Annotated in this window: 52 protein-coding genes and 3 tRNA genes (1 of these 55 cut by a window edge); 36 read left to right on the top strand and 19 right to left on the bottom strand. The window is 47.2% G+C overall.

Annotated features, from left to right (window positions below):
- Window positions 1-369 precede the first annotated feature (369 nt).
- The 3 genes from SPB21_RS25505 to SPB21_RS25495 all read left to right on the top strand — a co-directional run bounded on the left by SPB21_RS25505 (window position 370) and on the right by SPB21_RS25495 (window position 2,628).
- Window positions 370-711, top strand: coding sequence for a DUF1815 family protein (locus SPB21_RS25505; protein WP_006517269.1), 342 nt, complete (start codon window positions 370-372; stop codon window positions 709-711).
- A gap of 108 nt (window positions 712-819) precedes the next feature.
- Complete coding sequence (locus SPB21_RS25500) at window positions 820-1,692, top strand: alpha/beta fold hydrolase (RefSeq protein ID WP_163661159.1); 873 nt, start codon at window positions 820-822, stop codon at window positions 1,690-1,692.
- 306 nt (window positions 1,693-1,998) lie between these two features.
- Window positions 1,999-2,628 (top strand): FHA domain-containing protein, encoded by a 630-nt coding sequence (locus SPB21_RS25495; RefSeq protein ID WP_163661161.1) that lies wholly within the window; start codon window positions 1,999-2,001, stop codon window positions 2,626-2,628.
- 39 nt (window positions 2,629-2,667) lie between these two features.
- Here SPB21_RS25495 and recA read toward each other — a convergent pair whose 3' ends face one another.
- Window positions 2,668-3,756, bottom strand: coding sequence for a recombinase RecA (recA, locus tag SPB21_RS25490; protein WP_163702990.1), 1,089 nt, complete (start codon window positions 3,754-3,756; stop codon window positions 2,668-2,670).
- A 259-nt stretch (window positions 3,757-4,015) separates the two neighbouring features.
- Between recA and xseA the strand changes: the two genes are divergently transcribed.
- Together xseA and xseB are read left to right on the top strand one after the other, a co-directional pair.
- Window positions 4,016-5,248, top strand: a complete 1,233-nt coding sequence (xseA, locus tag SPB21_RS25485) for an exodeoxyribonuclease VII large subunit (protein ID WP_163661165.1) — start codon at window positions 4,016-4,018, stop codon at window positions 5,246-5,248.
- Between the two features lie 90 nt (window positions 5,249-5,338).
- Entirely contained in the window at window positions 5,339-5,566 is a 228-nt protein-coding gene (gene xseB / locus SPB21_RS25480) for an exodeoxyribonuclease VII small subunit (protein WP_163661167.1), read from the top strand.
- Between the two features lie 72 nt (window positions 5,567-5,638).
- Here the strand turns inward: xseB and SPB21_RS25475 are convergent, their stop codons facing one another.
- From SPB21_RS25475 to SPB21_RS25465, 3 genes are all read right to left on the bottom strand, one after another.
- Window positions 5,639-6,382 (bottom strand): sensor histidine kinase, encoded by a 744-nt coding sequence (locus SPB21_RS25475; protein ID WP_163661169.1) that lies wholly within the window; start codon window positions 6,380-6,382, stop codon window positions 5,639-5,641.
- A 142-nt stretch (window positions 6,383-6,524) separates the two neighbouring features.
- Window positions 6,525-8,027 (bottom strand): UDP-N-acetylmuramoyl-L-alanyl-D-glutamate--2,6-diaminopimelate ligase, encoded by a 1,503-nt coding sequence (locus SPB21_RS25470; RefSeq protein WP_499867993.1) that lies wholly within the window; start codon window positions 8,025-8,027, stop codon window positions 6,525-6,527.
- 29 nt (window positions 8,028-8,056) lie between these two features.
- On the bottom strand, window positions 8,057-8,353 hold the full coding sequence (locus tag SPB21_RS25465) for a glutaredoxin family protein (protein WP_499057081.1): 297 nt from the start codon (window positions 8,351-8,353) through the stop codon (window positions 8,057-8,059).
- 159 nt (window positions 8,354-8,512) lie between these two features.
- Between SPB21_RS25465 and cysH the strand changes: the two genes are divergently transcribed.
- The 4 genes from cysH to sbcD all read left to right on the top strand — a co-directional run bounded on the left by cysH (window position 8,513) and on the right by sbcD (window position 13,903).
- On the top strand, window positions 8,513-9,259 hold the full coding sequence (gene cysH, locus SPB21_RS25460; protein ID WP_250564736.1) for a phosphoadenosine phosphosulfate reductase: 747 nt from the start codon (window positions 8,513-8,515) through the stop codon (window positions 9,257-9,259).
- Between the two features lie 204 nt (window positions 9,260-9,463).
- The gene (locus tag SPB21_RS25455; RefSeq protein WP_499057082.1) at window positions 9,464-11,041 is read left to right on the top strand and encodes a D-Ala-D-Ala carboxypeptidase family metallohydrolase; all 1,578 of its coding nucleotides are present in this window, start codon (window positions 9,464-9,466) and stop codon (window positions 11,039-11,041) included.
- A gap of 38 nt (window positions 11,042-11,079) precedes the next feature.
- Complete coding sequence (locus tag SPB21_RS25450) at window positions 11,080-12,528, top strand: pyridoxal phosphate-dependent decarboxylase family protein (RefSeq protein WP_499057084.1); 1,449 nt, start codon at window positions 11,080-11,082, stop codon at window positions 12,526-12,528.
- A gap of 70 nt (window positions 12,529-12,598) precedes the next feature.
- Window positions 12,599-13,903 carry an exonuclease subunit SbcD gene (gene sbcD, locus SPB21_RS25445; protein WP_499867992.1) on the top strand — a complete coding sequence of 435 codons (1,305 nt, stop codon included), beginning with the start codon at window positions 12,599-12,601 and terminating at the stop codon, window positions 13,901-13,903.
- A gap of 24 nt (window positions 13,904-13,927) precedes the next feature.
- On the opposite strand, the gene SPB21_RS25440 is transcribed toward sbcD, so the two are convergent.
- The gene (locus tag SPB21_RS25440) at window positions 13,928-14,782 is read right to left on the bottom strand and encodes a M28 family peptidase (RefSeq protein ID WP_499867991.1); all 855 of its coding nucleotides are present in this window, start codon (window positions 14,780-14,782) and stop codon (window positions 13,928-13,930) included.
- Window positions 14,783-15,170: 388 nt separating this feature from the next.
- On the opposite strand from SPB21_RS25440, the gene SPB21_RS25435 reads away from it, so the two are divergent.
- Window positions 15,171-16,346, top strand: coding sequence for a septal ring lytic transglycosylase RlpA family protein (locus tag SPB21_RS25435; protein ID WP_250566020.1), 1,176 nt, complete (start codon window positions 15,171-15,173; stop codon window positions 16,344-16,346).
- Window positions 16,347-16,440: 94 nt separating this feature from the next.
- Here SPB21_RS25435 and SPB21_RS25430 read toward each other — a convergent pair whose 3' ends face one another.
- Window positions 16,441-16,683, bottom strand: coding sequence for a 2Fe-2S iron-sulfur cluster-binding protein (locus SPB21_RS25430; protein WP_006517251.1), 243 nt, complete (start codon window positions 16,681-16,683; stop codon window positions 16,441-16,443).
- 55 nt (window positions 16,684-16,738) lie between these two features.
- Window positions 16,739-17,188, bottom strand: a complete 450-nt coding sequence (locus tag SPB21_RS25425) for a DUF8632 family protein (protein ID WP_499867990.1) — start codon at window positions 17,186-17,188, stop codon at window positions 16,739-16,741.
- 131 nt (window positions 17,189-17,319) lie between these two features.
- Here SPB21_RS25425 and SPB21_RS25420 point away from each other — a divergent pair, with 131 nt between their 5' ends.
- Window positions 17,320-17,598 (top strand): DUF2470 domain-containing protein, encoded by a 279-nt coding sequence (locus tag SPB21_RS25420; protein ID WP_163661183.1) that lies wholly within the window; start codon window positions 17,320-17,322, stop codon window positions 17,596-17,598.
- Between the two features lie 143 nt (window positions 17,599-17,741).
- On the opposite strand, the gene SPB21_RS25415 is transcribed toward SPB21_RS25420, so the two are convergent.
- Entirely contained in the window at window positions 17,742-18,377 is a 636-nt protein-coding gene (locus tag SPB21_RS25415; protein WP_250566021.1) for a pentapeptide repeat-containing protein, read from the bottom strand.
- A gap of 367 nt (window positions 18,378-18,744) precedes the next feature.
- On the opposite strand from SPB21_RS25415, the gene SPB21_RS25410 reads away from it, so the two are divergent.
- Window positions 18,745-19,986, top strand: coding sequence for a DUF3747 domain-containing protein (locus SPB21_RS25410; protein WP_499867989.1), 1,242 nt, complete (start codon window positions 18,745-18,747; stop codon window positions 19,984-19,986).
- A gap of 251 nt (window positions 19,987-20,237) precedes the next feature.
- Window positions 20,238-21,572, top strand: a complete 1,335-nt coding sequence (locus tag SPB21_RS25405; RefSeq protein WP_163661189.1) for a TrkH family potassium uptake protein — start codon at window positions 20,238-20,240, stop codon at window positions 21,570-21,572.
- 55 nt (window positions 21,573-21,627) lie between these two features.
- On the opposite strand, the gene SPB21_RS25400 is transcribed toward SPB21_RS25405, so the two are convergent.
- The 3 genes from SPB21_RS25400 to SPB21_RS25390 all read right to left on the bottom strand — a co-directional run bounded on the left by SPB21_RS25400 (window position 21,628) and on the right by SPB21_RS25390 (window position 25,357).
- Window positions 21,628-23,109: a M16 family metallopeptidase gene (locus SPB21_RS25400; RefSeq protein WP_163661191.1), complete on the bottom strand. Its 1,482-nt coding sequence runs from the start codon at window positions 23,107-23,109 to the stop codon at window positions 21,628-21,630.
- A gap of 140 nt (window positions 23,110-23,249) precedes the next feature.
- Window positions 23,250-24,836 (bottom strand): M16 family metallopeptidase, encoded by a 1,587-nt coding sequence (locus SPB21_RS25395; protein ID WP_499057093.1) that lies wholly within the window; start codon window positions 24,834-24,836, stop codon window positions 23,250-23,252.
- A gap of 173 nt (window positions 24,837-25,009) precedes the next feature.
- Entirely contained in the window at window positions 25,010-25,357 is a 348-nt protein-coding gene (locus SPB21_RS25390; protein WP_163661195.1) for a hypothetical protein, read from the bottom strand.
- Window positions 25,358-25,508: 151 nt separating this feature from the next.
- Here SPB21_RS25390 and SPB21_RS25385 point away from each other — a divergent pair, with 151 nt between their 5' ends.
- Window positions 25,509-26,294: an MlaE family lipid ABC transporter permease subunit gene (locus SPB21_RS25385; RefSeq protein WP_163661197.1), complete on the top strand. Its 786-nt coding sequence runs from the start codon at window positions 25,509-25,511 to the stop codon at window positions 26,292-26,294.
- Between the two features lie 75 nt (window positions 26,295-26,369).
- Here SPB21_RS25385 and SPB21_RS25380 read toward each other — a convergent pair whose 3' ends face one another.
- A complete protein-coding gene (locus SPB21_RS25380) occupies window positions 26,370-26,816 on the bottom strand; it encodes a RuvC family protein (protein WP_163661199.1) in 447 nt (148 codons plus the stop codon).
- 435 nt (window positions 26,817-27,251) lie between these two features.
- Between SPB21_RS25380 and smc the strand changes: the two genes are divergently transcribed.
- From smc to ftsE, 4 genes are all read left to right on the top strand, one after another.
- On the top strand, window positions 27,252-31,100 hold the full coding sequence (smc, locus tag SPB21_RS25375; protein WP_499867988.1) for a chromosome segregation protein SMC: 3,849 nt from the start codon (window positions 27,252-27,254) through the stop codon (window positions 31,098-31,100).
- A 172-nt stretch (window positions 31,101-31,272) separates the two neighbouring features.
- Window positions 31,273-32,085 carry a PRC-barrel domain-containing protein gene (locus SPB21_RS25370; RefSeq protein ID WP_499867987.1) on the top strand — a complete coding sequence of 271 codons (813 nt, stop codon included), beginning with the start codon at window positions 31,273-31,275 and terminating at the stop codon, window positions 32,083-32,085.
- Window positions 32,086-32,179: 94 nt separating this feature from the next.
- Complete coding sequence (locus SPB21_RS25365) at window positions 32,180-32,938, top strand: WecB/TagA/CpsF family glycosyltransferase (RefSeq protein WP_499867986.1); 759 nt, start codon at window positions 32,180-32,182, stop codon at window positions 32,936-32,938.
- 193 nt (window positions 32,939-33,131) lie between these two features.
- Window positions 33,132-33,950 carry a cell division ATP-binding protein FtsE gene (gene ftsE, locus SPB21_RS25360; RefSeq protein WP_163661207.1) on the top strand — a complete coding sequence of 273 codons (819 nt, stop codon included), beginning with the start codon at window positions 33,132-33,134 and terminating at the stop codon, window positions 33,948-33,950.
- Here ftsE and SPB21_RS25355 read toward each other — a convergent pair.
- Together SPB21_RS25355 and SPB21_RS25350 are read right to left on the bottom strand one after the other, a co-directional pair.
- Window positions 33,947-34,342, bottom strand: a complete 396-nt coding sequence (locus SPB21_RS25355; protein ID WP_499867985.1) for a hypothetical protein — start codon at window positions 34,340-34,342, stop codon at window positions 33,947-33,949. The genes ftsE and SPB21_RS25355 overlap by 4 nt on opposite strands.
- Before the next feature lie 16 nt (window positions 34,343-34,358).
- Window positions 34,359-34,955: a CPBP family intramembrane glutamic endopeptidase gene (locus tag SPB21_RS25350; RefSeq protein ID WP_431732010.1), complete on the bottom strand. Its 597-nt coding sequence runs from the start codon at window positions 34,953-34,955 to the stop codon at window positions 34,359-34,361.
- Between the two features lie 628 nt (window positions 34,956-35,583).
- Here SPB21_RS25350 and SPB21_RS25345 point away from each other — a divergent pair.
- From SPB21_RS25345 to SPB21_RS25335, 3 genes are all read left to right on the top strand, one after another.
- The gene (locus SPB21_RS25345) at window positions 35,584-35,865 is read left to right on the top strand and encodes an Npun_R1517 family heterocyst differentiation transcriptional regulator (RefSeq protein ID WP_006517234.1); all 282 of its coding nucleotides are present in this window, start codon (window positions 35,584-35,586) and stop codon (window positions 35,863-35,865) included.
- Window positions 35,866-35,993: 128 nt separating this feature from the next.
- Window positions 35,994-36,066, top strand: a tRNA-Glu gene (locus tag SPB21_RS25340).
- A gap of 254 nt (window positions 36,067-36,320) precedes the next feature.
- Window positions 36,321-36,965 carry a YdcF family protein gene (locus SPB21_RS25335; protein WP_499867984.1) on the top strand — a complete coding sequence of 215 codons (645 nt, stop codon included), beginning with the start codon at window positions 36,321-36,323 and terminating at the stop codon, window positions 36,963-36,965.
- A gap of 69 nt (window positions 36,966-37,034) precedes the next feature.
- Here the strand turns inward: SPB21_RS25335 and SPB21_RS25330 are convergent, their stop codons facing one another.
- Complete coding sequence (locus tag SPB21_RS25330) at window positions 37,035-37,607, bottom strand: SRPBCC family protein (RefSeq protein WP_163703001.1); 573 nt, start codon at window positions 37,605-37,607, stop codon at window positions 37,035-37,037.
- Between the two features lie 623 nt (window positions 37,608-38,230).
- On the opposite strand from SPB21_RS25330, the gene gshA reads away from it, so the two are divergent.
- From gshA to SPB21_RS25300, 6 genes are all read left to right on the top strand, one after another.
- Window positions 38,231-39,379: a glutamate--cysteine ligase gene (gene gshA, locus SPB21_RS25325; RefSeq protein WP_163661216.1), complete on the top strand. Its 1,149-nt coding sequence runs from the start codon at window positions 38,231-38,233 to the stop codon at window positions 39,377-39,379.
- A 254-nt stretch (window positions 39,380-39,633) separates the two neighbouring features.
- Window positions 39,634-40,107, top strand: a complete 474-nt coding sequence (locus SPB21_RS25320; RefSeq protein ID WP_163661743.1) for a tRNA (cytidine(34)-2'-O)-methyltransferase — start codon at window positions 39,634-39,636, stop codon at window positions 40,105-40,107.
- A 772-nt stretch (window positions 40,108-40,879) separates the two neighbouring features.
- On the top strand, window positions 40,880-42,817 hold the full coding sequence (locus SPB21_RS25315; protein WP_499867983.1) for a peptidoglycan DD-metalloendopeptidase family protein: 1,938 nt from the start codon (window positions 40,880-40,882) through the stop codon (window positions 42,815-42,817).
- 207 nt (window positions 42,818-43,024) lie between these two features.
- Window positions 43,025-43,096: transfer RNA gene (locus tag SPB21_RS25310), tRNA-Met, on the top strand.
- Between the two features lie 228 nt (window positions 43,097-43,324).
- Window positions 43,325-43,930 carry a peroxiredoxin gene (locus SPB21_RS25305; protein ID WP_163661220.1) on the top strand — a complete coding sequence of 202 codons (606 nt, stop codon included), beginning with the start codon at window positions 43,325-43,327 and terminating at the stop codon, window positions 43,928-43,930.
- A 52-nt stretch (window positions 43,931-43,982) separates the two neighbouring features.
- A complete protein-coding gene (locus tag SPB21_RS25300) occupies window positions 43,983-44,546 on the top strand; it encodes a peroxiredoxin family protein (RefSeq protein WP_499057105.1) in 564 nt (187 codons plus the stop codon).
- Between the two features lie 21 nt (window positions 44,547-44,567).
- Here SPB21_RS25300 and SPB21_RS25295 read toward each other — a convergent pair.
- Together SPB21_RS25295 and alr are read right to left on the bottom strand one after the other, a co-directional pair.
- Window positions 44,568-44,656: transfer RNA gene (locus SPB21_RS25295), tRNA-Ser, on the bottom strand.
- Between the two features lie 15 nt (window positions 44,657-44,671).
- Window positions 44,672-45,874 carry an alanine racemase gene (gene alr / locus SPB21_RS25290; RefSeq protein WP_499867982.1) on the bottom strand — a complete coding sequence of 401 codons (1,203 nt, stop codon included), beginning with the start codon at window positions 45,872-45,874 and terminating at the stop codon, window positions 44,672-44,674.
- Between the two features lie 108 nt (window positions 45,875-45,982).
- Here alr and SPB21_RS25285 point away from each other — a divergent pair, with 108 nt between their 5' ends.
- The 8 genes from SPB21_RS25285 to nuoK all read left to right on the top strand — a co-directional run bounded on the left by SPB21_RS25285 (window position 45,983) and on the right by nuoK (window position 52,806).
- The gene (locus tag SPB21_RS25285; protein WP_163661226.1) at window positions 45,983-46,486 is read left to right on the top strand and encodes an HNH endonuclease; all 504 of its coding nucleotides are present in this window, start codon (window positions 45,983-45,985) and stop codon (window positions 46,484-46,486) included.
- A 56-nt stretch (window positions 46,487-46,542) separates the two neighbouring features.
- Window positions 46,543-47,712, top strand: coding sequence for a DHH family phosphoesterase (locus SPB21_RS25280; protein ID WP_499867981.1), 1,170 nt, complete (start codon window positions 46,543-46,545; stop codon window positions 47,710-47,712).
- Window positions 47,713-47,831: 119 nt separating this feature from the next.
- The gene (sixA, locus tag SPB21_RS25275) at window positions 47,832-48,347 is read left to right on the top strand and encodes a phosphohistidine phosphatase SixA (protein WP_499867980.1); all 516 of its coding nucleotides are present in this window, start codon (window positions 47,832-47,834) and stop codon (window positions 48,345-48,347) included.
- Window positions 48,348-48,552: 205 nt separating this feature from the next.
- Window positions 48,553-49,746 carry a citrate synthase gene (locus SPB21_RS25270; RefSeq protein ID WP_163661231.1) on the top strand — a complete coding sequence of 398 codons (1,194 nt, stop codon included), beginning with the start codon at window positions 48,553-48,555 and terminating at the stop codon, window positions 49,744-49,746.
- A gap of 285 nt (window positions 49,747-50,031) precedes the next feature.
- Window positions 50,032-51,150, top strand: coding sequence for an NADH-quinone oxidoreductase subunit NuoH (gene nuoH / locus SPB21_RS25265; RefSeq protein WP_163661233.1), 1,119 nt, complete (start codon window positions 50,032-50,034; stop codon window positions 51,148-51,150).
- Window positions 51,151-51,154: 4 nt separating this feature from the next.
- Window positions 51,155-51,760, top strand: coding sequence for an NAD(P)H-quinone oxidoreductase subunit I (gene ndhI / locus SPB21_RS25260; RefSeq protein WP_163661235.1), 606 nt, complete (start codon window positions 51,155-51,157; stop codon window positions 51,758-51,760).
- 86 nt (window positions 51,761-51,846) lie between these two features.
- Window positions 51,847-52,455 carry an NADH-quinone oxidoreductase subunit J gene (locus tag SPB21_RS25255; RefSeq protein ID WP_163661237.1) on the top strand — a complete coding sequence of 203 codons (609 nt, stop codon included), beginning with the start codon at window positions 51,847-51,849 and terminating at the stop codon, window positions 52,453-52,455.
- A gap of 45 nt (window positions 52,456-52,500) precedes the next feature.
- On the top strand, window positions 52,501-52,806 hold the full coding sequence (gene nuoK / locus SPB21_RS25250; protein ID WP_006517218.1) for an NADH-quinone oxidoreductase subunit NuoK: 306 nt from the start codon (window positions 52,501-52,503) through the stop codon (window positions 52,804-52,806).
- A gap of 219 nt (window positions 52,807-53,025) precedes the next feature.
- Here the strand turns inward: nuoK and SPB21_RS25245 are convergent, their stop codons facing one another.
- Both SPB21_RS25245 and metH read right to left on the bottom strand, forming a co-directional pair.
- The gene (locus SPB21_RS25245; RefSeq protein ID WP_006517217.1) at window positions 53,026-53,388 is read right to left on the bottom strand and encodes a c-type cytochrome; all 363 of its coding nucleotides are present in this window, start codon (window positions 53,386-53,388) and stop codon (window positions 53,026-53,028) included.
- 461 nt (window positions 53,389-53,849) lie between these two features.
- Entirely contained in the window at window positions 53,850-57,518 is a 3,669-nt protein-coding gene (gene metH, locus SPB21_RS25240; protein WP_499867979.1) for a methionine synthase, read from the bottom strand.
- Window positions 57,519-57,625: 107 nt separating this feature from the next.
- Between metH and SPB21_RS25235 the strand changes: the two genes are divergently transcribed.
- Window positions 57,626-57,671, top strand: the 5' end (the start) of a protein-coding gene (locus SPB21_RS25235) for a VOC family protein (protein WP_499867978.1). Its footprint extends 416 nt past the window's final position; only the first 46 of its 462 coding nucleotides appear in the window; the start codon lies at window positions 57,626-57,628; its stop codon lies beyond the right edge, outside the window.

The following is a 57,671-nucleotide window of genomic DNA, read 5'->3' as shown; positions in this document are numbered from 1 at the left end:
TTTAACCGTTAGCAACAGTTACCTTTAATTTACTTATTCTCACGAGCCTTTTTAATACAACACCATCTTTTAATACAAAGGCTACATCAGGTTCTAGTCTGGGCAAATTGATACAAGGAACATAGCGAAATACAGTTAGTATGAGCCTCTAGCTCATCTACTGAGTTAATCGGAAAGCTCTTTCCTGACAGCAACTTAAGCTCATGTTCAAAGTTCAGACAATTATGTACGTACAATCAATCATTTTTGCCCTGAATTAGTTCTACCAAAACTGAAAGTTAAGGAGAACCAATTAGATAGTTTATAAAAAACATTAAGCAAAAATTAAGATTCAACCTTACAATGTGACCGGTGGGAAGGAGAACGTAAATGTTTGTTCGACTTGCAGAGCAGCACCGCCAATTCGTAAAAGATTTGGTCCTAAACCTAAAAGCGCTAGCAATTGTCCTTGAGAATCAAGGCTATTTAGCGTCCTGTTATACATGCGGTGATCAGCTCAATAGTGCATCATTCATGGTCAGCCTCGGCAATGACCATCTGATTCGTTTTTTGGTTTCAGATTACGGTATTACGTGGACAGAAATGCGTGATGATCGCGAATTAATGAAACTAGAGGGCGCTGAAGCAATTAATCAGCTGCAAGAGCTCGCTAATCTGGTGAAGTACCGGATTCAGCCCGTTGAGTACCAGGTTGCTTATCGTTCTGCCTAAGTGGCCAGCTAAAAAACACAAGCTTTAGTTGCTTGTGATACAAAATATAAGGCGGCACCTAGTTAATTGGATGCTGTCAATTCAGTCAATTGATTTGGAGTCGCACCGTTGAGTTGGGAACATAAATACGTCAAAGCAAATTCGGTGCAGCTCCATTACGTAACTCAAGGCAGTGGCAAGCTCTTAATTTTGCTCCACGGCTTATTTGAGTTTTGGTATTCTTGGCGGCATCAATTACCCTACTTATCTCGACACTTTAAGGTAGTTGTACCTGATTTGAGGGGCTATAACGACTCTGATAAGCCAAGACTTGGCTATGACTTGGATACGCTCAGCTCTGATATTCATGCGTTGATCCACTCATTAGGCTATAACAAGGCCCATATTGTTGGGCATGATTGGGGCGGAGCCATCGCTTGGAATCTTGCACATCGGTTTCCTAAAAGCGTAGACAGATTAGCTGTACTCAGCACTCCTCAGCGCTGGCAATCTGCCCTGAGTCATGGACTTGCTAATAGCTGGGAGCACCTACAGCGAAATTGGCACCTATTAGCGCTACAAACTCCTGGTTTGCCTCAGTGGTTAATCAAAGAGAATTTGCCTTCTCTACTGAAGTATCTCTTTCAACAACAAGCCGTTAGGAAAAGCGCGTTTACTCAAGCTAATACTGATCTATATCAGGCTGCGTTACAAAAGCCTGGTGTCATTCCAGCTGTTTTACAACATGTGCGTCACTGTTTTAGCTTGAATGATTGGCTAAATGATTGGTTCACTCCCTCAAGACTCTCTACACTTGCAATTGCATCGCCCACACTTTTAATGTGGGGAGAAGATGACAATCTTGTACCCGCTACAGGTATTTTTTCTGATGCATTATCAATAGAAAAATGTATTAGGCGGTCTATCCCTGACTGTGGTCATTGGATCCAGCAAGAGGCACCCAATAGCGTTAATCGTGAGCTCATAGAGTTTTTAAGTTAGGGTTTACTGCCAAGATCACTATCCTTTAAAGCTGTTGCAAAGACAGGGCTCAAACTAATAATAGTTTTGAGAATAAACTATACGGTAAAAGTAAAAACCGCTATTCAAGTTCAGCTCATTTTATCCGGACGATTAATCAACTTTTCATAATTATTCCAGTCAAGTTCAAAGTTTCATAGAAATACGTTGGTGCTCCCCATATTCCTCAGGTTCTAAAGAATACTGGAGTTGGAGATCCATTTTTTGAATCCATATCGTCACTTCATTATTAATCGGGCTCAAACTAAACGTTCTATTTGAACTTTTATGGCTTATCCAAACCACCTAGCTGAATATCGCATGATGTTCTCAGCTGAAGATGAAGCAGAGGCTGAGTCTAAGCTAGGTCTATTTCAAGCGTTCTCTAAGTTATATGAAGGTGATCGCAAGCTATTGGATGACATGCTTGCGATTGATGCGAATAATGCATCGCAGATTCCTAGCTATATTCAAGGCATGATTTGCGATCAGCAAGTCTATATAATCAGCAATCTGGCAAGTGGCAAATCCAAAAGTCTCTATTCCAAAGACGGTTTATGGACTATTGGTCGAGATCCTCGTCAATCAGATCTTGCGGTGCTAGATAAGCGTCTATCTCGATGCCACGCTGCCTTGCAGTACAGTCCAGATCAAGGCTTTATCATTTCTGATCTAGAAAGCACTAATGGAACCTACGTTAATGGCGAAAAACTAAAGCGCGTATATACACTGCGTGATGGCGATCGCATCCGCATTGGCAGCTCACTGTTCTATTTCTTTATCTGTGGCATCTGTGGCCCCGCCAGTCAAGGTGCCCCCCATGCGAGCCAAAGTGGTACCCACACCAATCAAGGCGACAATCCATCAACCCTTGAACCAGAAGTAGATAGCTCAGAGGGAGGCAGAACCTTACATTAAGGCTTTCCCAAAATCAATGGCTCAAGGAGGATAGGCTCACTACGACTTACCCTTTTTAGCAGTGGTTTTTGCAGGTTCGGGGGCTGCTGACTCATCAACAACGTCAACTGGTGCTCCTGAATCATCACCAATCTGTAGCGTCTGACGTAGCTTTTGCTCAATATCAGTCGCAACCTCTGGATTATCGGATAAATAGCGAATGGCATTGTCACGACCCTGACTGATATTTTCTCCCTGATAGCTATACCAAGCTCCCTTGCGGATCAGAATGTTATTTTCTTCTGCAAGATCGACAATACAACCTAGTGTGGAGATGCCTTCACCAAAAATGATGTCAAATTCACCGATTTTGAAAGGAGGAGCAATTTTATTCTTGGCGACTTTGACTTTAGCGCGAATGCCAAATTGATCATTACCTTTTTTCAGTGTTTGAATACGGCGAATGTCTAGCCGCACAGATGCATAAAACTTAAGGGCATTGCCTCCAGTGGTAGTTTCAGGATTACCGTAGGTCACACCAATCTTGAGACGTAGTTGATTGAGGAAAATAACAGTGCAGCCAGACTTACCAATATTCCCGGTGATTTTACGTAGGGCCTGGCTCATCAATCGCGCCTGCAAACCTACGTGGGCATCGCCCATTTCCCCTTCGATTTCAGCACGGGGGACTAGGGCAGCCACAGAGTCGATCACCACTAAGTCAATCGCTGAGGACCGCACCAGCTGATCCACAATTTCTAAAGCAGCTTCTCCGGTATCAGGCTGGGAAACCAAGAGGTCATCGATATTGACGCCAAGAGCACCAGCATAAACGGGATCAAGAGCATGTTCAGCATCTACAAAAGCTGCTACACCGCCTTGTTTTTGAGCCTCCGCGATCGCATGTAGGGCCAGCGTAGTTTTACCTGAACTCTCTGGCCCATAAATCTCAATAATTCGGCCTTTAGGCAATCCGCCACCTAAGGCCAGATCCAACGTCATGGCTCCAGTGGGGATAGTCTCCACTTTCATACGCTGCGCATCCCCAAGGCGCATGATGGTACCTTTACCAAAGTTGCGCTCAATTTGATTGAGCACCATATCTAACGCTTTTTTGCGCTCGTTACTTTCGGTGGATGTTTTTGCCATGCTGCCTAAGGGGTGGGATAAATTTGGCCAAGTTCAGCAATTATAAGCTCCCAGACTGTGCGCCAATCATGCTGGATCGGGCTAATCAATGGGTCTTTGTAAGGACATCATGCCCAACTTTGTGATTGTACCTCAAAAACATACAAATGTACTATTAAATTACCGTTTATTTGCTCAAATAATCTAGGGAGTAGGGTAAAGGTTTTGTGCTCATTTCATAGAGACTAAGATCGGGGGCTGTGGAGGTTTAGCAATATCGATGGCAACGGAAGCGTTGGACTTTAAAGCGATTAGTGTGGCTGGTGTCACCGAGTATATTCAGCTGCTGCTGGAGGGGGATGAAAACCTGCGCAATGTTTGGGTCATTGGCGAAGTTTCTAGTGCTCGAAACCATGGGAGTGGGTGTTTTTTCTCATTGCAAGAAACTGACGGGTCGGCCACACTCAACGCTGTGGTTTGGCGTAGTCAGTTGCCCAAACTCAACGTTATACCCACGGTGGGTGAACAAGTCGTGGTGCTGGGGCAGCTCAAGGTTTATCCCAAACGCGGTAGTTATCAGTTAACGACCTGGCAGGTATTGCCTGCTGGTGCTGGTCTTCAGGCATTGCGCTATCGTCAACTGCGCAATCGCCTAGCCAGGGAAGGTTTGTTTGATGAGGCGCGTAAACGACCGCTACCCGCTTTACCAACCTGTATTGCCGTGGTCACCTCCCCACAGGCTGCAGCTTGGGGTGATATTCAGGAAACCTTGAACCAGAGACATCCTGGCTTAAACGTGCTGTTGTCACCGGCCATGGTGCAAGGGGAACAGGCCCCTAGGTCTATTGCTCAAGCCATTGAGCGTGTTGGCATTGATGGGCGAGCTGATGTCTTACTCCTTGGGCGGGGCGGGGGTGCCGTCGAGGATTTGGTGTGTTTTGATGATGAGAGAGTGGTGCGTGCGATCGCAACCTGCCCAATCCCAGTCATTACGGGCATTGGCCATGAGCGGGATGAGTCCCTGGCCGATTTAGTCGCTGACGTTTACGCCCACACACCGACAGCGGCTGCGGAACAAATTGTGCCAGCACTGAGGGATTTACGCTACACCCAAGGGCAGCAACTCCAGCGACTAGCTCAAGCCACTGGCACACGGCTTTTTCAACATAAGCAAGATTTACAACAGCTCTATCTACGACTACAGCAACTACAGCCCCAAAGCCAGTTAGCCCAAGCACAGCAAGCCCAAGATTGGCGCACCCAACGACTGATTAAAGCACTAACTCAGCGATTGCAAACAGCACAGCATCAACACCAGCTCCTCAACGAAAAACTCGTCACTCTAGATCCAGCAGCTGTTTTGCGACGGGGTTATGCACTCGTCCGAGCAACAGCTGGAGGTGTGGTTAACCAAGCAAGTAGCCTTTCCCCTGGCGACCATATTTCTGTCCAGCTTGGCCAGGGGCAAATCGAAGCAGAAGTTCTCAGCGTTACTGAGGAAGCAAAATCTTGAGATTGTTCATCCTCATAACTTTGCAAGTCATGCGATTAAATGAGGGCCACCAGAATTTCATCATCCCGTCAGTGCTACCACTAACTCACTATGCCTAGAACCAAAAAATCTGATAACAATTGGAATTACGAAGCCTCTGTTGAACAGGTTGAGGCCATCATTACTGATTTAGAAACGGGCGATCTACCCCTGGCTGATATTTTTGAGCAGTTTGAGAAGGCCGTCACCGAATTGAAAAAATGCGACAGTTTTTTACAAGAAAAACAACAGCAGGCTCAGCTATTGATCGAAACCTTGCTGCCAGATGAATCCGAATAGACACGAGCTCTCTACGAATATCCATAGCCTCATCACACGCTAGCGTTTCAGGCGTCTAGAGTATTCATCGGACTAATCAGGAGCAACTGCTAGCAAAATTGTAAATGCGGTTCCTTTGCCAGGCGTGCTGCTGACAGAAATTGAAGCCCCACAGTGGGTTAATAACTGTTGGACCAGCGTAAGCCCCAGACCACTACCTTCAGATGTGTTGCGATAAAACGAATCAAACACCTGGGACAGCATTGAAGGCGGAATACCACACCCACTATCTTGAACAACCAAAGCAATTTTGCCATCCTGACGCTGCTGAGCGGTCACCCAAATTCGTCCCCCCGTGTCCGTGAATCGAATGCTGTTACTTAGCAAACTCACCAGCACCTGTTTGAGATGGGACTCAATCGCCAATACAGACGGCAAATGACTCGATACCGTGTAAGCCAATGAAATATTGTACTCTGTGGCCAAAGGTTGATAGGTACTGACCACGCCAGGAACTAAATCCCACAGTTGCACATTATCGAGCACCATCGACTGAGGTGTAAGCTGCAGTTCTAGCAACCTAAACACGCTATTAATCAGATGACTTTGCCGATCGCAAGCTTGGCCAATCATATGTAGATAACGCTCACGCTGTTTTGGTCTTAGGCTCGATGAATTAAGCAGTGTGAGCGCTGTTTTAATGGTTGTAATTGGATTATTGAGTTCTTGGGCAGCAGTTTTAAGAAACTGGGAGTCAACCTCTGAAGTGCATGGGGGTGTTGTCGATGCCACAAAGGACGTAGTTAATGGAGATGGCTTTAGCGTAGAAGCGTCCATAATGGCTCTAAAGTGCCCCAGGCGTATTAGATCATGATCTATGCTCCTAGGGTAGTTAAGGAGAATGTTAGATAAATGGGTATTTCCACTTAACTTTCCGTACTAGCACGGAGTTTTACTACCGTAACTAATAAATCTCTAACTAAGACGTCAGACGCATTTTGAGGGCTCGTTGAGACTGCTCGCGATCATCAAAATGAATTTTTTCGTTACCCAAAATTTGATAATTTTCATGCCCCTTACCTGCAATTAATACCCCATCCCCCGGCTGAGCAGAGAGAATAGCTCGTTGAATAGCGGTAGCGCGATCGCAAATCACTTCATCCTCGCCTAAATCAGCCTCAATCCCAGCTACCACATCAGACAGAATCTGCTGGGGATCTTCAGTACGGGGATTATCGGACGTGACAACAACACGGTCAGCTAGCCCATAGGCAATTCGTCCCATTTGAGGGCGTTTGGTGCGATCTCGATCACCCCCACAGCCAAATACACAAATCATCTGACCTGAAATAAACGGACGGGCCGCCCGCAAAGCATTCTCCAAACTATCGGGAGTATGGGCATAGTCCACAATCACGCTGATATCTTGACTGGGGTCAGCCTGCACTCGCTCCATCCGACCAGGCACACCGCTAAATGTGGCCAGAGCATTAACCAGAGACTCTACAGCCCCCCCAAGATGAAGTACAGCACCGGCTGCTGCCAGCAGATTCTCAAGGTTAAACCGACCCACCAAGGGAGACGTAAATGGGGCTGAACCCACTGGCGTAAAGAGATTGCCACTCACACCTGCTGCACTGTAGTGCAGATCTGTCGTATGGAGGTCAGCCGCTGTATCGTCGATGTTATAGGTCCAAACTTGGTCAGCACTAAGCCGGTCAATCAGTTTCTGGCCATAGGGATCTCGACTATTAATGATGGCACGACCTTTTAAATAGTCAGAGTTAAACAAGAGAGCCTTGGCTTCAAAATAGTCGTCTAAGTTTTTGTGATAGTCGAGGTGATCCTGGGTGAGGTTGGTAAACACTGACACGTCAAAGGGGCACCCCCATACTCGCTTTTGAGCCAGTGCATGGGAGCTGACTTCCATAATGGCGTGTTGACAACCTGCCCCAACCACGTTGGCCAACTCTCGCTGTAAATCAACGGGGAACGGCGTAGTATGGACAGCCGTTTCTTGGTGCCCGGGCCAGCGGGTATAGAGTGTGCCAAGCAACCCAGTGGGCATATCAGCACTATTTAGAAAATGCTCAATCACATGGGTGGTGGTGGTTTTGCCATTGGTGCCAGTTACCCCTACCAGCTTGAGAGTTTTACCAGGATAGTTATAAAAGGCAGCGGCGATCTCACCGCAGGCCTTTGGCATATCTTGAACGGGAATGAGTAAATTTGATGGGTCTGTAGCAGGCTGCGTTTGCAAGGCACTGGGGGAGATGATGGCTGCGATCGCGCCCTTTTCCAAAGCACCCGGCCAGAACTCCCCACCATCCACGCGAGTCCCCGGCATACCAATAAATAAATTGCCCGGTTGGCAATTTGTTGAGTTAGTGCACACCCCAGTCACAGTTTGATCCAAGGCTGGATGATCAATAGTAGGCAATAACTCAAGGGGCAATTGTGCCAGTAACTCACGTAGCGTCATACAGACCTCTTCTCTAAACCTAAATGCCGCTATTCTGCATCAAAGGGACCCAAATATGTCTGTAGCATTTTCTCTAATTGCCGCACAGGTGCTCTTGGCGATAGGCGTGGCAACGGCTGTTCCTGTTCTAATTCAGGCGTTTCAGGATGACTAATGACACGGCACAGCACCGGGATTTCATACTGGTACTCCGTAAACCAAGCAGGATTCTGAGTGATGTCGCGGGACTCCACATCGATCGGCAAATGATCCAACTCAGCCAGTTTTTCCTCTAAACCTTCGCAGAGATGGCAACCAGGTTTTGTGTAAAAAATAAGCTTCTTCATACCCTTTATTCTCCTACGGTATGTGGGCAAGATTCGATCGTTACGGTTAACGCTCCTAATTTGATCGGATTAATCTACATTTCCCCGGTGGGTTATGAGGGATTATTGCGATAAGATATCTCAAGTGATTGTTTACGGGTTGAAACCCCATCTACAGCAATGGTTTCTTGCATAGAAGCGCAATCGTTGACGCACTTGCAATCGGTTGAACGAATTACGTTTGACCCCAGTCAGTTAGATTTAGCTGAACTCAATCGTCGATTTGAATCAGCGAGTCCTCAAGAAATTTTGGCATGGGCTATCGCCACGGTTCCTAATCTGGTTCAGATGACGTCCTTTAGCATGCTGGCGGTGACCCACATGCTTTATCACGAGCTCAAGGCAGAGATTCCCGTTATTTTTCTCGATACACTCCATCTTTTCCCAGAAACCCTAACAACTGCCGAGCAAGCACGGTCCCTTTATAACCTCAAGCTCCATACCTATAAAACAGCCGCCAACCGTGAGGAGTTTATTGCTCTCTATGGCGATCGTCTGTGGGAAAAAGATGTTAATCGATTTCACGACTTAACCAAGGTAAAACCCATGGAACGGGCCTTCGATGAGCTTTCTGTCCAAGCCTGGATTACTGGCCGTCGTCGCGATCAGTCAGCCACACGGAAAAACATGCCCTTTTTGGAGCGTGATCAGGCTGGACGCATCAAGATTAATCCCCTGGCCCACTGGACACACAAAGATTTGTGGCGATACACCTTTGCCCATGGCATCTTATACAATCCGCTACATGATCAGGGTTACACCAGCATTGGCGATCAGCCATTAACCACTAAGGTGCACGCTGGCGAAGATGAGCGTGCCGGTCGTTGGCGCGGCAGTATCAAAACTGAATGCGGCATTCATACATAGAACTATTCATTAACTAGCAATAGATAGACTCATAGTTTGTCCATATAGGGTTGTTTCATAGATCGCCCCCATGTGGATAAATCTTTATGTATTCCGAAATTTTTCAGCCATGTAGTGTTGTAAAAGCCATAGCTAACTGATATTTCAGCCCAGACACATCCAAAAATCCACGGGCTAACATCTACGTAGAACAGGCATACACTTATGGAAACCTCAAGTACTTTAGTCGGAAAACTCTGGCGGAGCTCATCCGCAGGTGGCGGTGGTGGCAAAGCTTTCTCAGATATCAATTGGCCTCCCGCAGGCAGTGATCAGATTTTTGCCCAGCAGGCAAACCCCGTCGAAGTTAGAGTACGGGTCGGTCGGTATGTCGACCAAGTCCAAATGATTTGGGAACATTATGAGCACCCTGCCCGTGGCGGAGACGGATCAACGCTTCAATCCTTCGTTCTGAATGCCAACGAATATATTACTAACGTTAGACTGACAGGCAGCCGTTATGTCGGTTCTATAGAGTTTATTACCAACCAAGGGCGCAACATCCTCTTTGGTAAACAATCCAATACGGTTATTGATTTAGAGGTTCCCGCAAACCACCAGGTTGTTGGCTTTTATGGCCAAAGTGGACGATGGATCGACCAGCTGGGTGTTATTGCGGTGCCTGTCAGTGGTCAAACTATTGGTAAACCTAAGCCGCCTCAGGTTCCTAACCCTGAACGTCCATCGGACTCCTTGCTGGGCAAACTTCCTCGAGCTGGCATTGAGTTAATCAAGGAGTTTGAGGGCTACGCTAAGGCGCTATCGGATGGTCGGGCTCAAGCCTATGCCGATCCGCTCAAGGGCTGGGCACTGCCTACTATTGGCTATGGCACTACTCGCTATCCTGACGGTGTTCCCGTCAAGCAAGGTGACATTATTAACAAGGATCAAGCAGAAGAATATCTCATCGACCATGTGGATAAGTCCTGCCGCAAAGCCTTAGAGAAAATTCCCACATGGAACCGTATGAATATCAACCAGCGTGGGGCGCTTTATAGCTTTGCCTATAACCTGGGTTCTGGTTTTTATCGCGGCTATAATTTTGAATCCATTACACGCGTCTGTGATTCTCCCGAGCAGTGGAATGATCATCGCTGGATAGAAGCCCAATTTGTGAAGTACAGAAATCCGGGCACATCGGTCGAAGAAGGTCTGCGTCGCCGTCGTTTAGCAGAGGCGGCTTTGTTCTGCAAAAAGGTGACCTCAGCGGCACCCAACTGGGACGATGACCATGATGAAGCGGGTGAAGCAGGCGATCGCAAACCAGAAGAACGGTTAGATCGTATTGTTCGCGATGTCGCTGGAAAGCAGCCCGTCGGTGCGGGACTGACCCCAGAGATGTCCTTTGACACGCTAATTACTCCCCATATAACCTATGGAGAATTTGCCCTTTATGAGGAATCACGACGCTTTCGGCATGGTTTTCAGTGCAAGACAGCCTATGAGATCGCGGTGTTCCTTGAGAAATGCCGTGACTACTTTGGGGGTAATCCACTGGTGATCACCTCAGGTTATCGTCCTCCCAGCATTAATGCCAAAGTGGGTGGTGCTCGACGGTCTGAGCACCTATACGATGCGCCAGATACGGGTGCGGTGGATTTCTACATCAAAAACGTTAGCGTCTATGAGGTGGAGGCTTGGTGTGACCAACAATATCCCCACAGTATTGGCTACGGTGCCAAAAAAGGATTTGTCCATCTAGGGATGCGACCAGGTAAACCGCGTGTTCGGTGGGTTTATTGATTACCCTGGTAAAGCACCTTCAATAAACAACTGATACGGTGGATTTTTCGGCCTTGCCGACAACGGCATTTATTCGTCCTGATGGAAAAAATCGGGATGCGATCGCAACTCTCTTACATCAAGTAGTCGATCTACTGGTTGAAACCATGGCTCAGGCAACGGAGCGTTCTCCCTTGCCTGAGCCTTTGCTTACAGAGGATTATGGCTGGGCCAAATTAGCCAAGGCGTCCGTGGATGTTCAACAGCTCTTGATAGAAGTCCAAACTCACCTCCACCACTCCATGAATGCCGCCCATCCAGGCTACATCAGCCACATGGACTCCATTCCATCCACCATGTCAGTGATTGCCGATCTGCTGGTGGCTGCCCTCAACAACAATATGTTGAGTGTGGAAATGTCGCCCGTTTTCTCCCGGTTAGAAATTCTTGTTTTAAAGCAAGTGGCCCAGTTGTTTGGTCTGGGTCCTCAAGCCAACGGTGTTTTGGTGAGCGGCGGCAGTCTTGCCAATCTACAGGCTCTCATCGTGGCACGGAATGCAGCCTTCAATGCTCTCGACCATGGCATTACGCAAGTAAAACAGCCCGTTTTCTTCGTCTCAGAAGTCGCCCACACTTCGTTTAAAAAGGCAGCCATGGTCATGGGTTTAGGCACTAAAGCTGCAATTCCTGTAGCCACCCATCAGAATTCTCAAATTGACATCACCGATCTAAAAACTAAGCTCATCCAAGCCAAGGCCAATGGTCAGCAGCCCTTTGCCATTGTTGCCACCGCTGGCACAACCGTCACAGGCAGCATCGACCCCATTGCAGAAATGGCCCATATCGCCAATCTGCACCAACTTTGGTTTCATGTGGATGCAGCCTATGGCGGAGCGCTGATGTTTTCAGATCGTCATCAATCTCAGCTAGCAGGCATCGAACAGGCCAACTCAGTCACCTTTAACCCACAAAAGTGGCTGTATGTGGCGAAAACCTGCGCCATCGTCATGTTTCGTCAATTCGATCAGCTCCAGGAGTATTTTCGAGTATTAGCCCCTTACATGAACGATCACAACGACTGGCCAAATCTAGGAGAACTGACGGTGCAAGGAACACGCCATCCTGACATTCTTAAGCTTTGGCTATCACTGCAGCACATTGGTCGAAACGGCTACAGTGCCATCATTGACCACAACTATGCATTAACCCAAACCTTTACCTCCGCTGTGAAAGAACGCCCCTTTCTGACTCTGGCCAGCGAGCCGCAAATGAACCTGATCTGTTTTCGCTCAGAACCCAACACCGTGCCCATCGAAAAGCAAGACCAGTGGAATCACTCGCTGCAACAGTGGCTTTTAAAACAAGGCAATACCTGCTTATCTTTGCCAGTATATCGAGGCCAGCGATGGCTCAAGGCAGTTTTACTCAACCCGTTTACCACCAACGAACACATCGATAAGTTATTTGCTGATATAGACAGCTATCACACAACTCAGACAGAACTATAGCTGTAACCCTTGACGTTCTGAACTAGGACAAAGATACTGATAGCGATCGCACGTCTTAGTCACACCCCCCATGGTTAAGGTTCTCCATCTCTCAGATATCCATATGGGTAGTGGCTTTAGCCATGGGCACATTAACCCCGAAACTGGACTAAATACCCGTTTAGAAGATTTTGTTATCACCCTCAGTCGCTGCATTGATCGAGCTCTCAGTGACCCCGTCGATCTAGTCCTGTTCGGCGGCGATGCTTTTCCAGATGCCACACCACCCCCTATAGTGCAGCAAGCCTTTGCACAACAGTTTCAGCGATTAGTCCATGCCCATATTCCGACTGTTTTATTAGTCGGCAACCACGACCAGCATTCCCAAGGAATGGGCGGTGCCAGTCTCTGCATTTATCGCACTTTGGGAGTCCCTGACATTATTGTCGGCGACAGTTTAACCACTCACCGCATTGAGACCCAGGCAGGGCCTATTCAGGTGGTCACCCTGCCCTGGCTTACCCATTCCACCCTACTCACCCGTCCCGAAACCGAAGGATTATCCCTAGGTGATGTCAATGAGCTCATGCTTGACCGTTTACGAGTTGCCTTAGAAGGAGAGATTCGTCAGCTAGCTCCCAACATTCCCAGCATTCTGTTAGCACACCTGATGACGGATACCGCTCGCTATGGTGCTGAAAAGTTTTTAGCTGTTGGTAAAGGCTTTACCGTGCCCATGGCACTGCTAGCTCGTCCCTGTTTTGACTATGTCGCCCTCGGTCACGTGCACAAGCATCAAATCCTTTGCCAAGAACCTTTGGTAGTCTACCCAGGCAGCATTGAACGGGTAGACTTTAGCGAAGAAAAAGAAGACAAAGGATTCGTACTAGCAGACATACATCCTGGGCAAACGTCGATCGAGTTCTGCCCTTTGCCCGTACGTGCCTTTAAAACCTTAAATATTGATCTTTCCAAAACAGACACCCCCCAACAACATCTGGAAGACAAGCTAGCCAACACTGACATTGCCGACGCCGTTGTACGTTTAGCCTATAAATTAAACCCGGCTCAAATTGATCAAATTGACCATACTGCCCTACATCAGGCGTTGTCCCATACCCATTCCTACACCATTCATCCCGAGCTCGTTAGCCAACTCACCCGCCCTCGTCTACCCGAGCTCACATCGGACAACACCCGTGACCCCCTGGGCGCTCTGCAAACCTATTTAGCCAATCGTGACGACTTGACTGAGTTGGCCGACGACATGCTGCTAGCGGCCCAAACATTACTCAATGATGATAAACATCACCCAGATTCAGTAGATCTGGAGGCTGTGGACACAGAGACTGTAGCCATTGATGAGCTACAAAATCAGCAGCTCAGACTGCTATAGATGTCCAATCATCACATTCAATCATTACAGTTGAGCAATGCATTGCCCCAACCCCAGACAAACCTGGGTCAAAAACTCTAGATCCAACGTTTCAAAGGTGTCTGTTGCAGCGTGGTAGTGAGGATTACGTAAATCAGCTGTATCCGTCACCATGATGGCGTTATAACCAGCATCCCAAAAGGGAGCATGATCACTGCGACGGGTCATAGGCAAAGGCAATCCTCGATTCATCATGGGCAACCAAGCGCAGTCAACGCCCGCTACATTGAAAGACCGATTCAATCGCCACAACTGAGGCAGCGCCTGCCAATTACCGATGAGAGCAATAAAGTCTCCTGTCTTGGGGTAGATGTACTTCAAAGATTCTAAAGGGTAAGCCTGGCTTGGCTGGTCAGATACCGACTGTTTGACACAATATCCAAGCATCTCCAAAGACAGCATGAGATGAATGGGCAGCCCATTCAGTTCTTTTACATAGGCTTTACTACCCAACAAGCCATATTCTTCTAAATCAAACGCCACTAAACGCACAGGTCGCCGTGGCGGCTGGCAAGAGAATCGGCGCGCTAGTTCCAATAAAACAGCCAGTCCAGTGGCATTATCATCAGCACCGGGGCAGCCAGGCACTGTGTCGTAGTGGGCACCAATAACCACAGGTGCCCGTGACGGTTGGTACCCCGGCAAGTCAAGACAGAAGTTAAAATGCTCCTTACCTTGTCCCCTGAAACCCATGACAGTGATAGCCCCACATAGGCTTAACTGGGTGCGGAGGTAGTGCCGCGCATAGTGATAACCTTGCGTGGCAATGTAGGGATCTCGCTGACGAATTAGCTCTTTAAGGTGAGCAATTAATCGTTCTCTAACCCTATCATTCCCCATACCTATCCTCAGTTGCCATTTCTACCTGTCAAGCCGATTTTCATGAATATGAGCTATTTTATTGACAGCAAAGATTAATTTTACTTATTTTTTTAAGCAAAATATTGGTATCTAATTTCATGGCAATTCCCAACAGACCTAGTTCTTCACCCGTTCATTTTTCCTGATATTGCCTTTTCAGTTATTAATGAGTCGATGACAGAAAGTATTAATACTAAGAACAGACTGTATACTGAACGGACTGTAATTTTAGATACAATACCTGGCCAGAGGGTAGAGTTATTTCCTAATTTTTTCTGGCACCAGCTACCGTCTATGTTGAAATTACGGTTTCACACCAGGTCTGGGAGCTGGTTCTTTAGTAAAGTGTTCATCTGTAAGCTCTTTTATGTTTGATGTACCGGTTCTTGAAGTAACCGTATCTTCAGCGCCCGCGCTTACTAATGGTGTAAGCCGAACTAATCAAATCACCCTACAGAAACCAACCATTTCTTCGGGTTTGCTCGAAACCCTAGCTGTATTATTACCTCAGCAAGTTCGCCAACAGTCACACGTCTTCGCTGAAGCATTACCGACCGACTCCGACCAAATTAAAACCCTACTGCCTGATAGGTCCTTTCAACTGTTGGAGCCTCTAAATTTAGCCTATGGGGCTGAATCTCTTGAGCAAGCATTTGCAACTAGCTCCCTCAGCAATCCTTTATCACAAATTGAGGCTGCCAGTACAACCTCATCATCAGATATTCCTTCCATAGCAGCGCAAACTCCTGAGTTTGGCAAAACGCAAGCTAGCCAGAATTCATCCACTAGCACCACTACTAATCCAGTGGTTGCAGAACCGGAAAGTCCAACCCCAGTGATGCCTAGACAGGAATTGCAGCAGTGTGTTGATATTCCTTACGCCGCCCCTCAGGGCACTGCGACGTTACAGGTTTTACTGCGAGGGAATGTCATTGGCGCAGTCAACAGCACAAACGACACTGAGCAGGTGGCCCAGAGCCTGCAAGCAATGCTGGTCGATGAGCCCATCAATCCTCATGAAATAGCACCTGTTTTAGGTAGCCCTCAACCCGCCATTCGTTTAAGCAGTGACATCTTGCTGAAGATACTAACCCAGGAGAATAGGGACGATGTTTCTGTAGATAGTGCCTTGGCATTAAGCAACGAATGGGCAGCCATTGCTTGGAGCGACCACCTGCGTCAGAAAATGGGTGCAGCCCCGTTAGACGCTGGCACAATTCAGTTAATGTTTAAGGGATTAAAGCCTTCTGAACAAGAGCTCAATGGCATTGCATCTTGGTATGGCCCCTATTTCCATGGTCGCTTAACGGCCAATGGAGAGACCTTTGATCAAAATACTTTGACCGCAGCCCACAAATCCTTACCGTTCAATACCATTCTGCAAGTCCGTAATTTGAACAATAATCGGACAGTGGTTGTGCGCATTAACGATCGAGGACCTTACATTGGTAAACGTTCCTTGGATTTATCTAAGGCAGCTGCCCAATGTTTGGGCAGCGACAAGGTCGGCGTCATTCCTTATGAAGCTGTACTCTTAGAGTGAGCGCCAAAAGCACTAACAGAGTAGCTGTCTGTCACCCATAGTCTTGATTACTAGCTGCCACCTGGTGGATGAGGGATTACCAAGTGGTGGCTACTTACCAGGTGGGATCTACATAGAGATTAATAACATAGGGAGACTGGGTCGCTGGAACAGCAGAGATACAGGCACAAATCGGTTCTTCTTGACCTTCCACATCAACTTCACAGGCATGACATGAGCCCATCAAGCATCCAGTGGGTATGGTAACTCCAGCACGTTCTGCAACTTGTAAAATAGGTTCTCCTGGATTGGCCGAAACGGTGACGTTATCGGGCAAGAAATGAACCTCAATACTCATAACCGTCCGTCAATATGAATTGCTAGGAGAGACATTAACAATCCTATCGCAAGATTTATGGAGCGGGTTGAGCACTCCTGACTTGCATAGGTATCGTCTCTTTAGATGAATTGGCCTTCTCTAACGAGCCAGCATCGGTGGTTCCTGATTCTAAATAGCGCCGCTTGGTGTGCCACCAGTTCTGCATCTCCCTAGATAAAAGACTCATGTAGAGAGTCACCACAATGGGTTGGGCACGATATCCTTGGCCCACAATCTCAACACAGTAGGATGGATGACGCCTAGTCGCTAGATCCACAATGAAGCGTCGACCAATGCGTCGCCAACTCGGCTCTTTGCCACGCCACTGTAGACGACAACAAGGCCAAGGCAATTGTTCACGGTCAAATAATCGGCAACAGGGACCGATAACACGATAGGTGAGATGGGCCCCAGGGCTCTGAAAAATATGCCCCGTTGGCCAAGGATGCTCGCTGCCGGGCGGGGGAGATGAGGATACTATCAACTGCCTGAGCGCAAAGAAACAAGTTCTATAACGTCTCTAACAATGCCATGAATTGTTATTACAAAACAATCATGTTGAAGACCCGCCTATGATTTAGAACAGTAGTGTAGGAAATTTTTCAGGAAAATTCTATGGCTGAAGCAATTACGTCAACTGTCAGCGATCGCATCTGTAAGCACATGAATGATGATCACGCCGATGCAGTGCTAATCTACGCCCAAAAGTTTGGCGATGCCACCGCTGCAACAGCGGCCACCATGACAGCCATTGACACCACTGGCATGGATCTAGATGCCACGGTAAACGGCCAAAACACGCCCGTACGTGTTAGCTTTGAGCGTCCCTTAGCCGATGCCAAGGACGCCCACCATGTTCTCGTAGAAATGCTCAAAAAAGTGAAGCAAGACTAGCCAGGTTTAGAAATTTTGAGTTTTGAGTTCTTAATTTTGAGTGAGCTACAGTTCAGTAAAGACATCATTGGCGATGGTCTACAACTCAAAACTTGGAAATTCAAAACTCAAAATCTCCTTGTCCATTTATCAAAAGGCCTCGCCTACTCTACCAAATCAGGTACAGGCACATTACAAGCACGTCTATAGTCAATGCCTCCCCAGTAGGTCGCACCACAGAGATTGGCCCCTGTCAGATCAACATCGTGGATAACCCCCACAAAGTTGGAATGCTGTAGTTGAGCTCCTACGAATTGAGTCTTATTGATGTAAGCATCTAAAAAATTAGCTTCCATCATTTCAGCACCAGAAAAGTCAGCATAGTTTAGTAGAGCCCCCTCCAGGTCAGCACCTACAAATTGGGCTGGAAATTCGAGGAAGTTGCCTTCACTATCGGTGGCCTCTGTTAGGATAGTCAGGGCTCTGACATACGCCAAGTTACTCTGGCTCAGATCGGCCCCTTTGAGATTAGCGCCATCTAAAACTGCATAGAACAAATTAGCGTCTCTCAAGTTGGCACCTTCCAGATTGGCACCCGTCAGATCTAAGCGTCTTAAATCAGCCTGTTCTAAGTTGCAACCAGGGCATTCATTCGTTTCAAGCAAGCGTTTGAGATCATTTTCATCCAAGGCTTGGGCGATTGGACTCTGAACAAACATCATGGTCAATAGTGTGACGCCCGCTAAAGCGACCGGATGAAGTCTGCAATGCCATAGCCACTGGGTTATTCCTAGAACCATCGGTTGCATTCTTGAGGAGCTCCTTACACAGCAGTTCTATCGTGTCAAATTCAACATAACAAAGGCAAGTTTGTGGTCTAGTTTCCGTAATGGCACTTACCCATGTAGAAGCATATGGTTCGCCGTGCGGCTTCGACACGAAGGAAACGGTCTTTATTACGTTCCTGAAAGCCTAAGGGTAACCCTAAAAAAGCCAAAATCACGGCTTTGAGTGCTGGGTTAGTCCTTAGGGTTAAAAATATCGGGTTAACATCTGAAGTTTTTAAATTAAAGCTTCCATCAAGAAAAATTACCGTAACGTCACGTCTTTATGCCCATCGGGCAACATTCAAATCAGGTCCTGCTTCATACTTTCAAGAAATCAACAATGAATCCACTACGCTTAGCTATCGCTGCTGCCACCGCAGCGAACCTAACTATTCTTGGAGCGACTACCCGCGTAGATGCCCAGTCTTTTGGCAATGTTGAAGTTGATCAAGAAGACTTTGTACTCGTGGCCGCTCCTGGCGGTGGTCTGCTGGGTCGCCCCCAATTCATGATCATCGAACAGAGAACCGATGAGCGTCAGTGTTGGAGTGAGTCTGGCTCACAACCCACTCAAATCGAACCACTATTGCTTAACTTTGACTTCAGTGGCATCTGTGGACGTAGCACCGACAGTAATGGTTACTCCATTCGCACTAGTGATGGCGAGGCTGGCAGCCGTTTTAACCTGGAGATCAGGGAAGCAGATGGCGAGTATATTTTGGTTGGTAGACCTAGCAGTTTTCCCACTAATCCTTATCGCAATGCAGATCCCATCAACCTTGGTCGTACCTTTGGCCAAGCAGAAAATGGGTTTACCAAAGTCTTTCTCAATCCTGGCTGGCGTCTCACCCGTCGCACCCTTGAAGGGCGTCAACTAGGACACTTGTATCTGACTAACGATGCCAGCCTAGCGTCGCTAGTAGAAGGGGGTGGCCCCGTAGTGACCGACCCTGGGACACCTACTACGCCTGATCCTGACACACCGACAGAAGTCGCTTTTCGCGATGTCACGAACGATGTCTACGCATCACAGATTAATCGTGCAGTAGAAATCGGCTTCATTGCCGGCTTCCAGGATGGCACCTTCCGTCCTCGTAATGCCCTGACCCGTGAACAGCTCGTCTCCATGGTGATTGAAGCACTGGATGCCCAGGACAATATCTCTATTGCCCTGCCCAGTCAGGTTACTAGCTCTCCCTTCTCCGACGTTCCTCAAGATCGCTGGAGTGCTGCAAAAATCCAATTTGCTAGCCAAAGTGGCATTGTCAGCGGCGACCCCGAAGGTACCTTCAGGCCCAGCGATGAAGTAACTCGGGCCGAGATGATGGCTGTACTGCGTAGAGCGGCTGAGTATCGCAAGCGCACCCTTGGTCAGGGAACTGCTTTAACGCCCACACAACAGGCCTTTGCGTTCTCTGATACTGAAGGTCACTGGGCTGATAGTGTGATTTCTAACCTCTCAGCCTATTGTGGCATTGCCAGCCCTGTAAATGAGAGTGGCACAGCGTTTGCACCTAATACTGATGCCCTTCGCAACTATGCAGCCACTGCTGTTGTGCGCCTGGTAGATTGCACTAACTAAATTCAACGTTGACCGATAACTGCGGTCACTTGATCAATACAGGCCTATGGAAGGGGGTTGTTCTCATGGAGAATTGCCTCCTTCTTGCTTATTTTCCAAGGGAATATTGCAAAATCATCTCCATTGAAAGAAGACAGCATCATAAAATTGACCGATATGTAATTTAGGTATTGGCAGATTGGGCTAATACACCGATTGCTCCACAATCAGCAGGGACCATCCTAAATTAGGACTATGCGAGTAAACCACCAATGACCGTTTCAAGGACTGTATGTGTCGGCTTTTTGACGGTGATCACCGTTGGCACACTGTTACTAATGCTGCCCTTTGCAACAGCCAATGGTGAATGGAATGACCCAATCGTGGCCCTGTTCACGGCGACATCAGCGGTGTGTGTCACAGGCCTGATTGTGGTGGATACGGGCTCCTATTTTTCACCTCTCGGCCAAGGCATCATTTTACTGCTGATACAGCTGGGTGGTCTGGGATACATGACGGCAACCACGTTGCTACTGCTGTTATTGGGGCGACGTTTAGGTCTCAAAGATCGGCTGGCCATTCAACAATCGTTGGACACGACTGAATTATCATCTGCGGCATCCCTGATCAAATCAATTATCGCCATGACCATGATTTTTGAGCTGAGCGGGGCCTTTTCACTACTGCCTCGCTTTGCCAATGATTATGGTGCAGGACAAAGTCTGTGGCTATCTATCTTTCATAGCATCAGCGCCTTTAATAATGCGGGGTTTAGCCTATTTTCTGACAGTCTGGTGCAATATGCTCGGTCTCCTTGGATTAATGGGGTGATTGCTGGCTTGGTGATTATTGGCGGTATTGGTTACCAGGTGATTATGGAGATGTTTATTTGGGTACGCGATCGCATCCGCCGCAAACGTCAGCACCAGGTTTTTTCACTCCACTTCAAGGTGGTCACTAGCACCTCCATAGTCCTTTTAATTCTTGGCACCCTGGCCTTTTTTGCTGTGGAGTTTAGCAATCCTGCTACTCTGCGTGGCGAGCCTTTGAATATGAAATTGCTGGAGGCGGGCTTCCAATCAGTAATTATGCGAACCGCTGGGTTTAACTCCATTGATATTGGGGCCATGGAGACGAGTTCGTTGTTTATTGCGATCGCACTTATGTTCATCGGCGCTAGTCCCGGCAGTACTGGTGGCGGCATCAAGACCACCACAATACGCATTTTGCTCAACTGCACCCGCACCGTCCTCAAAGGTGAAGATGAAGTCCTGGCCTATCAGCGGGAAATCCCTGATAAGCGGGTGCTTAAAGCCGTTGGTGTTGTTGTTGCATCAGGCATGACGGTGGTCATGGTGACCATTCTGCTGTCGCTAACAGACCCAGGCATCGAATTTATCGACCTGCTATTTGAAACAGTGTCCGCTTTTGCCACCGTAGGGCTATCCACAGGCATTACAGCTCAGCTATCCACCCTCGGCCAGTTGGTCATCATTGTCACCATGTACATTGGCCGAGTAGGCATTTTATTACTCATGTCTGCCCTTTTGGGGGATCCCAGACCCAGCACAATACACTACCCCGAAGAAGATCTGTTAGTGGGCTAGTACTCCTCAGACATTCTCTATATGAGCAATGAAGCATGGGCAATAAAGAGTCCTTCTATACCGATGACTCTGGGATAGAAATATCGATCGGAGTAATTTTGACCTCCTCTGCTAAGGTCCCTAAAGAAGGGTCAATGGCATCAATATTGCCCACCACGATGGTCACCAAATCACTGGGCTTCAAATTACGTTGAGCCGCTTCTAGCACCTGCTCAATTGTTGTCGACTCTACTGCCTTTTGAAACTCAAAGACAAAATCGGATGGATAGCCGTAGTACTCATAGCGAATCAGCCGCGACAGCGTTTGCTCCGGAGTTGCAAAGTTAAACACAAAGCTATTGAGCACTGCATCTTTGGCATATTGCAATTCCTCAGCCTTAATCGGCTCCTGACGTACCCGCTGAATTTCCCTATACATGGTTTCAATAAAAGGTACCGTCGTCTCAGACCGAGTTTGACCACCGCCAATAAATAAGCCAGGGTAGTCATAGCGAGGACTCCAGAAGGCATAAACCACGTAGGCCAGACCCTGACGCGAGCGAATATCATTAAATAGGCGACCACCAAAGCCGTTTAGCACTTCGTTGAGAATGACCATCGGGGCATGGTCAGGGCTATCTAAACGACCCCCCAAATGACCAATGTGAATATAACTCTGGGTGAGCTGGGGCTGATCTACCACATATAGACCATTGGTTTGCTGCTCTACCTGAGGCACTTGCACATTAGCCTTTGCCCTAGCTGAGGGTGACCAGTCAGCAAAGAACTCTTCAATCAGCACCTTCATCTGAGTAGCATCAAAATCGCCGCTGATACCTAAAATTGTGCCGCTAGGCTGAATAGCTGTTTGATAAAAGTCAATAACGTCATCCCGTGAAATATTCTCAATGTCGCTGTACTCCACCATGCGAGCAAAGGGACTTTCATCACCGTAAATTAATTTGCGAAACTCACGGGTAGTGACATCATCTGGGTCATCATTACGGCGAGCAATGCTGCCACGGTACTGACTTTTAATTAGGTCAATTTTTTCTGGGGCAAAGGCTGGCTGCTGGATCACCTCTGAAAAAATTGCAAATACGTCGGCTAGATCCTCACTCAGAGCGCTAAAGCTAGCACTCCCCGTAGTCGCACTCAGACTACTCTCAACCGATGCCGCCCGCTGTTCTAAAAATTGATTGAGTTGATCAGGAGTATAGTTAACTGTTCCCCCTACCCGCATGGATTCTCCCATAATGCTGGCTAGGCCGGTTTTGCCCTCAGGCTCCATAAATTCCCCAGCCCTAAACGTTGCTGAACCGCTTACTAAAGGGAGGTCATGTTTCTCCATGAGGTACACAACCAGGCCATTGGGTAACTCATAGCGTTCAAACTCAGGAATTTGAATTTCGCTGAGGGGTTCAAATTCTAGATCAGTGTAGTGGTGCGCCGTCACAGCATTGGCGGGCTTGCTCCACCCCAGGGTGAGAACCAAGCCAAGAGTAGCCATGGCCAGAAAGAAGCTTGTGGTCAGACGACGCTTAGAAAACCAGAACATAGGGTTTAAGGAGAATGGGCAGTTGGCAAGAGAGAACCGTTGTGAAGATGCTTAGCTAAAGACTAGAAGAAAGTAAAAGAAAAGATAGGTAGAGAAGAATTTGTTCTCGTTCCTATCTTCTGGCTTCTATATTCCGGCTGCTATGGCTCCGTCGATAGCAGTTTACCAACGGTGCGATTACTCGGCACAAAGGTTGCTTGAGCTACACGCTGCACATCTTCAGCTGTAACCGCTTCAATGGCTTTTAATTCTTCAAATACATTACGCCAGTCATTGGTTTTAGCTTCGTATTCAGTCAACAGGCTCGCCATACCGGCATTGGAATCCAGATTGCGCAACAGAGAAGCTCTAGCTTGAGTTTTCACCCGGTCTAATTCCTCAGGGGTCACGGGTTCTTGCTTTATTTGAGTAAGCAAAACATCCATCCGCTCAGCCATATCATCAACGGTATGACCAGGAGCCGTCAGGCCATAGAGCAAGAGAATATTGTCGTAGCGATCACCAGGGAATCCATTGGCGCTGCCAATATTCAGAGCTACTTGGGATTGCACCACCATGTCTTGATACATGCGTGAGGTGCGCCCCCCTACCAAAATGCTCTCAATCATGGCATAAACCACATGGTCAGAATGATTAATACCAGGACGATGGAAGCCTTCTAAATACCAGGGTTGACTGGGTAGCTTCAGTTCAAAGGATTTAGGCTCTGTCTGAGGTGGTTCCTGTATGCCGACTTCGGGAGGGAGGCTACGGGATTGAGTGCGACCAAAATAGGCGGTGGCTAGAGCCTTGACATTATCAGGGTCAACATCCCCCACCACAGCAGCAATCAAATTGCTCGGTCCATAATAAGCATCAAAAAACTTGGCGATATCTTCGCGAGTGGCTAAGCGCAGGTCTTCCTTATAGCCAATGACCGGACGACGGTACGGATGCTGGTCAAACGCAACTTCTAAGAACTTTTCAACGATTTGGCCGATGGGGGAGTTGTCCACCCGCATGCGGCGCTCTTCCAGGATGACTTCTTTTTCTTTGTAAAATTCACGGAATACAGGATCAATGAAGCGTTCTGATTCCAAAGACATCCACAGCTCTAACTTATTTGAGGGCAGGCTATAGAAGTAACGGGTGGCATCGGCAGAGGTGGTGGCATTCAGACCACGACCACCAGACTGCTCGATAATTTGGCCAAACTTATTTTGTTCAACGTATTCTGCAGCCTGAGATTGAAGGGTATCGAACTGCGATCGCAACGTCGCCGTTTTTTCTTCATCACCTGATTTCTCAGCCGCCATCAGCTGATCAAAGACCACATCCATCTCCTGTAGCAGCGGTGCTTCTGCCGAGTAGTCCTTGGTACCAATTTGAGTTGTGCCTTTGAACGCTAAGTGCTCCAGATAATGGGCAACACCGGTATGACCATCTTCCTCATTAACCGCCCCCACCTTGGCATAGAGCATCATCGACACCACTGGAGCCTGATGACGCTCCAACACGATAAACTTCATGCCGTTATCAAGCGTAAACTCGCTAACGTCATTGGCCACGCGATCAAGATAAGGCTGAATAGAGCTTTCTGGCTCGGCCTCAACCGCGAGTTGCTCTTGGCCAGATATCCCCGAGACCTGAGCCCAAGCCGGTTCACCCAGTCCCACCCATAACAAAACAGCCAGAGCGGCTGTCCATAGAAACGTCACCTTTGGCTTAGCCAACGGAATTACGCCCATAGCACCTCAGCGCAAAATACCGTTACCAGCATAGATACTTTTCTTTATGTTGTGCCAACAATATATTGATGATTCAGTGAAATCACTAATATTCGCCCTAATGCCGTGAGAGTAAATATCGTCCTGTTAAATAGTCAAGCTGGCTGATATATTCACACGCTCCGGCAAACTCTCTATTTCAAATAGAGATATTTGTAAAACGTAAACATATCGAATAAGCCACCCACAATACTGATGGTTAAGCAAATAATTACAAAACCTTGAACCATATTGCCTGCACCAAAGGTGATTAAAAAATCCACCATATAATCTTTACCTACAGCACTAATGGTCGATAACGGCGACCAAACGCCCAAGGTCAAAGCACCTAACGCTACTCCCATGCCAGCTGCAGGCAGCAAAAAGCAGATGACCAATGTCAGCACTAAAGAACTAAATAACTGCAAGCCCATCTCTACCTCCTGCCATTTTTTGGCTGCATGGGCATAAGGAACAACCACCCCAACAATACGAGCAATCATTGAATATGGGCGTCAACTTGAGGAATCTTAAATTTTCATAAAACTACGGAGCATTTAGAGTCTTGCCTTAACCCACTGCTTAACCCATTAAAATAATTAAGCCTCATGCTCAAATATTCATTGCTGCCCCGCATCTAAGGAGTCATCCCCTTTGTCTGCTGCATTTCCTACGTCGAGCCTTGCCAAATGGGGTCAGCGTTTGATGGCTGCCATTCTACTGGGTGGTCAAGTCATTGTTCACCTCGCAACTCGCCCTTTACATCGGCGTAACACCATTGAGCAAATGGCTGCCGTGGGACCAGAGTCTTTGCTGATCACTTTGGTGACTGCCAGCTTCGTCGGTATGGTGTTCACAATTCAAGTCACCCGTGAATTTATTAACTTTGGAGCTAGCACAGCCGTTGGTGGAGTGCTAGCGTTGACGCTGGCAAGGGAGCTAGCCCCAGTGTTAACTGCCGTGATCATTGCTGGTCGGGTTGGTTCTGCATTCGCAGCTGAAATTGGCACTATGCAAGTGACCGAGCAGATTGATGCATTGCAGCTCCTGAAGACAGACCCGGTTGACTACCTGGTATTGCCCCGAGTTGTTGCCTGTGCGTTGATGCTGCCTCTGCTAACAATCCTGTCATTCATTACAGGTATGACGGGGGGTTTGCTGATCACAAGCACAATGTTCAATATTTCCCAAACTGTCTTTCTAGACTCAGCAAGGCTGTTTCTAGAGGTCAGGGATTTAGTCGCTGCAATCATCAAAGCCCTCGTATTTGGCGGCCTCATAGCAATCATTGGTTCGAGCTGGGGCTTAACCACAACAGGGGGAGCCAAGGGTGTAGGGCAATCAACCACGACAGCAGTGGTGACCGCCCTACTGGCTATTTTCATTAGTAACTTTTTCCTATCCTGGCTGATGTTTCAAAGTTCGGCATTTCCTGGCTGATGTTTCAAAGTTCGGCGTTGAACTTTTAGAGATATTAAATTGCTTGGATAGCGAAATATAAAACATCTGCCCAAATCACAGCTCGACTTCAGTCAGCTTGTTGAGGTACCGCTCAATTAATAAAATCGCGACGATATCATCAATGGGGCGAGGAATACTGCGCATACTCTGGGGCAATATCCGATTCAGACCTTTAGGGGGAAACATTTCCCAATAGCGATCGCGAGCTTCCAGACTGCTATAACGCTCATCCACCAAAATGATATTGGGACTTTCTCGTAGTCGCTGCGATAATTCCTGTTTCCAGATTTTGGCCCCAGTCTGGTCCCCCATCACAATCAGCGAGATAGGATAGGTCTGACGTAGGGATTCAATATGCTCAATCACATCCTCAGCCGGAACCACCTCGTGGTAGCACAATGAGCGATCTACCCCAACAATGGCTAGACCACACTTAGCGCGGCCTGGGTCAAATCCTAAAATAACCGGCTGAGATAGTTTAGAAAAAACAGTGGAGGACACAGAGCAAACCAGAGGAAAAAGGAAACACTGGAATTCAAAGTACACATATGTAGAACTGCAACTTCCACCAGCTCAACCATCAGGGTCCCATTTGGATACGCCCTAGGCAAATAAAGGTCTTTGTCTTCCCGTAGTCATTTTAGAACTATCCTAAGGTAGCCTGCATCGTAGACACGAATGCTGGAAATTGGATAAGGTTATCTTGCGATTTCAACAAAATCTGGCAAACTATAGTCTGGCTAAATAAATAATCCGCTTTACACATTCCTGGCTAGATTATTTTAGCTTCTTGGATTGCCCCACCAAGTCTTGCTGTTTGGAGAGCCATCGTTCTTTACAGCAGTTGTTGATCCCCCCATTGCACTGGCTGTACATGGAACGCAAATGTTATGGTCTAAGTACACTTGTACGCACTAGTTCGAGTGCGTTTGCTTTGTGCATGTAAAGCGAGTTGAACTCTCCCACTTTAAATCTTTTGGAGGTACGACTCAGGTCCCTCTGTTACCGGGTTTTACCGTTATTTCTGGACCCAATGGTTCGGGAAAGTCGAACATCCTTGATGCACTTCTATTCTGCTTAGGGTTAGCCAGTTCTAAGGGTATGCGAGCTGAGCGCTTGCCAGATCTGGTTAATCAAAATCATGCCAGTCGACGCTCCACATCAGAAGCCAGCGTCACAGTCACATTTGACATCAGCGATATCCCGCCAGAACTTTTAAGTGATGACGACAGTAATCCTCAAGATCGGCAGAAGGAAGAGGAAGAAAGTGGCATCCATGACAACTCAGATACAGCAGCGAATTCGGTAGAGGTAGAGACCACAAATCCAGAGCAGGAAGCTCAAGAGCCTAATGATACAGAAGGTCCTGAAACAAATTTAGAACCAGACATCAACGCTACCGATAATGGGGGCTCGACAGATCCAACCTTATCGGTAGCGTCAACCACAACTCCAGCTCATCAGAATGGTGCCGAAGCCAATGGGCAGGCCAGTAATGCTAGTGCTCCTGATAATGTGGTTCCGTTACCGCGAGAATGGAGCGTGACTCGTCGCCTGCGGGTCACAGCCCAAGGCACTTACACATCAAATTATTTTATTGATGGCCAGCCCTGCACCCTGACTGAGTTGCATGAACAGTTACAACGATTTCGCATCTATCCTGAAGGCTACAACGTAGTCCTACAGGGGGACGTTACCAGCATCATCTCGATGAAGGGGCGCGAGCGTCGAGAAATTATCGATGAACTGGCAGGGGTGGCATCATTTGATCGGAAAATTGACCAGGCAAAGCTCAAGCTTGATATGGTGCGGGAACGTGAAGAACGCTTTCGCATTGTGGAGCGAGAATTAATCGACCAACTAGAACGGCTTGATCAAGATCGTAAAAAGGCTGAAAAGTATAAGCAACTCAAAGCGACACTCCAGGAAAAGACCCAGTGGCAAGCGGTTTTAGGGTGGCGTCAACAACAGGAACAAGCTGATAATTTAGAGCGCCAGATTAGCCAAGGCAAGGAAAAGGCTACTAAATTGGCTGAACAGCGCCTCACGCTGGTCAAGTTAATTGAAACCACTGCCGCTGAACTAGATGTACTTAATACCAAGGTCAAAGCTCTGGGCGAAGATGAGCATTTAGCACTGCAGTCTAAACTTGCTACGCAAGAGGCGGAGTTGCGGCAGCTTGAACGTCAGAAGCAGAGCCTCAGCCAATCGACACGGGAGCTAGCCGCTAAACTTCAAGCCACCCAGGTTGAGTTACAACAGCGCAGTCAAGAGTTAGAGTCCCTGGGTCAGCAGCTGAGTGTTCTCACCACTAATGAGATCGTGCAGCTGCAAGCTGAGCGCGATCGGGCAGCTCAGGCGGTGGAGGAAAGCCGAGAAGCTACGAGTGCGATCGCAACTGCCTCCCAAGCCTGGGTCGAATCTCAAACAAACCTACGTCGCGAAGTAGAAGCGCTGCTCAAAGCACTGGAACCTCAGCGCGCTGAACAGGTACGACTACAGGAACGCCTAAATCAACTGCAGAGCCAGATCACGGCTCAAACCACTGCAATTCAGAACCTGGAAGCTGAGCTCAGCGCTACCCCTCAAACCGCAGACCCTGAGCTCTCCAACACAGAAACGAAAATTCAGACCCTAGCGCAGGCTGTAGCAACAGCTGAACAGGAGCTTAAGACCCACCGCGAAACCCGTGACCGATTACTACGGGAACAACGAGAACAGCAGCGAGAGTTAGACAAGCTGGAAGCCCAGGAGCAGGCACTCCAAGAAACCCGTGGGACCCAGGCTACGGAAGTTTTGATTAACAGCGGTCTGACCGGTATTTGCGGTCTAGTGGCCCAATTGGGGCGTGTAGATCCTAAATATCAAACCGCGCTAGAAATTGCCGCTGGAGCAAGATTGGGTTATTTGGTCGTTGAACATGACGGCGTTGCCGCCCGAGGCATCGACATTCTTAAACGCAAGCGCGCTGGTCGAGCCACCTTCTTACCGCTGAACTCTATCCGCGCACCTCGGGGGCAAAGGTTAGGGCGATGGGAACGCCCCGATGGCTTTATCGACTACGCTGTCGACCTGATTGAATGCGATGACATGTACCGAGAAGTGTTTGCCTTTGTCTTTGGCAACACCACTGTTTTTGAGCGTCTCGACGATGCGCGCCGCCATCTCGGAAAGTTTCGCATGGTCACCCTGGATGGTGAAGTGTTAGAAAGCAGCGGCGCGATGACCGGCGGTAGCCTGCGGCGTCAGGGTCGACTACATTTTGGCACGGTTGAAGCTGGAGAGTCTGAAGAAGCGAAAGCCTTACGAGAACGGCTGCACGAAATTGAGCGGATTTTAGTGAGTTGCGATCGCGCCCTTGCCCAGGCCGATGCCACGGTCAAAGCCCAATCTCAGACATTGATCGAAACCCGCCAAAGCTACCGCGAACAGCAATTACAAAACACCCAAACCCAGCAACAGCAACAGCAACTACAGCAACGTCTAGAAAAAGCACAGCAGCAGCGACAGCAATATCAATCTGAATATGCCGCTGCCCAGCAGCGTTTGCAGCAGTTGGAAACCGCTCTTCCTGAACAGGAAGGACAACTGATACAAAAGCGCCAAGAACTGACGGCTTTAGAGGAATCCCAAACCCATAGCGAATGGCAACAGGCCCAGGGTAAAGTGCGAGCCTTAGAAGCCGAACTGACAGAGCGTCAACAGCTATTACAAATCGCCCAGCAGCGACAGAACGAACTAGAGGCTCAACGCCAACGCTTACAGGAGAAAATTCAAACCAACCAGCAAAGCCTTGCACAAGGCCGTCAACAGCAACAGGGTCAAATTAATCAACAGACAGAGATTAATAAGCAGCAAGCAGAGCTGAAGCAGGAGATTATTGCTACCCAAGCAGCCCTGGCCGAGCTAGATAAGACTTTGGCAGGTGAGAAGGCGGAACGCGATCGCAAAGAACATCAACTACGGGAACAACGCAACCAGCTACAGCAGCTAGAGTGGCAGCAACAAAAACTCAGCGAAACTCAGCAAGAGCGACAGCAGCAGCTCAACGAGCTACAGATAGCCATCGAAACCAAACAGGCTGAACTCCCAAGCCCGCTGCCTGAGATCCCTGAAGACCTGACGTTAGAAACGTTGCAAAAACAGCTCAAGTCCCTGCAGCGTCGCCTTGAGGCTATGGAGCCAGTCAATATGCTAGCCCTTGAGGAATATGAACGCACTCAAGAACGTTTGGAAGAACTAACCAATAAGCTCACCACCCTGGAAGAAGAGCGTACAGAGTTATTACTGCGTATTGAAAACTTCACCACTCTGCGTCGTCACGCATTCCAAGAAGCATTTGAAGCGGTCAACAAAAACTTCCAAGCCATTTTCGCGCAACTCTCCGATGGAGATGGCTATCTGCAGCTCGACGATCCCCAAGATCCCTTTAATGGTGGATTAAATCTAGTTGCCCACCCCAAGGGCAAGCCCGTTCGTCGGCTCGCGTCCATGTCGGGTGGAGAAAAATCCCTCACTGCCCTCAGTTTTATCTTCGCCCTACAACGCTATCGTCCCTCCCCCTTCTATGCCTTTGACGAGGTGGACATGTTCCTAGACGGTGCCAACGTCGAACGCCTTTCCAAAATGATTCGTCACCAGGCACAACAGGCACAATTTATGGTCGTTAGTCTTCGACGCCCCATGATCGAGTCTGCCGAGCGCACCATCGGCGTAACTCAAGCTAGAGGAGCCTACACGCAGGTACTGGGGATTAACCTGCAGCGAGCCTCCGCCGGAGGGTAAATAGATTTGTAGAGGCGTTCCATGGGACGCCTCTACAAATCCAATACGGTTTCACACACTGTCAAAAAATCGATGTATAGGGTGTAATGTGATGAAGCACGCTTCTGTCAATTAAGAAACATGCACGCTGGTTAAGCAGACCCTATAGACACCACACAGTAGACCCCAAACGATGAGTTTTGAGCAAAGTCGGCTGCGTTCCGACATGATTGGCACCCAAGTGATTACCCGTTCTACAGGCCGTCGTCTGGGGGTAGTGAGTCAACTGTGGGTAGATATAGACCGAGGTCGAGGTGAAGGTGGCGAAGTGGTTGCTTTGGGACTACGGGATAACATCCTATCTAAAGTGGTGTCTGGGCCAGAACAGATCATGTTGCTGAGCAGCATTCGTCAAATTGGCGATGTCATCTTAGTTGATGATGATTCAGTCATCGAGGATGACATTAGTGTGGCCAACTATACCAATCTGGTCAAAAGCGAAGTCATCACTGAGTCAGGTGAAGGTCTGGGCCGTGTCCGTGGCTTCAAATTTGATGTGGTCAGTGGCAAACTGCTATCCCTTGTGATTGCGTCCATGGGATTACCCCAGATTCCAGACCAGGTGATTAGTTCTTACGAGCTACCTGTTGAAGAGATTGTGAGCACTGGGCCAGACCGCATTATTGTTTTTGAAGGTTCAGAGGAAAAACTGAAACAGATCAGCGTCGGGCTCCTAGAACGTCTTGGCTTAGGCTCAGCCCCCTGGGAACGAGAGGATGATGGCTATATCATGCCCACATCTGCCAGCAATCAATTGCCCTCAGGGCTCAAACAAGAAGCTCCCGCCCCTCGTCGTGAAGCGGCACCACCTCAACGGCTGGAGCTTGAACAACACTCCCGTCCTCCCATGGAACAGGCCATCCCGGAAGAGGAGCCATATCAAGCCCAACCTTTAAACATTCCTCAAAAGAAAAAAGTCATCGAATACGAAGAAGAAGATTTCTAGGGGAGATAGCAGGATAACTCTTGCCATTTTTGGGCAAACCGATATACGGTATGCGTGGCATTATTCCATCGAATCGTTTCCTCGTTTTGAGTCCATGGTATCCACTCCCGCGCCTGTTATTGGCCCACTCAAACAGCTATCTGTTATGGGCTTACCGGTACATCAAAGTACCGATTATGTAGGCTGGCTCATGGAGCACCTGCGTTCAGGTGGTGGTGGCCATGTCGTTACCCTGAATGCAGAAATGTGTATTCAGGCAGAGGCCAATGCTGATTTACAGCAAATCATTCAAAATGCCACGCTGGTAATTCCTGATGGAGCAGGCGTTAAGCTGTATTTTCAGTGGGTTCAACGCCATCCTCTAAAACGTTACCCCGGCATCGAATTTGCTGTGGACGTATTGAAAAAACTCCACGCCACAGAAACTGTCGTCTTTTATGGCGGTTCGCCTGGCATGGCAACAACAGCGGCTGAACATTGGCAACGACTGTTCCCTGCCTTGAATATTGCGATCGCGCAGCATGGCTATCTATCGGAAACAGAGCAGTTAGGATTTCAGCATCAACTTCAGGAATTACAGCCCAGTGTGATCTTTGTAGGCTTGGGGGTCCCCCGCCAAGAACTATGGATTGCAAACCACCGTCAGCTCTGCCCCAACGCAATTTGGGTCGGTGTTGGTGGCAGCTTTGACATCTGGGCAGGGAAGAAGCGACGAGCTCCTCGTTGGATGTGCAACAACAATCTTGAGTGGCTTTACCGACTCTATCAAGAACCCTGGCGTTGGCGGAGAATGCTGGCCTTACCTAAGTTTGTATTCCGTTCTATAGGCTATGACTTAGGTCGACGAGTGTGAGGCCCAAGATCATTGCCAAAATTAATTGTTAAGGGGCGCTCTATAGAATGCCCCTTAACAATTCACCGAAACAATCCAATAAAAGTTGTCAAGGGACTGGACATTTGTCCCATTACCTATATCCTTGTACAGAGACAAAAGTACTGCCCATGCATTGCAAGTAAGCTCTGTCCCCATTCAACGCAAAGCCCCTATGACATCCGCCGTGACTCCGCCCAAGACACAATACCCTCGCCGTCGTCGTCCGGATGCACAATCTAGGCGTAATGCAGCCTTTCAGGCGACATCGGCAACATTGCAAGGAACTCAGCAACCACAGCAGACTAAAACTGACAGTGCCCATCCCCCCCTGGTCACCTTGACTGGCGTTAACAAAGTCTACGATAACGGCAGTCAAGCGCTACGGAATATTAACCTCCAGATCAAACGGGGCGATTTTCTATTTGTGACTGGGCCTTCGGGGGCTGGCAAATCCACCTTACTCAAATTGCTCTATGGCCAAGAGCGGGCCACATCAGGCAAGATTCTGGTGGATGACAAAGACCTGGCTAAACTGCGAGGAAACCGGCTGGCCATGTTACGTCGGCGCATCGGTATTGTCTTTCAGGACTATAAGCTCATTCCTCGCCGCACCGTTGCAGAGAATGTATCCTTTGTACTTTGGGCACAGGGCTATAGCCGTAGGGAAATCAATCGCCGTTTACGACCCACTCTACGAATGGTTGGCCTGCAACATAAAGCTAGCTGCTTTCCAGATCAGCTCTCTGGAGGAGAGCAACAACGGGTTAGCATTGCCCGTGCAGTGGTCAGCACCCCCCCTTTGCTACTGGCCGACGAACCCACTGGCAACTTGGATGGAGATAATTCCCGCCAAGTGATTAAAATTTTAGAAAAGCTCAACTCTATTGGCATTACGGTGATTGTTACCACCCATGATGAACAGCTAGTACGCTCATCAAACCATCCGGTGGTCCAAATTAAAGACGGGCGTTTAACCTATGTGAGACATTAAACCGCTCTGAAGTTAGGGTGTGTGCGCACAACATTAGCCTCAAAGTCTTGAATCCAAGCCACCCAGGCTTCTTCGATCTGTGGACGTTCTTGAGGCAAAGCACGCTTAATTAAGACGGCAATATAACTGCGATCGCAACAAATCAGAACGATATTGCCAACCTTAGTACGAATCATGGCATGACTAAACATCGACAACCCCATAGTTGATGCTATCAACTGCTGTAGCCCCAAAGATTGAAAGACTAGCTGAATCCATTCAGTATCTTCGTGCTGCGGCGTAATGAAATAATCGCGAGGTAGTCCAGTAGCATCGAACACGGCCAATCCCAGTATTTGGTCAATATCAGGTAAACCAACCGACTTCAATGGCTGCGGGTTTGAGGTAGACACCAAAATCCAAAACTTTTTAATGGGTAGCTAAATCAGAAGCTTTGAGCTTCCAAACTAAACTAGACACCATGTTAGTGAATACATGGGCAATTACTGGCACTAATAGGTTTTGGCTCGCTATAGCACTGTAGCCTAATATTCCACCGACGCAAGTGGCCCACAACATATACGGCCACTGCCGCAAATCGCTCATATGTAGTAACCCAAAACAAAGACTCGACAGTGCTAAGGCTGCTAAATTTGCGCCAAAGGCCGGTAACATCACTCCCCGAAACAGCAGTTCTTCACTAATACCAGGCAGTAAGCCTAACCAGAGTACATCTGGCAAAGCCAGAGGTTTTAGAATGTACTCCAAGTAAACTTCGGCACTATGTCGATACCTCGGCCACGCCCAATAGAGTATGGCGCTAACCAGGGTGATACCCATCCCCAAAAGCACCCCTAGCCCAATCGGATAAATACCCAACTGACTGGGTAACTGTTCTACTGAATCAAACAAGAGCCAAAAGCGAGCAATGACAAACAGTACAAGGGCTGTTGCCGCGATCGCAACTAGCACTTGAGTACGTGTCAAAGGCTCCATACTTGAATTAGGTGGGGCAGGCTGATTCAAAAGCGCATCGGCAAAATTATGCCGCACTGACAAACGATACTATCTTACGCTGTCCGAGGTCGCTAGCATATCGGCAAATCTATACATCCTGAATCACATTATTACTAAGCGTATATAGGTTCCCACGATCTGTTAGAGGCAGATGGGAGCTGACGCTCAGGGAAAAGGCAACCATCGTTTTTCAGGTAAATTGAACAATGTTTGATTGAAATCAGACATATTGATATATCCCTTAAAAATCACAAACAAAAAAACAATCAAACAACCATCAAAATCCATTTAAAACACATAGATTAGAAATCAATAGAACTCAATATAAAAACTCAAGACAACCGTCAGAGGGCTTTCAAAAAAAGCTTTTCAGCCCTAGAAGTAATCTATATTCCTAGACAAGATTGATTTTTATAAGTCGGTCAAAATCAATGCGCTTAACTATTTTTTATTTTTTTAATAAACTCCAAACACCAACAACTGAAAGCCGTTAGTAAATGTAGAAAACTGGGATTCATTTAAATATCTACCATTGAAGACAACATTGGCGATTAGCACATCAGACAAACTTGATAACAAGACATCATATGAACCTTGTCTAGATTTTGTATTTTAACCACACACCTCAACTGAACTGATGGGAATGTCCTTTGACCTACCTGCCCAAAACAACAGCGTCAATATATACGAGTGTGAGGTCCGGCTAAAGTTTCGCATTATTGAAGATCAGCTTGCTATCGACGAACGTGATAGTAGTGCACTGATAGAAGCTTTAGTGGATGCCTACACCTATGGTGATGATGACTATTTGGAATCTTTGGAATCTCAAATAGATATTCATCAAATAAAAGCCTTAGAGGCCTCTCCGGAAATGCGACGCCAGCTTATCCGTTTACGTAATTCCCGTAAATTAGCGTAACCCCCTCTTAAAGAAAGACATTACAGGCGAAATAGAGCAGCATAAAAAAAATCCCAATAGACGTTTGACATTTATTCCCTCAGATTTGTATATTTATAAAGGCCAACGCGGTCACGCAAGGGCAACACGCCCCCATCGTCTAGAGGCCTAGGACACCTCCCTTTCACGGAGGCGACGGGGATTCGAATTCCCCTGGGGGTATAAAAGAAAAAGGATGTGCCAAAAACTTTATTGACGCATCCTTTTTCTTTGTTTTGTTTACATATGCAACAAATTATTAATTATTAGGATAAGGGTCATACCATAGCTCCCCTCCCCACATGGATTGCCCCAATTGCACAAGTCCCTCAATTCAAAAGCACAAAGCTAAGTTTAAACGTCGCCATACTTACCATTGTCAAACTTGTCAGAACGTTTTTCATTCCCCAGCCAACAACAAATTCATATTGTGGATAGTGGCCGTTTTAGCGACCCTTGGATTATCTCCTTGGTGGATCAATAAAACCCTACAAACTATAATTGCTCGCCCAGACACTGGTGAGTCAGCCGATGCCATTGTTGTACTCGGTCGAGGGCCACAATATTCTGAATATAGAACAACTGCAGCTGTGCAACTATGGCAAGAAGAACGGGCTCCGTTGTTTTTTGTCAGCGGCGTCACGGATGCTCCAGTAATCATAGATTTAGCGAAGGATATGGGAATACCCACCGCTAGTATTAGTGGTGAAGCCTGCTCCCGCAGTACGTGGGAAAATGCATTTTATACTGAGATGCTGATGCCGCCCATCGAGACCTCAGCGGATAAACCAAAGATATTACTCGTGACGGACGATCTGCACATTGCACGGGCAACGATGGTTTATCGTAGCTTTGGCTTTGAAGTGGTACCTTATCCAGTCAAGGTTAAGTCTTCGATGTGGCGTCGACATATCTTGAGAGAATTTCTTGCCAAGCTTTACTATGCCAAATCAGGTTGGTTAAATGCCCCAACAGCAGAGCAATACCAAGCGGCTCAAGTAGAGGCAAAGTCTAGAATCCCAGATTGGAATTGTCTAATGACAGAGGAACAAAGGGAACGGTTACCAACGCTTGATCTCTAAAAACAAAATAAGCGGCCCACTAGCTTCCCTGAGGCAGTGGGCGTTTAGGCGCTCTTAAAAGCTACGCTGTTAGGCAAATTGCTCTGTGGTGCGATCGCAAATTGCCATCAGATTTTGCGTTAGATTATGGCAAATATGATGCTCAATCAACTGAACAGGCATCGCCAAAGGTGGCTGAACCATTAGTTCATAGGACAAAATAGTCGCAGTCTGCTCCCCTAAAAGGGCAGGTTGCAAGGTCCACTTACCGATGAACTTCTTAAAGTCACCTTCCACCATCGAAAATCCTATTTCTCGGGGGAAATGCTCCGTCATATCCAAAATGACACGCGCACAAAACTTGAAGTTGAGAAAACATTGAGCCCCAATTTGCTCTAACCGGATACCACCATCAGATCGCGGTAATAAGCGGCTACTAGTCAAATTAGGGACAAAATCTGAAAGCTTTTCATAATCGGTCAAAATTTTCCATACCTGCTCAAGTGAGCGTGGAATCGCGACGGATGCCACAATTTTGCGCTGTCGAGGGGCAAACTTTTCAGTTTTGACACTTACTCGCTGACAGGCATCATCACTAAGACGAATCACAGAATCGTCATCCATCGCTGCATCAGAAGTAAACGCTAAAATATCCCGATTCACAGTAAACCAAACCCGTAAAACAGCAGATGTGTAACTAGGTATGTATTCCTAGTAGCTTAACCTATCTATCCTTGATAATTACATCTACAAAAGAAAAACCTTCTTTGAAGAGTGGCTCCGAAAGCTCAAACATTCAACCGCTGCATTACCCCATATATCTCATCTATATATATAGATGGATCTCATATATATAGATGCTTGGGCTACAACAAAGACTGTCCTTGGTAGAATACCCAGCCAAAGAGCAAGTATCCACCTGCTATCCAAGCAAAACCCTATGTTCTCAACTACAGCATCAATTACATCCGCACCGAAAAACCTACAGGTTATTTATATAGATAATAGATAGTGCCATCTAGATAAATAGCTATCTATTCGACTTCCCCTCTGCATATCTATGGACGTTTCCTTCCCATGTACTCTCCGTATATATGATGCTCAATTTTGTTGTCACTATGTATAGGACATAGGACACATCGATTAGGGCCACATTCCCCACATCAAATCAGCTCTAACCAACAAAGCCCATTACAAAGCATCCGCTCCAGTCAACTCTTCAGCCTTTAAGATGGACAGGTGCAATTATTGCGACAACTGCAATCTGCCTACATCGGAGTAACATCGTGCTGCTGTCAAAAGGGTTTGAAGTCGAAATGTATACTGGCCACACCGATGGCACAATCATCGGTCTGTCAGACAAAATTGTTAAATCCCTGAGCGGATTTGTTCGCGAGCCAGATAGTCGTAACGTTGAATACACGACCCCTCCATTGCAGCACTATGATCAGTTACTCTGTGAACTCGTTACGCCCCGGCGACGGTTGAGGCAGTTTCTCAAAACTCTTGACCCCAGCTATACCATTCTTCCTGGGAGCACCTTAGCTACTGGCAATAGCCAGATTTTCTATCGTTCTGATCCGAAAAATCCTTACCATGCCTACATTGAGCAAACCTACGGAACCAATGTAGTTACTGCCAGTATCCATATCAATCTGGGTATTAGCGATCCTGAAGTATTAATGCGAGCTTGTCGGCTCATTCGGGTTGAAGCCCCTTTAATTCTTGCCTTGAGTGCATCGTCCCCTTTCCTCGACAACCAAGTGACCGGCTATCACTCTAGTCGCTGGCATGTATTTCCCCAGACGCCTAGTCATGTCCCTCTCTTTGAGAGCCATGCGCACTTCATTAAATGGACAGAAGAACAGCTCAAACTAGGCACCATGAAAAACGTTCGTCACCTTTGGAACTCTGTACGCCCCAATGGAGACTGCCGCCCCTATAAACTCAATCGCCTCGAAGTTAGAATTTCAGACCTGGTAACTGACCCAATTCACTTATTGGCAATCACAGCTCTCCTAGAATCACGTATTCTCCAACTACAGCAAGATCCAAATTTGGATCCCCTCGTCTCTAGCCAACTGCCTAGTCACAATCGTCATGACGATTTGCTCTCAATTACTGAAGCCAATGAAAAAGCTGTGGCAAAAGCCAGTCTAGATGCAGAGTTACAACATTGGTACGATGGCCAGCCCATTAATACCACTGATTGGATCACACAGATTTATAACGAAGTCCTACCCATTGCGAAAGCTCAAGGTATTGCTTGTTTTCTGACACCTATCAAACAAATCCTAAGGGAAGGCAACCAGGCGCAGAATTGGCTCAAACAAGTAGACACTGGTCTGGATGTTGCTCAAGTAATGGCCCAAACCATTCAAATTATGGAACGTCAGGAGCAAGCGTTACAAAGCGATTTATGTCAGCCAGTTTAGGCTCCAATCCCCCATAATCATCTACCTGGTTCTATAAAAACCTAGAGTTATAGCTTAATAGCCAATCGATTAGTCAATGCTATGGAGCGCTAGCAACATTAGATTTTTCATAGGTCAGGACATAAAAAAATGCCTACGTCCAAGAAGTGAGATCGATTGATTAGTAACTCCTATATAAAGGCGATGCAAAATAGGCATCTGGGTATAAAAAAGCCCAGGAAAAATAATCAATTGCACCACATAGAGTTATGTCAATGCCCAAAATTGTCCTTGTTAACCCAGAAATTCCACCAAATACAGGTAATATTGCCCGCACATGTGCCGCAACGGCCACTGAACTACATTTAGTAGAACCCCTGGGATTTGAACTCAGTGATCGATATCTCAAGCGAGCGGGCTTAGATTACTGGCCTCACGTTAATTTGCAAGTACATCCAGATCTAAATAGTTTTGGGCAATATCAACAGCAAATAGGTGGCCGTCTCATTGGTTTTACGACCAAAAGCACATATAGCTACATAGAGATTAAGTATCAAGAAGACGATTGGCTATTATTTGGTAGCGAGAGTGAAGGACTCCCTCGATCACTGCTAGAGACCTGTGAGCAAACTGCCAAAATCCCCATGCTGCACGATAGCGTCCGTAGTCTTAATCTTTCAGTAAGTGCCGCCATTGGGCTTTTCGAGGCCTTACGACAGCTTAATTACTTATCGTCTCCCACTGCTTAGGTACAGAAATAGAGAGAGAGAGAGATTGCACATCTAGTTGTCATAGCCAATCAGACTATATATCTATGGGTTCATAGATATATAGAGCTCATTTCAGGGAGAATAACTGCCAAGTCATAGGGAATTTACTGCCAGGTCTAAGAGCTGCAATCTCATATGAGCAAGGTGCGGCAAGGCTCAGAGTGGAGTGTAAAACAACTTCTTCTCCTGTATTGCCCTGCTTCAAGACAGTCATTTCAGATACAAATCAACCATTCCTGCGATAAAAATTTTCTATAGCGCTACAGTCATCACAAAGGTCCAATCCAGATCAAGTTCCCGAAAGAACTGGGAATCCTAGAAAATAAGACTATTGGGAGCATTTATACCTAACAAATCGCGGGCAAGGCTCTTAGGCACACTTTGTGCCGTCAATACTTTCTAAGGTGATATCACTAGAATCGCTTAAACGCTTTTCTACAAAAGGATTCGCAGAATTCCGGAAAGCAGTCCTAACGCCTTATTGAGATAAAAATCCATCGCAAATTCAATTTCATGTTGATTTTGGAGAATACGATGGAACTTGTTTGGTACAGGATTGATCTTTTGATTAAGTCGTGTAAACTTGCCTAAGTTGGGTACGAAAGGTGCTCACTTGCTATGGGCATTTTTGCTCTGTGCACGTGCCTCATCTACCTGATTCAACTTGTAGTCAACGGCCTACTATCGGGCAACTGCATAGGGACAAGTTGGTTTCGAACAGTTGAACGCCGGTCATTTAGGAGGTTATTCCTTGAAACGAGCAAATTTTCAGGAGCCCAAGTCTGAAGTAAGTCATTCATGTTTCTCCGACATGGATACTGTTTCTGAGCAAGCTCCGTCTGGAAACGCTGGCAGATCAAAGTCTGCCGCTATGCTGGGACTTGCACTCTCATTTGGTGCATCTGGAGTTTTATTCGCTGATAGTGAAGCAACTGCAGCGGTTGGATCTTTTGCGATCGCAACGTCAGCAAATTCAAGCGAATCACCCCAGTTGCCATCTATGCTCCACGGCCATTCGGAGCAACCTGTAATGAATGGTCATGCTGTATATCACACGGTTCAACAAGGAGATAGCCTTTGGCAGATTGCCCAAGAGCACCATGTTGAAGTTCAGGATATCAAGCTGGCAAACCGCATATCCCCTGACACAACACTTCAGGTGGGTCAAGTGATTAAGGTTCCCAATGAGGAATCAGTTCAGCCGACCCTAGTTTCTCTACTACCAGGGGCCCAGAAAAATTCGGGTGACCAAGCTCAAGCACCTAATCTAGAGCGTTTGGTAGCAGGTATTTCAAGTGTTGATAGAAGTTCCACACAGTCTGAGCTGGTAAACGAGGTTGATGAACCAGCCGTTGTTGCCTCCGAAGAGTTAACTGGTGATGTCTCTCTACGCTCAGCTGGCATAGTGTCCCATTCTGATGGGTTTCAAGCTGATCTCAAGCAGTTGGCATCTAATAGTCAGGTATCTAGCGATCAATCTACAATGATTGACAGCTCGGCAACTGAATTACAGTCATCCCCAGGCGATGCAGCAAAACTTTTAAATTTTGAAGAAGCCACCGATACGGCATTCAACAGTTATGAAGTTCGTCCTGGTGACACCGTTGAGGATATTGCGCTCTCATTGGGCACAACGTCTGAGAGTTTAGTTGCAACAAATAGCTTAGAAGATCCTGACTTCATTGTGGCAGGAGATACTCTAGATGTTCCTGAAGAGGTTGCCAATGAGTTAATCATCTCTGAAGCAGCTTCTTCCATTACACAATCTTCTCCTGAATTAACGGCATCATCTTCCCTAAGCGATTTTGATGGCACCCATCTAGGTCGCCTACAGTCAACGGTTGAGAATCGTATTAATGGGTCTTCAACCCTACAGCGCTTACGTGGTGGTCAAGGTGGTTCTGTTATATCCCAGCCCCACCTTGTTAGTGAAGAGATTGAAGACACAATTGAATCCGTCACTGTTGAAGATCCATATACCGCTGACCTCCTGGCTGACGTGAATTCAGCGCAAGAGTTGGCCCCAGAGCTGAGCACATCGTTAGAGTCCGATAATGAAATTGCCTTAAAGCAATCGTTGCCGGTAGCTGATGATGTTGTAGTCAACCCACAGTTTCCTGGGAATCGTTTGGAAGCTAGAGCAACTTCTGATATCAGTTCCACTCAAAATTCTGAATTATTAGCAGCTGCCCCTCTTGATCCAAGCGTTTACGTCTCTCCTTCTAGCCCTGCCACAGGTCAAGTTGTTTCCCCTGAAATGCCTATACTGCCGTCGGCAGATGAGTATCTCCCAGAAACACCTGATTACTTCAACGGCTACATTTGGCCAGCTCGTGGCATCCTGACATCCGGCTATGGTTGGCGCTGGGGCCGTATGCATCGTGGCATTGATATTGCCGGTCCTGTTGGCACTCCAATTGTTTCTGCTGCTGATGGTGTTGTTGAAAGAGCGGGTTGGAATTCTGGCGGTTATGGCAACTTAGTTGACGTTCGTCATGCCGACGGCAGCTTGACTCGTTATGCCCACAACAGCCGCATTACGGTTAGACAAGGCCAGCGGGTGGCTCAGGGTCAGCACATCGCCGACATGGGAAGTACGGGTTATAGCACTGGTCCTCACTTGCATTTCGAGGTTCATCTACCAGACCGTGGCACTGTGAATCCGATGGCAATGCTGCCCAACCGTTAAGACGAATTAGCTAGCGTTAAGATTTTGAGCAAGCCTTGTCTTACCATCAGTAAGATAAGGCTTATCTTTTTACAACGACACGTAGAGCTGACAAACCTTGCTTATCCTGCTTGGGAAAAAGACTAGTAAGTGCTGCAATTCTCTACGTAGTTTCTTGACATTTCGTGATAGATTTAATTAGTTGCTGTATGTAAAGCAACTTGAACTGGCTCAGTAGCTCAGTGGTAGAGCAGGGGACTCATAAGCCCTTGGTCACGTGTTCAAATCACGTCTGAGCCATTTTTATTTTCTTATTTGATATATCGCGGTAGTCTAAAGAGGCTACGCTCACTTGATACGCTCTTTGTTAGAGAGTCCCTACCAAGTAAGCCAAACCGATGCGCTGGTTTTCGGGGAATTTAATGTTGTTTACATTCTGCTCTGCGCTTTGAGTAGTCTCCGGTAGCTGAGCAATAGGCCCGTATTGCTGGTATGTTAGTTAACTAGATTTTTGTTGGAGACAAACGGATGAGTACCCCGGTGGAAGGATGCCTGCGTGTTGGTCAGCCTGCTCCTGATTTCACTGCAACAGCCGTAGTTGATCAAGAGTTTAAGACGATTAAACTCTCTGACTACCGTGGTCAGTACGTTGTACTCTTTTTCTATCCACTAGATTTCACCTTTGTTTGCCCTACTGAGATTACAGCTTTTAGTGACCGTTACGATGAATTCACGGCTCTCAATACAGAAGTATTAGGGGCCTCAGTGGATAGTGAGTTTTCTCATTTGGCTTGGATTCAGACAGAGCGTAAAGCGGGTGGCTTGGGAGATTTGTCCTATCCCCTGGTCTCCGATATCAAGAAAGAGCTTAGCGCTGCTTACAATGTACTAGAGCCCGAAGCTGGTGTTGCCCTGCGCGGTTTGTTCATCATTGATAAGGATGGAATTGTGCAGCACTCTACCATCAATAACCTTTCCTTTGGCCGTAGCGTCGATGAAACATTGCGAGTTTTACAAGCAATTCAGCATGTACAATCACACCCTGATGAAGTGTGTCCAGCAGGATGGACGCCAGGCGAAAAAACGATGACGCCTGATCCTGTGAAGTCCAAAGAGTTTTTTGCTTCGATTTAGGTGCATCGTCCAACCGACAGCTAACCGTTTTCATCTCACCTTTTAGGTATCAATGACTGCAGCTTTCAAACTGACCTCCACGGATTTTCGAGGGGTCATTAGTCAGCGTTTTTTTAGGAATTTTTTACCGCTACCTGCATTTAGCAAGTTTCGAGTAGGCCAGACTCTGCCTGATTTTGATCTACCCATGGTGGGGCAAAGAGCGTCTATTAAACTTTCTAGCTATCGCCAAAAATCAGTGGTCGTTCTGGCGTTTACACGTATCTTTACCGAAAAACAGTACTGTCCCTTCTGCTATCCACACATTATGTCGATGGTCGAAACCTACAAAAAGTTTGACCAGCTAGGTGCGGAAGTGCTCATGATCACTAGCACTGACATGCGTCAAAGTAAAATCGTGCACAGGGATCTGGGGCTGGAGATGCCACTTTTAGTAGATTCTAGCTGCAGTATTTTTCGCCAATATGGTACGGGCCAGGCGTTGGGGGCACCTTTACCGGCACAATTTGTAGTAGATCGCTCAGGACGTCTCACATTTCAGCACTTATTTTCATTTGCTCATCCAAACGCAAGCTCAGAGCGTTTGCTGTGGGCTGTCCACAACGCGAGCCATTAGGTTGAAGTTACCAGATTAAAACGGAGAGGGAGGGATTCGAACCCTCGATAGAGCTTACGCCCTATAACTCCTTAGCAGGGAGCCGCTTTCAACCACTCAGCCACCTCTCCAAGGTCAGAGCTGCATTATAACAAGCTATCTTCAGCGGGGTAAAGCCTTCTAGTGCGATTTCTTGTCATAATTCTTGGCAACCGATGTTTAAAGCTACATAGAATCTCCCAAGAAATCGTCCCAATACGATTGGCCCAATCATCTGCAGTGATTTGGTGGGAGGTAGAATTTCCAAGCAATGTGACGATGTCGCCTTCCGTCAGACCATGGATATCTGACACATCTAACATCAGTTGATCCATCGTGATAGCACCCACCTGGCCAACAGGCTGATCATCAATCAACACAGTCAGCTGGTTGGATAATTGACGAGGAATACCATCGGCATAACCAATACCTACAACGGCAATGGTCATTGGGCGTTTAGCCACAAAACGATGCCCATAGCTAATGCCTGCACCAGCAGAAATTTTCTTGATATGGGTAATACGCGCTTTAACCTCTAAGGCTGGTTGCAAGTTAAGCAACGACTGTAAATGCGGTGCTGGTGCCAAGCCATATAGCCCCAAACCCACGCGCACCATATCGTACTGCAAGGCATCGGCATCGGTGAGGGTAGCTGCTGTATTCGCTAAATGCAGGCGTGCAGGGAGTTGATTATGCATTTCAAGGGTTGCGATCGCACGCTCAAAACGCTCATGCTGACGTCGCATTTCCGTCGGATCCGGTTCATCAGCTGTTGCAAAATGGGAATACATACTTGTTATCTGTAACGCAGGCAGCCCACTAACAAACTCCACAAACTCCAATGCCCGCTGCCAATCAAACCCAAGCCGCGACATCCCCGTATCTAATTTGATATGTACTGGCAAGGGCAAACAAGCATCGCTTAACGCTGTCGCAAACACAAGCGCCTGTTTAGGTGTGACGATTGTAGGTTGCAACTGCCAGCGAGCTAGCGCCCTTACCTCCTCAGCATCATGCAAGGCACCCATCACCAAAATAGGTGCGGTTAAACCCGCTTGCCGTAGTTCAATGCCTTCAGGCACGGTTGCTACACCTAACCATGTCGCCCCTGCCGCCAAAGCAGTCCGAGCCACTGCAATTGCACCATGACCATAGGCATCAGCTTTCACTACAGCCATTAGATCAGTTGTGGGCCGTAATAATGAACGAAACTGGCGCACATTATGGTGGATTGCCTCCAAATTAATCTCCACCCAAGCCCGCGAACATCGCATGGCTGCAACACTTGGGGTATCTTCCCACCTCAGCATGTTGCATCTCCTTTACTGAAAAAGCACACCACGGCCACAGTATCGCAAGAACCAAGGCATTCAAGCGACCTGTGTTAGTATCAAATCACAAGTTTTATATGAACCTCAATGAGCAAGGTTCTAGTCTTAAATGCCTCTTATGAGCCCTTGAACATCACAAGTTGGCGACGTGCCATTGTGCTGATTATTAAGGGCAAGGCCGAAACTGTGGAACATAATGGTCGCTCGATATACGCGAATTTTCCTCTACCCACAGTTATTCGACTGCGTCACTACGTTCGCATTCCCTACAAAGAAATCCCCTTAACTCGTCGGAATCTGCTTTATCGCGATAATCATACCTGCCAATACTGTGGCTATGCAGGTGATGGCCTGACGCTAGACCATGTGATCCCTCGTTCTCGCGGTGGAAAAGAAGTATGGGAAAACATGGTATCAGCATGTGTACGTTGCAACGTCAAAAAAGGTAATCGAACTCCAAAAGAGGCTAGAATGCCTCTGCGGATTACACCGCGTAAGCCCCACAGCAGCCTTTACTTTGAAATTGCTCGCCACACGCGTGGAGATGCCCATCAGGAATGGCGTAAATATGTCATTGGCCTTACCGGTTAATTGACCGAACATTCCCCCACTGCTCTCCTCTGATTTCAACCTAATTCTTTCTGTGAATGGCCTCCCAAGACGCATTGCTTAAATCTTCTAATCACACGAGTTATAGGCCAAACGTGGATTTCAGCGATGGCCCCGCAGCGTCATTACGCCATTTGCTCATTACCCATGCTGGTAGCCGACAGCTGGTTTTAATTCAAGATTTTCCAGATCCCGATGCCCTGTCTTCAGCCTGGGCATATCGATTGATTGCAGCTACTTACGATGTCGATTGCGATATTTTTTATTCAGGTACCCTTAGCCATCAAGAAAATATTGCTTTAGTTAAACTAACTAACCTTCCCGCTAAACGCTGGCCCAGCAAAAAAAAACCGGATTTATCCCAGTATGCAGGCTATGTATTAGTTGACACCCAGGGCACTACTAGCCAGTTATTAGAACAGGTCAACACCGCAGGAGTACCTCTTTTAGTTGTGATTGACCACCATACGCTCCAGGGTAAAACCAAGGCAGAATTTTCTGATATTCGCCCAGAGGCTCGGGCAACCGCTACGATTTTGACCCAGTATCTCCAGGCAGGGCTGTTAGATCTCGACCGTAGCAATAGCAAACACGTTAAGTGTGCTACGGCCTTAATGCACGGTTTACGTTCAGATACAGGACAATTAATGCAGGCTGCAGAAGCAGACTTTATGGCAGCTGCTTACCTTAGTCAGTATTGCGATGCCCAATTACTAAGTGCCATTCTCCAAGCCTCCCGCTCTAAACGAGCCATGGATGTCATTGAACGATCGCTGCGTAATCGCAATATTCAAAACAGTGTCTCAATTTCAGGTGTGGGCTACCTGCGATACGAAGACCGTGATGCAATCCCTCAAGCCACAGACTTTCTGCTTACCGAAGAAGACGTTCATACAGCCGTCGTCTATGGCATTGTCCACGATGAGGACGATGAACGAGAAGTCGTTATTGGCTCCTTACGCACCAGTAAAATCACCCTTGACCCGGATGAGTTTATTAAAGAAGCCTTTGGACACGACGACCAAGGACGCTTTTTTGGCGGTGGTCGCTCTATGGCGGGAGGGTTTGAAGTACCTGTAGGCTTCTTATCTGGCTTTTATGAAAATGGCGCTTACAATCGATTGAAATGGGAAGTATTTGATGTGCAGATTAAGCAAAAGCTCATGAAATTGATTAACCCAAAAGACGGGGTTATGAATCCAGATTAAATTTACGTAGCGCTTAAAAACTGAGCATGGCTGATCCTCAGGATGGTTTTATCTGTCAAATTTAGGCTGTTAGAAAGTTTTACCGATCAATCCATCCTCTAAATCAGTAACGGCAAAAAATGGAATTGTCTTCTAAATATGCAACTCAGGTGTACTTTATTCGCCATGGCATTGCAGCCGAACGAGGTACCTATGTTGATGACCATCAGCGCCCTTTAGTTGATAAAGGCATTCAGAAAACCCAGAAGATTGCTCAAAGACTTGTGAGCCTTGGGTTGCATTTTGACATGTTGCTCACCAGTCCGTTGGTACGGGCAGTCCAAACTGCAAAGATCCTATGTGAAGCAAAGCTTGCCTTGGACTATCAGCTATTTCCTCCACTGGCTCCCGAGGGCTGTTTACAGCATTGGTTAAGTTGGTTGGAAAGTTGGCAGTCAGAGGTTCCTAAGAGCCTGGCACTAGTTGGCCACAAACCGGACCTTAGCCAATGGGCACAGCAATTGGTTCAAGGAAATAGCAATGATCGCTGGGTCTTTAAAAAAGCAGGTATCATCGGACTGACCTTGCCTGATGCACAAAGCGCCATTGGTAATAGTCAGCTATTTTGGCTAGCTCCACCTCGCCTAATTTTGTAATGAGCAGACGATTACTCTGTGGCGTAAGTTTGCCTACTATCAAATGTGTATGAGTCGATGGGTGGATGCAATTGTGGCCAAATTGCGGCCATCGGGTACTAGTTTTCTTCAAAGAAAGCTTACCTGTTCCCAGGGAAAATGCATGAATAGACCACTTCTCGATATCCTTAAAGAATAAAAGAGAGCAGCGGTAGGACGACTGACAATGACCCTATGCGAATATCGCCCTGGTTTAGAGGGAATTCCCGCGACAGAATCAAGCATTAGTTACGTAAACGGTCAGGAAGGGATCTTAGAATACCGAGGCATTCGTATCGAAGAGTTAGCCCCAAAAAGTACCTTTTTAGAAACGGCCTATTTACTTATCTGGGGAGGCCTACCCACCAAGCAAGAACTGGATTTATTTAAGGATGAGATTCAACATCATCGCCGGTTGAAGTATCGCATCCGCGACATGATGAAGTGCTTTCCTGAGAGCGGCCATCCCATGGATGCATTACAGGCATGTGCAGCCGCCTTAGGGTTATTTTACTCCCGGCGAGCGTTAGAGGATCCGGCCTATATCCAGGCTGCCGTGGTCCGCTTATTAGCTAAAATCCCCACCATGGTGGCCGCATTTAAGCTGATTCGGAAGGGAAATGATCCGGTTCAACCTCGGGATGATCTCGATTACGCAGCAAATTTTTTGTACATGCTGAATGAGGAGGTACCAGACCCCTTAGCAGCCCGAATTTTTGATGTATGTCTCACGCTGCATGCTGAGCACACGATCAACGCCTCTACATTTTCGGCAATGGTCACAGCCTCTACACTCACTGACCCATATGCTGTGGTGGCTTCAGCAGTGGGTACACTAGCTGGTCCCCTCCATGGCGGTGCGAACGAAGAAGTCGTCGCCATGCTTCAAACGATTGGTTCGGTGGATAATGTACGCCCCTTTGTAGATGATTGCATTGCCCGTAAAGCTAAGATTATGGGCTTTGGCCATCGGGTCTATAAAGTTAAGGATCCAAGGGCGGTTATCTTGCAAAAGCTGGCTGAGCAACTCTTTGAGAAGTTTGGCCAGGATGAATATTACGAAATTGCCTTAGAACTGGAAACAGCTGTCACGGAACGTCTAGGACAAAAGGGCGTATACCCAAATGTAGATTTCTATTCGGGACTGGTTTACCGAAAGTTGGGAATTCCGACTGACTTATTTACACCAATATTTGCGATCGCACGTGCCGCTGGATGGCTCGCCCACTGGAAAGAGCAGTTGGCTGAAAATCGAATTTTTCGACCAACACAAATTTATACTGGTCCTCACAACCAAGCATACATAAACGTGACAGAGCGTCTGCACCTTTGGGATAAAAAGGCTCAGTCTCCGTCAGCTGTGCGCAACGGATCCGTATAAATCGGTATTTTCCCCCTGTGATGGGCATCACCCCTCTTGTCAATACTGATAAATCCAACGAAACTGATATCAGTGACGATTTTCAGGAACTCCAGCCCCTCTTGATACATATCAAGGGGGGTTTTTGTATGCATCACCAGGAATGACTAATGTTTAATCTATAACCATGAGTAGTAATTCCTATTAGTACCAACTCAGTTATTTCACCTTTGAAGACATATTAAGCGTTAGAATCATTAGGGAAATTGGCCCTGAGGCCCTCCACTCCATCTATTTAAGTTGGGTATGAGTTCTGGAATTAACCTGCAAGAGAGCTTCATTCAAATACTGGTATCACTGGGAATACCCCCAGCTGTAGCTAAGCTGGTTTGGATGCCGCTGCCGATGTTACTAATTCTCATCGCTGCGACCGTCAGCATTTTTATTGCCGTTTGGCTAGAGCGAAAAATTTCAGCTGCGGCCCAGCAGCGAATTGGCCCTGAATATGTTGGTCCGCTGGGCGCACTGCAAGCAACAGCGGACGGCGTCAAACTTATATTCAAAGAAGATATTAATCCAGCCCAAGCAGACCCAATTTTATTTACTTTGGGTCCAGCCTTGGTCGTTATCCCTGTCTTTGTGTCTTACCTGGTTGTGCCCTTTGGGCAGAACATGGTGATTACCGATTTAGGTGTAGGCATCTTTCTATGGATTGCCCTTTCGAGTGTTACCCCCATCGGCTTACTGATGGCCGGGTATTCTTCAAACAATAAGTATTCTCTACTAGGAGGATTGCGAGCGACAGCCCAGTCAATTAGCTATGAAATTCCCTTAGCGCTAGCAGTCCTGGCTGTGGTGATGATGTCTAATAGCCTTAGCACCATCGACATTGTCAACCAGCAAGCAAGCTATGGCATTCTCAGCTGGAATATCTGGCGACAGCCTGTTGGTTTTATCCTTTTCTGGATTGCAGCCCTGGCAGAATGCGAACGCTTACCATTTGACTTACCAGAGGCAGAAGAAGAGATTGTAGCTGGCTACCAAACTGAATACACCGGTATGAAGTTTGGCCTATTTTATGTTGGCTCCTACGTTAATCTAGTCCTCTCAGCCATGTTGGTGTCAGTGCTATACCTGGGCGGATGGAGTTTTCCGATTCCTGTTGAAGTTATGGCTGATGGTTTAGGGATTAGTGAAACCACCCCTTGGCTACAGGTAATTACTGCCGCTTTAGGGATCATGATGACCCTAATTAAGGCTTATTTCTTAGTATTTCTCGCCGTACTTTTACGATGGACTGTGCCTCGCGTACGCATCGACCAGCTTCTAGATTTAGGCTGGAAATTTCTACTGCCAGTGGCCCTGGTTAATCTGCTACTAACAGCAGCGCTCAAGCTCGCATTTCCATTTGCGTTTGGAGGGTAAAACAATGCTCAACTTTCTAAAGCAGGTTGGTGACTACGCCAAAGAGACCGTCCAAGCCGCTAAGTATATCGGTCAAGGTCTATCAGTCACGTTTGACCATATGAAGCGTCGTCCTGTGACGGTGCAATATCCCTACGAAAAGCTAATTCCATCTGAACGCTATCGCGGTCGTATCCACTTTGAGTTTGATAAGTGCATCTCTTGCGAAGTTTGCGTCCGTGTTTGTCCAATCAATTTGCCTGTTGTTGACTGGACCTTCGATAAATCAACAAAGAAGAAGGTACTGGACCACTACAGCATTGATTTTGGCGTTTGTATCTTTTGCGGTAACTGTGTAGAGTATTGCCCTACCAACTGTCTCTCCATGACTGAGGAGTATGAGTTGGCCGCCTATGACCGCCACGAACTCAACTATGACAGCGTTGCTCTAGGTCGTTTGCCCTACAAAGTCACTGATGATCCCATGGTGACACCAATGCGTGAGCTGGCCTACCTACCCAAGGGTGTTATGGATCCCCATGAATTACCTGAAGGGTCTCGGCGCGCTGGTAAACTACCACAAGAGATCTTGGAAGAACTGGAAGCTTCTAAACCAGCGAAGACTGAGTAAGCAGCTGACTAAATAATTTGTCCAAAGATGTTAGGACAAATTATCCACCAGCCAAGCAAATAGCAGCCTAGATAACCGGAGTAGTAGTGAACTTAGCAGAAGGCGTACAATTTGTTTCCCTAGGCATCCTTGGTGCCTTGATGTTATTAGCAGCCCTGGGCGTAGTGCTGCTTAATAATATTGTTTATTCAGCATTTTTGCTGGGTCTGGTATTTATCAGCATTTCAGGCCTTTACATCTTGCTAAATGCAGGGTTTGTGGCGGCAGCTCAAGTCCTGGTTTATGTAGGTGCAGTCAATATCCTGATTCTGTTCGGGATTATGCTGGTAAATAAGCGGGAAGATTTTCAACCCGTGTCCAATGCTTGGCTTGGTAAAGCTGCAACAGGTGCTGTGTGCATCGGATTGTTTAGCTTACTGAGTTCCATGGTGCTATCCACATCCTGGCAGCTCTCTTCAGCTGCGCCAGCTGGTGAAGCATCCATTGAAATCATCGGTCAGCACTTTTTTAGTGACTTTTTGCTACCGTTCGAACTCGCCTCGGTACTACTATTAATGGCCTTGGTGGGAGCCATTATTCTGGCACGTCGTGAATATGTGCCGGATTATGAGCCTGCTGACGAGCCTAAAGTGCTAACGTTACCTGAACGTCCTCGTGAGTTAGTAGCTGCTGGCAGTGACACTCAGGACAGTTAGATTAAACCTGCGTCAAGTTATCCATAAGAAGAAGTTAGTTAATCCATGCAACTAGAGTACTTTTTGATTCTTGCCGCTGCGCTTTTTTGCGTAGGTATTTATGGGCTAGTCACAAGCCGAAACGTCATTCGAGTACTCATGTCGATTGAGTTAATGCTCAATGCCGTAAACCTGAATTTAATGGCATTTTCTAATTACCTGGACCCAGCTGAAATCAAGGGCCAGGTCTTTGCTGTCTTTGTGATTACGATTGCTGCGGCTGAAGCTGCTGTAGGTCTTGCCATTGTGCTGTCGATTTACCGCAACCGCGACACAGTCGATATGGAGCAATTCAATTTGCTGAAGTGGTAAGTTTACTTCTCAATTGAACTAAAAAGTGCCCAGCCATAATAATGGCTGGGCACTTTTTATGATTTATCTATAGAAATAAATCTATAGCAAGCTGCTGAATGCTATCTCCAAAGGGAGAGGCGGCTGCGCCAACACTTGCTTCAGTCTTCGTCACGCTATAAAGAGAGGCTACTATCCCAATAACGAGCGAGACAACCTCTCTTTATGTGGCGAGTAACGCTACTCTGGCCAGCCACTCTCAGATTGGGCTTTTACATAGGCAGCAACATCAGCGATCGCTTTATCGCTAATACGCCCTTGAAACGCGGGCATGGCACCTCTACCATTCGCAACCTGATAAACAATCGCCTCAACATTATGCTCAAGGCGATAGTTAAACAAATACTGTTCTAGAGCCTCCTGCTTCAATGTTTGGGAGGATACGATAGCGTTGTTGCCTCCCGCATGGCACGTAGCACAGGTATTGGTAAACACTTTCTCCCCTGCAGCTACATCACCTACATAGGTATCGTCTGCAAAAGCAGGCATTGTCAAAACGATACTGGCAACGATCGCCAGAATTGCAGTCAAAATTGCTCTCATTCTGATTAGTTCTCTCAACAAATTAGACTGTCTTGGTAAAAGACCAGCGTATTAACCACTATAAATAGGGTCTTGGCCATGGCGATAGACAACATGGCACATCTTACGTTTTTGTAATGTCGGCCAGAAAAGGTGGGCAGTATTATCAAGATTCATCACTATTCAGCTTGCAAAATACCGACTAAGATTGACATTACTTGTGCCAAATCAGTGGGCACACGATAGATGTGTCGTGAGCAATTTTCTTGGTGAAGAGCCAAGAGTAACAGGGATGAAGAGCGGCTCTTTACCCTATAGCCCTAAAAGCATGACTGACACTAGCACTCTTTACCAATATCAATACAGAATCCAAATTTTTAGCTTTGACACTTCACTAGTCATTGGTTTTGACCCTCAATGAATGGCTGCAGCAAATGGGACATACCTACCTGCGGATTTACACTTTTTGTTCATCATCACCACTATGCGCTGAAGTATTTCGCGGTTGGATGATACGTCACAATTGCTGTGGTGGATTCCTCAGGATATAGCTGTTCGCTTTCATCCATGGTCATGCCGATGCGGTCAGCGCCCAGTATTGCCAACTGCTTAGCCTGATCTGCCACATTAGGACAGGCCGGATAACCAAAGCTATAGCGACCTCCCTGATAGCGCTGAGCCAACATATCGCGGATATTATCAGGCTCTTGATCGCCATAGCCAAGCTCTTTACGGATGAGCGCATGGCACCATTCCGCCATGGCCTCAGCCACCTGGACGGCCAGGCCATGGAAATAGAGATAGTCGGTATATTGATCCTCTGCAAATAGCTGGCGGGCATAGTCTGCAGAAATCTGGCCCACAGTCACTGCCTGCATTGGGAAGACATCAAACTGATTCTGTTCTTTAGGTAAGAAGAAATCAGCAATGCACAAACGGCGCATGGACTTCTGCCGAGGAAACTCCCAGGTAAAGAGGGGCTCTGCATCGTTAGGGGTGAGTCCCTGCTCGATGACAGCAGGCTCGTAAACATGCACCGAATTGCCCTCAGCCGTGCAGGGGAAATAACCATAGACGAGCTGAGGATGCAGTAGGTTTTCTTCTTTCACCTTTTGCTTCCACTCCGCCAGGATGGGATGAACCCTATCCGCTAGAAACACATCATATTCTTCGCGTGTTTGATTTTTAGGTTTTCGAAACTGCCACTGGCCCACAAATAATGCCTGTAAGTCAAGATGCCAATATAGTTCATCCATATCAAAGTCTTCAGGCTTGAGGATTTTTGTCCCCCAGAAGGGTGGAGTCGGACGAGGAATATTAATATCAACTGCTTCAGAGCGATTGGTATCAATCACTTCAGGCTCTTTCTTTTTCTCTCTTTTATCAGCGCCTCCATTTAAAGCAGCTTCTGCCTGTTCAATGGCCTTGCGCCCCTTCTGATTATATTGAGCGTAGTCACCTGTAAAACCTTCGTCATCTTGCCAGCATTCTTCTTTCTTCGCAGGCATGAGTCGATCCATAAAAGTAAGATCGGCAAATGCGTCTTTACCATATATGACCTGACCGTTGTAGGTATCTTGGCAATCACCATAAACAAATTTAGGCGTCAGGGCAGCACCTCCCAAAATCACAGGAGCCGAAATTTTCTTCTCATTAAATACAGCCAGGTTCTCTTTCATAAAGGCTGTGGATTTCACTAACAATCCACTCATGGCTATACAGTCTGGCTGATGTTCTTCATAGGCGGCAACAATGGCATCAACAGTTTGTTTAATGCCGAGATTGATGACCTTATAACCGTTGTTAGTAAGGATGATGTCCACCAGGTTTTTACCAATATCGTGTACATCTCCCCTGACTGTGGCAATCAGGAACTTACCTTTGCCACTATCATCTTGACCGTCTTCTTTTTCCATGAGTGGTTCTAGGAAAGCCACCGCTGCCTTCATGGTCTGAGCTGATTGCAGAACAAACGGTAACTGCATTTGGCCAGATCCAAAGAGTTCTCCCACAACTTTCATGCCGTCGAGCAAAAAAGTGTTAATGATCTGCAATGGCTCATAGGGAGTATCTAAAGCAATCTGTAATGCCTCTTCAAGGCCAATGCGCTCACCATCAATAATGTGTTGTTTCAGGCGTTCTTCGATGGGCAAATCAGCAAGGGATGCGGACGAGCGGGCATCTTTGGTGGTGACCCCTTCAAATAGGGTTGTTAGCTCTCCAAGGGGATCGTATGTGCAAATTTCACCATCGAATTCTCGGTTGTCATAGATGAGATCTTTACAGATTTTCTGATGCTCTGGGTCAATTTTAATCAGAGGCAAAATCTTGGCAGCTGAGACAATAGCGCCATCCATACCGACCTGCATAGCCTCATGTAAAAACACCGAGTTTAAGGTGATACGAGCTGCCGGGTTCAGGCCAAAGGAGATATTGGAAACTCCGAGCATGAAGTGAACGCCAGGAAGCGTTTCTTTGATTTGTTTGATCGCCTCAATCGTGGCTTTTGCGTTTTCTCGATCTTCTTCAATACCAGTGGAAATCGGCAGCGCTAGGGTATCAAAAAACAACTCATGGGGTGGCAGGCCGTATTCGAGAGCATCATGATAAGCACGCTGCGCAATTTGGGACTTTTTCTCAGCAGTACGGGCCATGCCATCTTCGTCAATACAGCCAACAACAACACCCGCACCGTAGGTTTTGGCTAATTCTAGAACCTTGAAAAATCTCTCGTCACCGTCTTCATAGTTTGTGGAGTTAAGAATGCACTTACCCCCTGCAACTTTTAGCCCTGCCTCCATTTTTGTCCACTCGGTGGAGTCTAGCATGAGGGGCAAGGTGACATTAGTCACAAGACGAGACACAATCTCGTGCATATCCGCTTCGCCATTGCGACCCACGTAGTCTACGTTGACGTCGAGGATATGGGCACCTTCTTTAACCTGGCGTTTTGCGATCGCAATCAACCCATCCCAATCATCCTCGTTCAATAGTTCCCGCACCTTACGGGAACCACTCGCATTCAACCGTTCGCCCACAATCAAGAACGAATTATCCTGCTCATAGGGTTGCGCCCCATAAATCGAAGCCGCCGCAGGTGAATAGTTCAAGGCGGGGCGCATAATCTTCTCGCCCCCTGCCCCAAGAGAAGCTAGGGAAGATCCCATCGCTCCATTTAAGTACGGGGACAAGCGAATGTCTCGGTCTTTTGGGGACAACTCCTGGGAAATCTCCGCCAGTGCAGCAATGTGGTCAGGACGTGTACCACAACAACCACCAATCACCTGTACACCAAAATCTTCTACAAACCGATGTAGCGCCATCCGCAGTTCCATCGGGGTGAGTTTATAGTGGGCATGGCCACCGATATTTTCTGGTAGACCCGCATTTGGCACACAGGAAACCACAAAGGGAGAGGTTTCTGATAAATACTTAATGTGCTCCGTCATCAGGTCTGGGCCTGTAGCACAGTTCAGCCCCAAAATATCAATAGGGTAGGGCTCCAGAATACTGACCACTGCTGTAATATCAGAGCCCACCAGCATTGTTCCAGTGGTCTCCATGGTCACCGACACCATCAGCGGTAACCGGGCACCTTTCTTTTCAAACACAGCCTCAATCGCATTCAGGGCTGCTTTGATCTGCAACACATCCTGACAAGTCTCGACGATAAATAGATCTACACCACCGTCGTATAGGCCCTCTGCCTGAACAGTAAATGCCTCAAGTAGCTCATCGTAGGTAATGTGTCCCAATGTGGGCAATTTTGTACCTGGCCCCATGGAACCGGCTACAAAGCGAGGTTTCTCAGGTGTCGAAAACTCAGCCGTACAGGCCTTGGCTAATTCTGCCGCCACTTTGTTCAGGTCGTAGGCTTTATCCTGCAATCCGTACTCTGCCAGGACAAACGTACTACCTCCAAAGGTGTCCGTTTCGATCACATCTGCCCCTGAAGCTAAGAAGTCACGATGGACCTTTGCCACCGCCTCAGGCTTGGTGACGACCAAATATTCATTGCAGCCCTCATACTCCAAACCACCAAAGTCATCGGCGGTTAATTCCTGGACCTGCAGATTGGTTCCCATAGCCCCATCAAAGACAAGTACGGGCCGTGCAGGGCTATGCAGACGTTCGAGGAAAGCACTATTCATAGATGTCAAAGCAGTTGAACAAAGCGGAGACTATACCCATTATTATCGGTTTTATTGATGAATAGATTGGCAGTAAAGTAGAACCCAACGCAATCTGGTGCATTGGTATGACATTATCGATTGACAGACGGGGCACAGGACTGCTGCCGAATA

The organism is Leptothoe sp. ISB3NOV94-8A, from assembly GCF_043421595.1.
Lineage (GTDB): Bacteria > Cyanobacteriota > Cyanobacteriia > Phormidesmidales > Phormidesmidaceae > Leptothoe > Leptothoe turfae.
Note: the sequence above shows the minus strand (reverse complement) of the source record. Positions and strands in the feature narration are given on the sequence as shown.

What these genes read in the sequence shown, in the direction of transcription:
- SPB21_RS25320 (WP_163661743.1), top strand. Translation starts at nt 39,634, where the DNA reads ATGCCCAAAATTGTCCTTGTTAACCCAGAAATTCCACCAAATACAGGT.
- SPB21_RS25405 (WP_163661189.1), top strand. Translation starts at nt 20,238, where the DNA reads ATGACCGTTTCAAGGACTGTATGTGTCGGCTTTTTGACGGTGATCACC.
- SPB21_RS25505 (WP_006517269.1), top strand. Translation starts at nt 370, where the DNA reads ATGTTTGTTCGACTTGCAGAGCAGCACCGCCAATTCGTAAAAGATTTG.
- alr (WP_499867982.1), bottom strand. Translation starts at nt 45,874, where the DNA reads ATGCTGAGGTGGGAAGATACCCCAAGTGTTGCAGCCATGCGATGTTCG.
- SPB21_RS25390 (WP_163661195.1), bottom strand. Translation starts at nt 25,357, where the DNA reads ATGATTGCTCGTATTGTTGGGGTGGTTGTTCCTTATGCCCATGCAGCC.
- SPB21_RS25305 (WP_163661220.1), top strand. Translation starts at nt 43,325, where the DNA reads ATGAGTACCCCGGTGGAAGGATGCCTGCGTGTTGGTCAGCCTGCTCCT.
- SPB21_RS25300 (WP_499057105.1), top strand. Translation starts at nt 43,983, where the DNA reads ATGACTGCAGCTTTCAAACTGACCTCCACGGATTTTCGAGGGGTCATT.
- SPB21_RS25345 (WP_006517234.1), top strand. Translation starts at nt 35,584, where the DNA reads ATGGGAATGTCCTTTGACCTACCTGCCCAAAACAACAGCGTCAATATA.
- SPB21_RS25455 (WP_499057082.1), top strand. Translation starts at nt 9,464, where the DNA reads ATGGAAACCTCAAGTACTTTAGTCGGAAAACTCTGGCGGAGCTCATCC.
- SPB21_RS25285 (WP_163661226.1), top strand. Translation starts at nt 45,983, where the DNA reads ATGAGCAAGGTTCTAGTCTTAAATGCCTCTTATGAGCCCTTGAACATC.
- SPB21_RS25475 (WP_163661169.1), bottom strand. Translation starts at nt 6,382, where the DNA reads ATGGACGCTTCTACGCTAAAGCCATCTCCATTAACTACGTCCTTTGTG.
- SPB21_RS25435 (WP_250566020.1), top strand. Translation starts at nt 15,171, where the DNA reads ATGTTTGATGTACCGGTTCTTGAAGTAACCGTATCTTCAGCGCCCGCG.
- xseA (WP_163661165.1), top strand. Translation starts at nt 4,016, where the DNA reads ATGGCAACGGAAGCGTTGGACTTTAAAGCGATTAGTGTGGCTGGTGTC.
- SPB21_RS25395 (WP_499057093.1), bottom strand. Translation starts at nt 24,836, where the DNA reads ATGGGCGTAATTCCGTTGGCTAAGCCAAAGGTGACGTTTCTATGGACA.
- SPB21_RS25420 (WP_163661183.1), top strand. Translation starts at nt 17,320, where the DNA reads ATGGCTGAAGCAATTACGTCAACTGTCAGCGATCGCATCTGTAAGCAC.
- SPB21_RS25245 (WP_006517217.1), bottom strand. Translation starts at nt 53,388, where the DNA reads ATGAGAGCAATTTTGACTGCAATTCTGGCGATCGTTGCCAGTATCGTT.
- sbcD (WP_499867992.1), top strand. Translation starts at nt 12,599, where the DNA reads ATGGTTAAGGTTCTCCATCTCTCAGATATCCATATGGGTAGTGGCTTT.
- SPB21_RS25415 (WP_250566021.1), bottom strand. Translation starts at nt 18,377, where the DNA reads ATGGTTCTAGGAATAACCCAGTGGCTATGGCATTGCAGACTTCATCCG.
- metH (WP_499867979.1), bottom strand. Translation starts at nt 57,518, where the DNA reads ATGAATAGTGCTTTCCTCGAACGTCTGCATAGCCCTGCACGGCCCGTA.
- SPB21_RS25465 (WP_499057081.1), bottom strand. Translation starts at nt 8,353, where the DNA reads ATGAAGAAGCTTATTTTTTACACAAAACCTGGTTGCCATCTCTGCGAA.
- ndhI (WP_163661235.1), top strand. Translation starts at nt 51,155, where the DNA reads ATGCTCAACTTTCTAAAGCAGGTTGGTGACTACGCCAAAGAGACCGTC.
- sixA (WP_499867980.1), top strand. Translation starts at nt 47,832, where the DNA reads ATGGAATTGTCTTCTAAATATGCAACTCAGGTGTACTTTATTCGCCAT.
- SPB21_RS25365 (WP_499867986.1), top strand. Translation starts at nt 32,180, where the DNA reads ATGGTATCCACTCCCGCGCCTGTTATTGGCCCACTCAAACAGCTATCT.
- SPB21_RS25370 (WP_499867987.1), top strand. Translation starts at nt 31,273, where the DNA reads ATGAGTTTTGAGCAAAGTCGGCTGCGTTCCGACATGATTGGCACCCAA.
- recA (WP_163702990.1), bottom strand. Translation starts at nt 3,756, where the DNA reads ATGGCAAAAACATCCACCGAAAGTAACGAGCGCAAAAAAGCGTTAGAT.
- cysH (WP_250564736.1), top strand. Translation starts at nt 8,513, where the DNA reads ATGGTTTCTTGCATAGAAGCGCAATCGTTGACGCACTTGCAATCGGTT.
- SPB21_RS25495 (WP_163661161.1), top strand. Translation starts at nt 1,999, where the DNA reads ATGGCTTATCCAAACCACCTAGCTGAATATCGCATGATGTTCTCAGCT.
- SPB21_RS25440 (WP_499867991.1), bottom strand. Translation starts at nt 14,782, where the DNA reads ATGGGGAATGATAGGGTTAGAGAACGATTAATTGCTCACCTTAAAGAG.
- SPB21_RS25410 (WP_499867989.1), top strand. Translation starts at nt 18,745, where the DNA reads ATGAATCCACTACGCTTAGCTATCGCTGCTGCCACCGCAGCGAACCTA.
- SPB21_RS25400 (WP_163661191.1), bottom strand. Translation starts at nt 23,109, where the DNA reads ATGTTCTGGTTTTCTAAGCGTCGTCTGACCACAAGCTTCTTTCTGGCC.
- SPB21_RS25430 (WP_006517251.1), bottom strand. Translation starts at nt 16,683, where the DNA reads ATGAGTATTGAGGTTCATTTCTTGCCCGATAACGTCACCGTTTCGGCC.
- SPB21_RS25470 (WP_499867993.1), bottom strand. Translation starts at nt 8,027, where the DNA reads ATGACGCTACGTGAGTTACTGGCACAATTGCCCCTTGAGTTATTGCCT.
- SPB21_RS25270 (WP_163661231.1), top strand. Translation starts at nt 48,553, where the DNA reads ATGACCCTATGCGAATATCGCCCTGGTTTAGAGGGAATTCCCGCGACA.
- nuoH (WP_163661233.1), top strand. Translation starts at nt 50,032, where the DNA reads ATGAGTTCTGGAATTAACCTGCAAGAGAGCTTCATTCAAATACTGGTA.
- xseB (WP_163661167.1), top strand. Translation starts at nt 5,339, where the DNA reads ATGCCTAGAACCAAAAAATCTGATAACAATTGGAATTACGAAGCCTCT.
- SPB21_RS25280 (WP_499867981.1), top strand. Translation starts at nt 46,543, where the DNA reads ATGGCCTCCCAAGACGCATTGCTTAAATCTTCTAATCACACGAGTTAT.
- ftsE (WP_163661207.1), top strand. Translation starts at nt 33,132, where the DNA reads ATGACATCCGCCGTGACTCCGCCCAAGACACAATACCCTCGCCGTCGT.
- nuoK (WP_006517218.1), top strand. Translation starts at nt 52,501, where the DNA reads ATGCAACTAGAGTACTTTTTGATTCTTGCCGCTGCGCTTTTTTGCGTA.